At 55.2% G+C, this 57,671-nt stretch carries 41 protein-coding genes and 1 pseudogene (1 of these 42 running past the window's edge); 20 read left to right on the top strand and 22 right to left on the bottom strand.

Annotated elements, in window-relative coordinates; translation table 11 throughout:
* The 4 genes from B4B27_RS07965 to B4B27_RS07950 all read right to left on the bottom strand — a co-directional run.
* Positions 1-469, bottom strand: the 5' portion of a protein-coding gene (locus B4B27_RS07965) for a glycoside hydrolase family 43 protein (protein WP_290725397.1). The gene continues 1,112 nt to the left of window position 1, outside the view; the window shows 469 of its 1,581 coding nt (coding positions 1-469); it begins with the start codon at positions 467-469; its stop codon lies beyond the left edge, outside the window.
* A 9-nt stretch (positions 470-478) separates the two neighbouring features.
* A complete protein-coding gene (locus B4B27_RS07960; RefSeq protein ID WP_290725395.1) occupies positions 479-2,479 on the bottom strand; it encodes a family 43 glycosylhydrolase in 2,001 nt (666 codons plus the stop codon).
* A gap of 185 nt (positions 2,480-2,664) precedes the next feature.
* Positions 2,665-3,996, bottom strand: a complete 1,332-nt coding sequence (locus B4B27_RS07955; protein WP_290725393.1) for a LamG-like jellyroll fold domain-containing protein — start codon at positions 3,994-3,996, stop codon at positions 2,665-2,667.
* A 32-nt stretch (positions 3,997-4,028) separates the two neighbouring features.
* Positions 4,029-4,886: a TIGR02147 family protein gene (locus B4B27_RS07950; RefSeq protein ID WP_290725391.1), complete on the bottom strand. Its 858-nt coding sequence runs from the start codon at positions 4,884-4,886 to the stop codon at positions 4,029-4,031.
* A gap of 300 nt (positions 4,887-5,186) precedes the next feature.
* Here B4B27_RS07950 and B4B27_RS07945 point away from each other — a divergent pair, with 300 nt between their 5' ends.
* The 4 genes from B4B27_RS07945 (at position 5,187) to B4B27_RS07930 (ending at position 13,274) form a co-directional block, all read left to right on the top strand.
* Positions 5,187-7,769 (top strand): carbohydrate-binding protein, encoded by a 2,583-nt coding sequence (locus B4B27_RS07945; RefSeq protein ID WP_290725389.1) that lies wholly within the window; start codon positions 5,187-5,189, stop codon positions 7,767-7,769.
* A 133-nt stretch (positions 7,770-7,902) separates the two neighbouring features.
* On the top strand, positions 7,903-9,639 hold the full coding sequence (locus B4B27_RS07940) for a GDSL-type esterase/lipase family protein (protein ID WP_290725387.1): 1,737 nt from the start codon (positions 7,903-7,905) through the stop codon (positions 9,637-9,639).
* A gap of 9 nt (positions 9,640-9,648) precedes the next feature.
* Positions 9,649-11,535: a GDSL-type esterase/lipase family protein gene (locus tag B4B27_RS07935; protein ID WP_290725385.1), complete on the top strand. Its 1,887-nt coding sequence runs from the start codon at positions 9,649-9,651 to the stop codon at positions 11,533-11,535.
* A 95-nt stretch (positions 11,536-11,630) separates the two neighbouring features.
* Positions 11,631-13,274: an SGNH/GDSL hydrolase family protein gene (locus B4B27_RS07930; protein WP_290725383.1), complete on the top strand. Its 1,644-nt coding sequence runs from the start codon at positions 11,631-11,633 to the stop codon at positions 13,272-13,274.
* Positions 13,275-13,383: 109 nt separating this feature from the next.
* Here B4B27_RS07930 and B4B27_RS07925 read toward each other — a convergent pair whose 3' ends face one another.
* Positions 13,384-14,367 (bottom strand): AAA family ATPase, encoded by a 984-nt coding sequence (locus B4B27_RS07925; RefSeq protein WP_072807678.1) that lies wholly within the window; start codon positions 14,365-14,367, stop codon positions 13,384-13,386.
* A gap of 94 nt (positions 14,368-14,461) precedes the next feature.
* On the opposite strand from B4B27_RS07925, the gene B4B27_RS07920 reads away from it, so the two are divergent.
* Positions 14,462-15,238, top strand: a complete 777-nt coding sequence (locus B4B27_RS07920) for a hypothetical protein (RefSeq protein WP_290725377.1) — start codon at positions 14,462-14,464, stop codon at positions 15,236-15,238.
* Between the two features lie 27 nt (positions 15,239-15,265).
* Positions 15,266-16,075 (top strand): VanW family protein, encoded by an 810-nt coding sequence (locus B4B27_RS07915; RefSeq protein WP_349678241.1) that lies wholly within the window; start codon positions 15,266-15,268, stop codon positions 16,073-16,075.
* Between the two features lie 248 nt (positions 16,076-16,323).
* Here B4B27_RS07915 and B4B27_RS07910 read toward each other — a convergent pair whose 3' ends face one another.
* Positions 16,324-16,998: a hypothetical protein gene (locus B4B27_RS07910; protein ID WP_290725371.1), complete on the bottom strand. Its 675-nt coding sequence runs from the start codon at positions 16,996-16,998 to the stop codon at positions 16,324-16,326.
* A gap of 330 nt (positions 16,999-17,328) precedes the next feature.
* On the opposite strand from B4B27_RS07910, the pseudogene B4B27_RS14645 reads away from it, so the two are divergent.
* Positions 17,329-17,451: pseudogene (locus B4B27_RS14645) on the top strand (PDDEXK nuclease domain-containing protein); the annotation flags it as partial.
* Here B4B27_RS14645 and B4B27_RS07905 read toward each other — a convergent pair.
* From B4B27_RS07905 to B4B27_RS07895, 3 genes are all read right to left on the bottom strand, one after another.
* Positions 17,400-18,203, bottom strand: a complete 804-nt coding sequence (locus B4B27_RS07905; protein WP_290725369.1) for a hypothetical protein — start codon at positions 18,201-18,203, stop codon at positions 17,400-17,402. The pseudogene B4B27_RS14645 and the gene B4B27_RS07905 overlap by 52 nt on opposite strands.
* Positions 18,204-18,215: 12 nt before the next feature.
* Positions 18,216-18,953, bottom strand: a complete 738-nt coding sequence (locus B4B27_RS07900) for a hypothetical protein (protein ID WP_290725367.1) — start codon at positions 18,951-18,953, stop codon at positions 18,216-18,218.
* Positions 18,954-19,148: 195 nt separating this feature from the next.
* Positions 19,149-19,487, bottom strand: a complete 339-nt coding sequence (locus B4B27_RS07895) for a TfoX/Sxy family protein (protein WP_290725365.1) — start codon at positions 19,485-19,487, stop codon at positions 19,149-19,151.
* 36 nt (positions 19,488-19,523) lie between these two features.
* On the opposite strand from B4B27_RS07895, the gene B4B27_RS07890 reads away from it, so the two are divergent.
* A complete protein-coding gene (locus B4B27_RS07890; protein WP_290725363.1) occupies positions 19,524-19,856 on the top strand; it encodes a DMT family transporter in 333 nt (110 codons plus the stop codon).
* Positions 19,857-19,858: 2 nt separating this feature from the next.
* On the opposite strand, the gene B4B27_RS07885 is transcribed toward B4B27_RS07890, so the two are convergent.
* A complete protein-coding gene (locus B4B27_RS07885) occupies positions 19,859-20,812 on the bottom strand; it encodes an alginate O-acetyltransferase AlgX-related protein (protein WP_290725361.1) in 954 nt (317 codons plus the stop codon).
* A 65-nt stretch (positions 20,813-20,877) separates the two neighbouring features.
* Between B4B27_RS07885 and B4B27_RS07880 the strand changes: the two genes are divergently transcribed.
* Positions 20,878-21,711, top strand: a complete 834-nt coding sequence (locus B4B27_RS07880; RefSeq protein ID WP_290725359.1) for an FISUMP domain-containing protein — start codon at positions 20,878-20,880, stop codon at positions 21,709-21,711.
* Between the two features lie 18 nt (positions 21,712-21,729).
* Here B4B27_RS07880 and B4B27_RS07875 read toward each other — a convergent pair whose 3' ends face one another.
* A complete protein-coding gene (locus B4B27_RS07875) occupies positions 21,730-22,644 on the bottom strand; it encodes a DMT family transporter (RefSeq protein WP_290725357.1) in 915 nt (304 codons plus the stop codon).
* A 183-nt stretch (positions 22,645-22,827) separates the two neighbouring features.
* Between B4B27_RS07875 and B4B27_RS07870 the strand changes: the two genes are divergently transcribed.
* Genes B4B27_RS07870 through B4B27_RS07860 form a run of 3 tightly spaced genes read left to right on the top strand, consistent with a single transcriptional unit; the run spans position 22,828 to position 26,780 of the window.
* On the top strand, positions 22,828-24,105 hold the full coding sequence (locus B4B27_RS07870; RefSeq protein ID WP_073114155.1) for an O-acetylhomoserine aminocarboxypropyltransferase/cysteine synthase family protein: 1,278 nt from the start codon (positions 22,828-22,830) through the stop codon (positions 24,103-24,105).
* A gap of 9 nt (positions 24,106-24,114) precedes the next feature.
* Complete coding sequence (locus tag B4B27_RS07865) at positions 24,115-24,915, top strand: thioredoxin family protein (RefSeq protein WP_290725353.1); 801 nt, start codon at positions 24,115-24,117, stop codon at positions 24,913-24,915.
* 59 nt (positions 24,916-24,974) lie between these two features.
* Positions 24,975-26,780: an AAA family ATPase gene (locus B4B27_RS07860; RefSeq protein ID WP_290725351.1), complete on the top strand. Its 1,806-nt coding sequence runs from the start codon at positions 24,975-24,977 to the stop codon at positions 26,778-26,780.
* A 2-nt stretch (positions 26,781-26,782) separates the two neighbouring features.
* On the opposite strand, the gene rsmA is transcribed toward B4B27_RS07860, so the two are convergent.
* From rsmA to B4B27_RS07820, 8 genes are all read right to left on the bottom strand, one after another.
* Positions 26,783-27,565 carry a 16S rRNA (adenine(1518)-N(6)/adenine(1519)-N(6))-dimethyltransferase RsmA gene (rsmA, locus tag B4B27_RS07855; protein WP_290725350.1) on the bottom strand — a complete coding sequence of 261 codons (783 nt, stop codon included), beginning with the start codon at positions 27,563-27,565 and terminating at the stop codon, positions 26,783-26,785.
* Positions 27,566-27,602: 37 nt separating this feature from the next.
* On the bottom strand, positions 27,603-29,318 hold the full coding sequence (locus tag B4B27_RS07850) for an MATE family efflux transporter (RefSeq protein ID WP_290725348.1): 1,716 nt from the start codon (positions 29,316-29,318) through the stop codon (positions 27,603-27,605).
* Between the two features lie 22 nt (positions 29,319-29,340).
* Complete coding sequence (locus tag B4B27_RS07845) at positions 29,341-30,057, bottom strand: DNA alkylation repair protein (RefSeq protein WP_290725345.1); 717 nt, start codon at positions 30,055-30,057, stop codon at positions 29,341-29,343.
* Positions 30,058-30,060: 3 nt separating this feature from the next.
* A complete protein-coding gene (locus tag B4B27_RS07840) occupies positions 30,061-35,862 on the bottom strand; it encodes a GLUG motif-containing protein (RefSeq protein WP_290725343.1) in 5,802 nt (1,933 codons plus the stop codon).
* 11 nt (positions 35,863-35,873) lie between these two features.
* Positions 35,874-40,934, bottom strand: coding sequence for a GLUG motif-containing protein (locus B4B27_RS07835; RefSeq protein ID WP_290725341.1), 5,061 nt, complete (start codon positions 40,932-40,934; stop codon positions 35,874-35,876).
* A gap of 13 nt (positions 40,935-40,947) precedes the next feature.
* Positions 40,948-42,387 (bottom strand): fibrobacter succinogenes major paralogous domain-containing protein, encoded by a 1,440-nt coding sequence (locus B4B27_RS07830; protein ID WP_290725339.1) that lies wholly within the window; start codon positions 42,385-42,387, stop codon positions 40,948-40,950.
* The gene (locus tag B4B27_RS07825; RefSeq protein WP_290725337.1) at positions 42,365-43,234 is read right to left on the bottom strand and encodes a TIGR02147 family protein; all 870 of its coding nucleotides are present in this window, start codon (positions 43,232-43,234) and stop codon (positions 42,365-42,367) included. The genes B4B27_RS07830 and B4B27_RS07825 overlap by 23 nt, the downstream gene beginning before the upstream one ends.
* 180 nt (positions 43,235-43,414) lie before the next feature.
* Positions 43,415-44,344: a hypothetical protein gene (locus B4B27_RS07820; protein WP_290725335.1), complete on the bottom strand. Its 930-nt coding sequence runs from the start codon at positions 44,342-44,344 to the stop codon at positions 43,415-43,417.
* Positions 44,345-44,382: 38 nt separating this feature from the next.
* Between B4B27_RS07820 and B4B27_RS07815 the strand changes: the two genes are divergently transcribed.
* From B4B27_RS07815 to B4B27_RS07800, 4 genes are all read left to right on the top strand, one after another.
* Positions 44,383-45,786 carry a TrkH family potassium uptake protein gene (locus B4B27_RS07815; RefSeq protein WP_173381590.1) on the top strand — a complete coding sequence of 468 codons (1,404 nt, stop codon included), beginning with the start codon at positions 44,383-44,385 and terminating at the stop codon, positions 45,784-45,786.
* Positions 45,787-45,835: 49 nt separating this feature from the next.
* Complete coding sequence (locus B4B27_RS07810; protein ID WP_173381589.1) at positions 45,836-46,492, top strand: potassium channel family protein; 657 nt, start codon at positions 45,836-45,838, stop codon at positions 46,490-46,492.
* A 153-nt stretch (positions 46,493-46,645) separates the two neighbouring features.
* Positions 46,646-47,200, top strand: coding sequence for an NADH peroxidase (locus B4B27_RS07805; protein ID WP_173366272.1), 555 nt, complete (start codon positions 46,646-46,648; stop codon positions 47,198-47,200).
* 3 nt (positions 47,201-47,203) lie between these two features.
* Positions 47,204-47,617: a Fur family transcriptional regulator gene (locus tag B4B27_RS07800; RefSeq protein WP_173381588.1), complete on the top strand. Its 414-nt coding sequence runs from the start codon at positions 47,204-47,206 to the stop codon at positions 47,615-47,617.
* Positions 47,618-47,725: 108 nt separating this feature from the next.
* Here the strand turns inward: B4B27_RS07800 and B4B27_RS07795 are convergent, their stop codons facing one another.
* Positions 47,726-48,301 carry a hypothetical protein gene (locus B4B27_RS07795; RefSeq protein WP_290725814.1) on the bottom strand — a complete coding sequence of 192 codons (576 nt, stop codon included), beginning with the start codon at positions 48,299-48,301 and terminating at the stop codon, positions 47,726-47,728.
* Positions 48,302-48,403: 102 nt separating this feature from the next.
* On the opposite strand from B4B27_RS07795, the gene aroC reads away from it, so the two are divergent.
* From aroC to B4B27_RS07780, 3 genes are read left to right on the top strand one after another with little or no spacing between them, the layout of a single operon-like run.
* Positions 48,404-49,486: a chorismate synthase gene (gene aroC, locus B4B27_RS07790; protein WP_173381586.1), complete on the top strand. Its 1,083-nt coding sequence runs from the start codon at positions 48,404-48,406 to the stop codon at positions 49,484-49,486.
* A gap of 30 nt (positions 49,487-49,516) precedes the next feature.
* Positions 49,517-50,410 (top strand): tetraacyldisaccharide 4'-kinase, encoded by an 894-nt coding sequence (locus tag B4B27_RS07785; RefSeq protein ID WP_290725328.1) that lies wholly within the window; start codon positions 49,517-49,519, stop codon positions 50,408-50,410.
* 60 nt (positions 50,411-50,470) lie between these two features.
* Positions 50,471-51,940 (top strand): hypothetical protein, encoded by a 1,470-nt coding sequence (locus B4B27_RS07780; RefSeq protein ID WP_290725326.1) that lies wholly within the window; start codon positions 50,471-50,473, stop codon positions 51,938-51,940.
* Here B4B27_RS07780 and B4B27_RS07775 read toward each other — a convergent pair.
* Complete coding sequence (locus B4B27_RS07775) at positions 51,937-52,320, bottom strand: co-chaperone GroES (RefSeq protein ID WP_173366278.1); 384 nt, start codon at positions 52,318-52,320, stop codon at positions 51,937-51,939. The genes B4B27_RS07780 and B4B27_RS07775 overlap by 4 nt on opposite strands.
* Positions 52,321-52,350: 30 nt before the next feature.
* Between B4B27_RS07775 and B4B27_RS07770 the strand changes: the two genes are divergently transcribed.
* Entirely contained in the window at positions 52,351-53,304 is a 954-nt protein-coding gene (locus B4B27_RS07770; RefSeq protein WP_290725321.1) for a hypothetical protein, read from the top strand.
* A 1-nt stretch (position 53,305) separates the two neighbouring features.
* Here the strand turns inward: B4B27_RS07770 and B4B27_RS07765 are convergent, their stop codons facing one another.
* On the bottom strand, positions 53,306-57,520 hold the full coding sequence (locus B4B27_RS07765; protein WP_290725319.1) for a fibro-slime domain-containing protein: 4,215 nt from the start codon (positions 57,518-57,520) through the stop codon (positions 53,306-53,308).
* Positions 57,521-57,671: the final 151 nt, after the last annotated feature.

Raw genomic sequence — 57,671 nt, 5'->3', positions numbered from 1 at the left:
TATTCAGCGCGACATCGTTCTGGGTATCATCGGTCACGAGCGCCTTGCCAATAGCATCCTTCCACGGACCCGAGGGGTGATCGGCCACCGCGACTCCAATCGCGAAACCTTCATCGCGCACGACAGTCGCATGATGCACAGCCACGTACCAGTAGAACTTGCCGTTACGGTATTCGCAGTGGCCCGCAAAGGCGTTGCCGCTTGCCCACTTGAAGGTCCGCCACGAAAGCACTGCGCCGTAGTCATGGTAGTTTTCCATGTCGTCGGTCACCAGCACGTGCCAGTCGTTCATCAAGAAGAACTTGTTGTTGTTCCCCTGAGCGCCCTGCTCGTCGTGGCCCGCAAAAATGAACAGGCTATCGTTGTGCACGAGCGCCGCGGCATCGGCAGAGTAGAATTGAGTCGTAAGGGGGTTCGCCGCGAAACAGGCCGCAGCCAACAAAGAAAAAAATGCACCTAGTTTTTTCATATCAAGCCCCTAGAACATCACCCTGTACGGAATCTGCTTGTCAAAACTACGGCCCTTGAGGTCGCGGTAGCCCTTGCGCGCAGGCGTCTGCACATCGTTGCGAATTACGCGCGGAGCAATCGCAGTCGTTCCGCTGCTGGAACTAGACTGCGGTTCAGCGGTCCCTGAGCTGGTCGAAGGGTCGCTGGAGCTAGATTCCACCGGAGCCACGCTAGAACTAGATGCCGGCGGTTCGATAGAGGCGGCCTTTCCGAAGCGGATGTTGCCCACCAGCACTTCGCCGCTCATGCCGCTACCCGTGAGGTAGAAGTCCTTGACGCCCGAAAGCTTCTTGGTGGCAGAGCAGTTCACTTCGGTCCAGGCGCCGTTTGCGCAGCTCGAAGGAACAGTGCACTTGGAAAGTTCCGTACCCGAGGCAGAACCCTCGCGGATGCTGAGCGTCCCGCCGCTGCACTGCTGCAGTTCAACCTTGACTTCGGTGCTCCTGATGGAATCCGTCACCACGTTTTCGAAGATGGCGTAGCCGCCGTTCTTGACGGCAAGCTTGTCATCGTTCGTGAGGCGCACCTTGATGCCGTTATCGAAGCCGTTGCCCGGAATGGTATCGCGAATCACGCGCAAGAAGTCGATGCGGTCAAGTTCCGCAAAATTCTGGTCGGGCTCCACCTCGATAAAGTTGCCACCGCGCTTGAGCGTCGCCGGAATCATCGCCACGGACTTTTCGGGGAAACTGCCCCAGGCACCCGTCTTCGGGAGCTTCACCGTCTGCGCCTTTCCATTCACTGTTACTTTATGCGTAGCATCATTATCGCCGCCGTTCGCGTAGCGGTAACGCAGAATGTAATCGCCCGCCTGCATAATGTTCATCGGCAAGCGAATCTTGGAACCCTTCGTATTGATGTAGCCCACGTATTCGCCGTTCGAAGCTTCCTTCGTGTAATTGAAGGTCAGGTCATCCGTCGCACCGCGTGTCATAATGCCGTGTTCCGCCTCGGCACTCAGGTAGCGCCCGAGGAAGGGCTGTCCCATTTCGGGCCAGTTGTCATCGGTAAACACTAGGTCGCGAATGTGGATGTGGTTGTACTTGTCGCCGATCAGGTCGTAGTAATGATGCACAAAGCGGATGCGGTTCAGGTCCTTGAAGGCTTCGCCGCCGCCCGGGCCCACGTAACGGCTGTAACGCTGCATCAGGATGGTTCCGCCACCCTTGTTGAGTTCCTTGCCGCTGCGGTCCTTGTAGGTTCCGTTCACCTTGTCGGCGCGGCCCATGGCCGTCTTGTAGGTGGTCTGTTCAATTTCGTTACCTTGTTTGCAACATACGTCCCAGGCCGTGAACAAGAAATACTGTCCGCCGTGCTCGATGAGGCTCGGGCCTTCGATACCCGTACCGCCGCGCGTCGCAATCATGTAGTTCGTCTTGTCGTCGCTCGCCTGCTTGCCTGTCTTGGGGTCCAGCTTGATCAAGCGGATACCGCCCGCATTCCACGAGCCGTAAGTCATCCAGTACTGGCCATCGGGAGTCACCACCACGTCGGCATCAATCGCGTTATAGTTGTTGCTGTTCGTGGTGCGCGTCACTTCGCCCTGGTCCGTCCAGCCACTTGCCGGATTGGAAAAGTCCAGGTTCGCGTTCGTCGCGACACCGATTGCAGAGGTGCGCTGACCAAAAACGGAGCCGCAGTAGAACACGCCGTACTGGTTATTGAAATGGAACAGGTCCGGAGCCCAGATGCCGTCAGTCCTTCCGCCCACGGCATTCTTGAGCCACTGCGGGCTATCCCTGAAAATCTGGCCCTTCGAACTCCACTTGACCATGTCCGTCGAGGTCCACATCGCCAGGTTGTTATTCGTGGACATAAGGATGTAGCCATTCTCGTCCCTGTACATGGAGGGGTCATGGCCCCCTTGGCGCACGTCAGTTGCATACCACGACTGAGCGAACGCACCTTGGCCCGCCAAGGCGAGCGTGAAAATTGCCGCGGACACCACTCCGCGAGAATTTAATCCCATTACACCAAACATATTTATCTCCCTTTTTACTATAAGGTTTACTACTTCAAATATACGACCATTTTTATTAAAAGTCAATAGTTTCTACGCAATTTCAAACTAAATGATGTAATTTTTACAACACTTTGCTTAAAAAAAGTCCACATTTCGCAAAACACGCCCCGAAAGGCGCCTTAAACACCCGTTTATTCCTTTATAACCGCATATTGCAGGGCGTAGAAGAGTCGCATCCAGTTGTTGGACTGCGTGCCGTCAAAGAAGAATACCTCGTCGATACCGCCGCGAAGCCCGCCATAGCCGATCGCCGGGTTAAACGCAGTGGCAAAGCCCTCGCCCGCATCGAACTGTCTGGATTCCAGCAGCGTTCCGTCGATAAACGTGGTCACGCTATCGCCATGAATCTTGAACGAGTAGTTGTGCCAGGTTCCGTCGAGCACCCCGTTCGCACGCCCCACGACCGTGTTGTAGACACCCGTGCGCGTATCGAGCCTGAGGTTCACCGCACCCGATGTTCCGCGCTTTTGCAGGGTGAAGCCCACGCTATCCTTCTTGGCCGAAATAATTTGTGCGTACTCGCCCACCTGCATAGAATCGATATTGAACCAGATGGAGAGCCCCATGTAGTAGCCGTCTTCGGAGAAGGGCTTGAAATCGGAAATGTAGAACCAGTTGTCGGTAGAATCCACCCAGCGGGAATTGCCGAGCACAGACGCAAGCTCGTTGCCGGTAGCGAGTGCCGCTTCGGAAGGCACTATCGAATCAAAATGCTCCACATAGCGGGCCAGAGCCAAGTCAATCCGGTCGCTGGACTGGCACGATTCTACGATGTCAAGGGAAATCGCGCCATTCCCGTCGAAGGCTACCCGCGGCAGCACGCCCCAATAAACAGCGGAATCAGAAGCCTTTGCCGTGGGGACATCCGCAAGTTCGGCACGACTGAGACGCACCATGTTACCGTTAGCATCCAGCAGGCAGGGGTTCTTCACATCCGGGAGACGGACCGCGAAGGGAATGCTTTCGAACACCTCGTCCGAACTGGCCAAATCTACAAAACCCTCAGGAAGCACGAGCGCGACAGCGCCCTTGAATTCCGCATCCAGCGCACGGTCGATATTCGTGGAATTTTCCTCGACGTTCCAGGATACCGCCACGGAACGCACGTCACCTTCCAGAGGGTGCACCGAAACGGATTCGTAATCGCCCACGGGCAGGCTATCGAGCGACATCACGCCCGACGCGCACTCAATCGAGGTCGCCACATGCCTGTAGTCCACCGTATCTACATACAAAGTATCTCCCACGGTATCGGCACTCGCCTTGAACACCACAACGGTATCGCCCGCGACAACATCCAGGTTCTCGACAGAAACGAGAATCCGCGCAACGCCCTTGTTGCCCGTATTCGTCTCGATGAGGATTCCTGCGGAATCCGTAGAAGACGTATTGCTGCAGCCCGCAAAGAAGGCGAGCGCACAAACCGCGGCAAAAGCGAACGCGAGTCGTCCCGAACCAATCATATTCCTAAAGCATCCCATAAACACTTCCCTCCCTACGCCTCGCCCGCACCGGACGGTTTATTGTTTTCGCGGATATTGCTGAACACGTGCAGGTTCACATGTTCCACGACGGTCGGCGTTTCGTTATCGGCCATCACGATCTGGCGCACCTGCGCCTTGAACTTTTCGGCAGCCTTCTCGACCTTCGCCTGTGCGGATTTCGACACCGCAAACGTGAACGTGGTCATGTCGCGGGATTCGCTCCCTTCGGACTCCAGCGCCTGCTTCGAGAGTTCCAGGCACTGCTTCTGGAACTGGAGTACCATCTGGCTCTTGCTCTGCTGCACCGTGGCAAGACTATCCTTCGTCGGCTTCCAGAATCCGCGTTCGTCCTTGCGCACGAGCGACATTTTCTGCATGAGTTCAAGGCTTGCCTTCAGGCGCTTCTCGGACACGGGCGGGAAAATCTTCGCCGCAAGTTCCGACACGTCGTCGCCCACATCCATCACCTCGAGAATCGCATAGACCGTGCTGTTGTACCAGTTGCCAAAGAACTCGTAGCTGTCCGGGTCCACAATCGCCTGCGGGTTCTTGTTCAGGCGCATCATGGCATCAAACGCCGCCTCGCGCACCTGGGCAGTCTTCCCCTGGTCGAAATCGACCATCGCCTCGAAATACCTCGCCTCGTTACCCTTGAGCCCGATAACGTTGATAAAGCGCTCGCGCATGTTGTCGGTCACGCGCTTGCCCTGCACCACGTCGTTGAAATAGCTGCGGGTATTGGGGAGCCCCAGCAAGTTGCAGAACTCGGTACGCGAAAACGAAGGCTCCGCCGCCTGGCGGCGCTCCTGGTATTCGGCCAGGAACTTGCGGAACTTGGTAAACTCGAAAATGTTTACGAAGGTATTCATGATATTAAATATACATAAAAATGTAGTACATGGTATAGTAAAAGTTAAAAATTTTCCCGGTACGGGACGCGTTCAAGCCCCGCCTCGGGGTGTTGACATTCGAAACAGGCGCAAAAAATGGCGAAAACGAAACATTTTTCGGCAATTTCTCTGCAAATGTGGACATTTTATAGTAACAAATAGTCAACAAACTTTGTAAACTAAGGTAAAATATTGAGAAAGTGTAGACTTTTAATAAAAATTTGGATTATATTAATTTTCGGTACGATTTGTACCGCAACCCCTTCTAGGGAGGAAAATATGGTGTGTGGAAATAGGAAAAAGGCGCTTGCGCTCTGCGCGGCGCTATCTCTCGGGGTGGCCGCCCAAGCATTCGCGGCGCCCCGGCAAATGGAAAACCTAAGCCGCGGTCTCGTGGCCGCGAACGTCGGAAAAGGCATGCTGGTCAGCTGGCGCCTGCTCGGGAGCGATGCCCCGAATACCGAATTCAACCTCTACCGTGACGGGACAAAAATTGCGACCATCGCAGGGAACGGCGCGACAAACTACCTCGACGCTTCGGGCAAGGCGACCTCCAAGTATACGGTCGCCGCAGTCGTGGACGGCAAGGAAGGCGCGCAGGCCGGGCTCTCGTTCGTGTTCGACAAGTCGGCCAGTTCCGACGGCAAGAACATCCCGTACGCGACCCTCAAGCTCGACCGCCCGGGCGACCTCAAGATGCCCGACGGTTCCAGCTGCAGCTACACCTCGAACGACATGAGCGTGGGCGACCTGGACGGCGACGGGGAACTCGAACTCGTCGTAAAGTGGGACCCGAGCAACCAGAAGGACAACTCGCAGAGCGGCTACACGGGCAACGTGTATATTGACGGCTACAAGATGAACGGCAAAAAGCTGTGGCGCATCGACCTGGGCAAGAATATCCGCGCGGGCGCCCATTACACGCAGTTCATGGTCTACGACCTAGACGGTGACGGCATCGCCGAAGTTGCCATGAAGACAAGCGACGGCACCATCGACGGTACGGGCAAGGCCATCGGCGACAAGAGCAAGGATTACCGCACAAAGACCGGCACCATCATGAGCGGGAACGAGTTCCTGACCGTATTCAACGGCAAGACGGGTGCAGCCATCACGACCATCGACTACGTGCCGGGCCGTAATGTCACCAAGAACTGGGGCGACACCTACGGCAATCGCAGTGAACGCATGCTCGCGGCCATCGCCTACCTCGACGGTGTGCACCCGAGCCTCGTGATGATGCGCGGCTACTACACCTACGCCTACGCGGTCGCCTACGACTTCGACGGCAAGCAGCTCAAGCAACGTTGGTACCACAAGTCCGAAACGAGGGGCCAGGGCATCTTCGGCGAAGGCAACCACAACGTTTCCGTGGGCGACATCAACGGCGACGGCAAGGACGAAATCGTGTTCGGTTCCGCGGCGCTCAAGTCCGACGGTACGCTCCTTTACCGCACGGGGCTCGGACACGGCGACGCGCTCCACCTCTCTGACATGGACCCCGACCGCCCGGGCCTTGAATCGTGGGACGTTCACGAAGAAAAGTCTGCCGCCTACACCGACGATTTCCGCGGCCCCGACGGCAAGATCATCTGGGGCACCAAGCAGCCGAACCCGGGCGTAGACAACGGCCGAGGCCTCGCCGCAGACATCGACGCGGACCACCGCGGTTTCGAGATGTGGAGCAGCGCGGGTGACGGCGTGAAGAACGTGAAGGGCCAGAAGATTTCGGGCAGCAAACCCTCGGTGAACTTCCGCATCTATTTCGACGGAGACCTGCAAGACGAACTGCTTGACGGCGCAATAGACAAGTGGAGCACCAAGGACAAGAAGGCAAACCGCTACTTTACCTACGGCAACGTGAACAAGTCCACTACGAACAACGGAACAAAGAAGAACCCGAGCCTCGTAGCCGATTTGTTCGGCGACTGGCGCGAAGAACTTATCCTGCGTTCAGGCAGCGACGCCTCCATGATTACGATTTTCGGCACTCCGGTCACGACAGATTACCGCGTGTACACCCTGATGCACGACCCGCATTACCGCGTGAGCATTGCCTGGCAGAACGTGGCCTACAACCAGCCGCCGCACCTGGGCTACTACCTGCCCGACGCGGTAAAGAACCTGAAGCAGCCCTCCATTTACCTTACAGGTGACGGTACTACTCCCGTGGTTGTTGACCCGGTGATTGTCGACCCCGTCGTTCCCGAAATCAAGCACGACATGACGAAGGAATCGTTCGTGGATGCATCCGCCCCGGCAGAAGGTAAAGGCACCTTCGAAGACACGAACGAAGGCTGGAAAGAGAAGGGCTACTACAACTTCGACAACGATGCGGCGAGCTTTGCCACCTGGAAAGTGACCGCAAAGGAAGACGCGAAGACGACCGTTTCTATCGTGTTCGCAAACGGCGGAAACGACGCCCGCAATATGAACTTGTCCATAAACGGTAGCGAAGCGGTCAGCGTAGAACTGCCTTCTACCGGCAGCTGGACCACCTGGCAGGAAGTCCAGGTACCCGTAAACATCGTGAAGGGTGAGAACACACTCAAGCTCACCTCCACCACGGAGAACGGCGGCCCGAACGTGGACGGTTTCTACTTCGGGGTACCGGGTGTGACGCTTTCCTCTGCAGAAGGGACGACCGCCCTTGCGACAGGCGTACAGAAGTTTGCCCGTGGCGGATATGCCGAAATCGAGATTTACAACATGGGTGGCCGCATCGTGGGGACCATCGCGAAGTTTGTCGCCGCGGGCGAGAGCGCCGTGGACCTCTCGCAGGAACCGCTCCCGAAGGGCAACTACTTTGTGCGTGTAAAGATCGACGGCAAGTACGTTTCCAAGGGCATTTTTAAGAAATAGATCCCCCATAAACTCCACGCCTAACGCCCTTTCTCGGAAGGGCGTTGGGCGACTTTTTGACTATTATCGGATTTCACAAAAAAGGGATTGGTTTAAAATGAACGGATTTTATTCAAAAATTTGGCAAGGCCTAGTGGCAATTTCCATGGTCATTGCCCCGGCAGCCGTATGGGCGAAAGTAACCATCTACATGTGTGGCGATTCCACCATGCAGGACTGGAACGCAGGCTATTATCCCAAACAGGGCATCGGCCAGAATTTCGGATACTTTTTCGATTCCGGGCTCGCGACCGTCAAGAACTACGGTGCAGGCGGTACCGCCGCAGAAACTTATTACAACGGCGGGAAATGGACCCCGGTCAAGAACGCCCTCCAAAAAGGCGACTACGTATTCATCAAGTTCGGCATCAACGACCGCAACTACAGCTCCGAAGCCGGTTACCGCACCTACATGACCAAGATGATCAACGAGGCGAAGGCCAAGGGGGCCTACCCCATCATCGTGAATCCGGTACGCCGCAGCGATTTCCGAGGAACAAAGCAGGATTCAATTTACGAATCCTACCACAACTACCCGATTATCGCACGCGAACTTTCGAAAACGCTCAACACGCCCATCATCGACATGGACACCCTGAGCCGCAACTACCTGCTTTCCGTAGGCCAGTTCTACGCCCACCATTATTTAAACGTGGTACTTGACAAGGGCGAATACAGCAACTACGCGAACGGGAACAACGACAACCTTCATTTCCAGCAGAACGGAGCCATCGCTTTCGGACGCATCATTACCGAGCAGCTGCGCGTTCACCCGGACGCTCAGGTGAAAAAGCTTGCCGACTACCTGGCGCCCATGTACAAGGTGGACGTAAAAGTCAGCCCCGCAGGTTCCGACCAGGCGACGACAATCAGCTCCTATTACCCCAAGGGCATGACGGTAACGCTCAAGACCACCCCGAAATCCGGCAAGAAATTTCTCGGCTGGTATGACGGCAACGGCAAAAAGGTAAGCGGGAACGCGAATACCACGGTAAAATCAGACAAGATATACACCTTCGTCATGGGTTCTGCCAGCACGCAATACACCGCAGTTTATGAAGGCGGCACCGCAGAAAAATATACCGGCGACGGCAAGGCTTTGACAAGTTTCCCGACAGGGACGCCGAAAAAGCTTTCCGACGTGACTTACTCCGTAGACACTACCGCGAAAGACACCGTCCAGGAAGAAGAAAAGCATGTAAGCCTGGACATCAAGAACTTTATCGACGCCGCCAATCCCGACACGGGAAACGGCGCCACCGAGGCAAACCACGAAGGCTATACGGGAAACGGTTTCTTCAATTTTGAAAACGTGCTGAATTCTTCCGCCGAATACAAGATGAAGTTTCCCTCCGCAGGCTACGTGACTATGGGAATCCGCTATTCCTTTGCCGGCACCGAGGAACGTTCGCTGAACGTGTACCTCGACCACGATTATATCGTGAAGTTCAAGCCCACGGCAGATTGGGACACCTGGGACACCGCCTACGTGGATCTGGATCTCATCAATGGCGAAGGAATCCTCAAGTTCATTTCCATGACCGAAAACGGAGGGCCGAACATAGACGCATTCGGGTTCAGCGTCGACGGCGTGGAACGAATCGTTCCCGAAGTCGAGACAACATCCCTGAAAGGCAACATTCTTTCTGTCGCGAAAAACGAAAACACGAGGATAGATGTTTTCGACATGTCGGGCCGTCTGGTCGCCCGCAAGCTCTCCGGCAGCGACAACATAGACCTGTCCGACATCGTCCAGGCAAGCGGAATCTACCGCATTGTCGTCCGCAACGGGAAACACAAATTTAGCGCCACCTGGGCCAACGTAAAATAAGGAGCCAGCATGAAGAACTTTTTCAAATACGCCATCGTGGCCGGCCTGTTTACAAGCCTTGCCGTGAGCGACACCACATCCTTCACCATCCATGTCATCGGCGATTCTACGGTCTGCAACTACAAGGATTCCGCATACCCGCAAAAAGGTTGGGGCCAGGTGCTGAACAACTTCTTTGACGCTTCCCGCGTGAAAGTAAACAACGTGGCTATTGGCGGGCGCAGTTCCAAGAGTTTCATTGTGGATGGCCGCCTAAAAAGCCTCGAGCCAAACATCCAGAAAGGGGATTTCGTGTTCGTGCAGTTCGGGCATAACGACCGCACCGCAAACAAGCCGGAACGCTACGTGCCCCAGGATTCCTTCCCGTATTACATGAAACAGTACATCACGACGGCGCAAAAGCGCGGGGCAACCCCGGTGTTGGTTTCTACCGTCACCATGAGCGGTTCGCGCAACGTATTTTCTACCGGAAGCAACAACTACGATTCCCGCGGTATGATGCTAAAGCTTGCGAAGGATTACAAGATTCCCTTCGTAGACTTGAACATGAAATCCTACAATACCTATAACAATACATACAAAGGAATGATGGATTCGTATGTCAAGAAATTCCTTTATATGCAACTGGACGCAGGGCTTTACCCCAACTACCCCAACGGCAGTAACGACGGGAATACGCACTTCCAAGAAATGGGCTCCATGGGCCACGGCACCATGATTGCAGAAGAACTGGAAAGGGGCGTAAACGACACCTTCCTTTCGCCCGAATCAAAGGCAGAACTCACAAAACTCGTTTCGGCGTTACGCCCCCGCTACAAGGTGACCGTAAAGGCGAACATCGCGACAAAGGGCGCAATCACTCAGGACCAGAGTTTCCCGGGAGGTTCCCCCATGACCCTTCGGGTGGCACCCGCAAGCGGCGAGACCTTTGAATATTGGGCAGACGAGAACTGCAAGAAAATTTCGTCCAACAAGCTCTACTACGGTTTCAAGACGCCTAACCACAATACGACCTACACCGCCATGTTCAAGGGCGGCGCCGCCTGTGTCGCAAGCTCAACTACCGAAAACGAAAGTTCCAGCTCTGTAGCGCCCGAATCTTCCAGTTCCGAAATCCCGCAATCCAGTTCCGCCATCGTAGAATGCTCCAACCTCAAGGGAATCAAGGCTTGGCCATCGCCCATCGACATGGCAAACCCGGACAAGGGAGACGGCACCACCGACACGAATCACGAGGGCTACGTAGGCAAGGGATTCTTCAACTTGACCAACGACATTTCCAGCACGGCTACATACAAACTTACATCCGACAGGTCAGCCACCAACGCGCGAGTTATGGTGCGCTACGCATTTGACGGAACCGAAAATCGCGATATGAAAATCAAAATCGATGCAGTCTCCTACGATATAAAGCTGCCCCCTACCGGCGGCTGGGATATCTGGGACACCGCCTACGTGGAAGACGTTTGGCTCGACGCCGTGGATTTCGACATGGTCCTCTATTCCACAACAAATAACGGAGGCCCCAACGTTGATATGGTGTCCTTTACCAACGAGGCCGTACACCGGGTCGGATGCCCCGTCGCCGAAGTACTCAAGGACTCTAGCGGCACGCAGGACCCCGAAAAGGGCACCACCATCGCCGCCACCATGCAAAAGAAGCAAATGGGTTTTGACCCTCGGAACCTCACATTCCGTTCCGCAGGCGGTTTGGCACGCATACAAATCATGAATGCACTCGGCAAGACGATTCTTGACGAGACCCGCATGGTTTCGGCCGGCAACGAAGCAATCCTGCAAGGAGGCGCTCGACTTTCGGCCGGTCGCTACTACTTGCGCATAGAACTTGACGGGAAAAACGCCATTTTTGCGCATTTTGCGGTATCGGGGGAATGAATTTACAAAAAAAATTAAAATTTTTCTTGCTTTTCTAAAAATTTTATAGTACATTTTGTAGTACAAGCACAAACGCGTGTAAAAGGGATGTTATTATGGATTACAAAACTGAAATCAAGGGCTACGACACCCTTGTCAAAACAGCCACGATGGTGACTGTCGCAGCGCTTCTGGCCGCATTCTCCATGACCGAAGCCGCCGAAAACTACAAGTTTGACTTTGGCGAGGGCCCGGTTGCCGCGGGCTACACGCAAGTCAAGGCAAGCACCAAGTACAGCGACTCGCAGGGTTTCGGTTTCGAAAGCGGGACGGTTTCTTCGGTAGACCGTCTGTGGGACGACGACCTCACCACGGATTTCTTGACGGCGAAGGGCGACATGGTTTTCTCGGTGGCGCTACCGCAAGGCAATTACGAGGTGACGTTCATTCTCGGTGACGGCGAGAACGAAAGCGAAACCACCGTATGGGCCGAAAACCGCAAGCTCATGCTCGACCGCGTCACCCTCGCCGGCGGCGTGTTCAGCAGGCAGACCGTTTCGCTCAGGCGCATGGAAACAAGAAGCATGGACGGCTCGGTGACCATGAGCATCAAGGACCGCGAAAAGGATTACCGCACCTGGGACAAGAAGCTCACCTTCGTCATCAGCGGCAAGGCGCCCGCCGTCGCAGGAATCGAAATCAAGCGAAACGACAACGTGACCACGCTCTGGCTCTGCGGAAATTCCACCGTGGTCGACCAGATTATGGCACCGTGGGCGGGCTGGGGCCAGATGGCCCCGGGATTTTTCAAATCCAGCCTTGCCATCGCGAACTACGCCGAATCGGGCCTTACCGCCAGCGGGTTCTACAGCATGAAGCGCCTCGCCAAGATTCTCTCCGAAGTCAAGAAGGGCGACTTCGTGACCGTGCAGTTCGCGCATAACGACCAGAAGAATCAAAACGATGTGAACAACTACGAAACGACCCTCACCAAGTACGCAAACGAAATCAAGGCGAAAGGCGCTACCCCGCTGTTCGTGACATCCACCGCAAGGCAGAACGAGACCGACCCGAAAACAGCCGTGGGCGGGCTCCCCGAACGCATGCGCGCCCTCGGGAAAAAACTCGGCGTCACCGTGCTTGACCTGAACCAGCACAGCATCACGCTCGGCAAGGCCCTCGGAGGCAACAAGGAAAAAATGTACATGTACACCGCGAGCGACAAGACGCACTTCTGCGAATACGGCGCCTACGAACTCGCCCGCGCGAACATCGAAGAAATCAAGGCGAAAGTGCCCGAACTCGCCAAGCACCTACGCGACGACCACGAGGCATTCGATTCCAGCAAGCCCGATCCGCTCGACGTCCTTACACGGGCAAAGACGCCCATCACCGAAGGCGGCTTGATTCAGGTGGAGCCGGAATCTAGCAGTTCCGAAGAGCCGGAATCATCTTCCAGCGCAGAAATCGCCGGTCCGCAGTCTTCCAGCGCAGAAGGAACCGAGAGCATCACCGCCGCCGAATCCATGATGCAAAGCAATGCAATCAACGGGCGAATCGACGGTAGCAAGCTCCGTCTCGAGGGAATCGACGGCGGCGCGCACGACATCAGCGTCTTCGACATGCAAGGCCACCGCATCGCGGAATTCTGCGCAGTGCAGGGGAGCGAACTTCACGTAACCCTACGGCAAGGCGCCTACCTCGTCAAGGTCTCGCAAGGCAACAGGACCCTCGGGATATTCAAGGCCGTAAGGCGATAACTCTCTCGCAACAACACACCTCCAAAAAATCCCCGGCCACCTCGGCTGGGGATTTTAGACTTTTGAGAATGACTGCGCGGGTTTAATGCGCCAAAGATGACCGCGAAGTTTACGGAACCTCAACAGAATCCAGAATCTTCTGCACGACGGTCTCGGCAGAAACTTCTTCCGCTTCGGCCTCGTAGCTCAGGATAATGCGGTGGCGGAGCACTTCCATGGCGACGGCCTTCACGTCTTCGGGCGTCACGTAGGCACGGCCCTGAATAAACGCATGAGCCTTCGATGCCTGGGCAAGACCGATAGAAGCACGCGGAGAGGCGCCCACTTCCACAAAGCCCACCAGGTCGCTACGCTTGATGCTGCCCGGATCGCGGGTCGCAAGCACCAGGTTCACGATGTATTCGCGCACGCGTTCGTCCACGTACACCTGCTTCACCAGCTGGCGGGCGGCGAGGATATCTTCCTTCGTGGCGACGGCCTGCGGCTGACGGAGCCCCGCACCGGCGACGGCGTCCAGAATCTTCATTTCGTCGGCCTTGTTCGGGTAAGACACCTTCACCTTCAACAGGAAACGGTCCACCTGGGCTTCCGGCAGCGGATACGTACCTTCCTGCTCAATCGGGTTCTGCGTAGCAAGCACCAGGAACGGCTCGTCCAGCTTGAACGTCTCGTCGCCGATGGTGATATGGCGTTCCTGCATAGCTTCGAGCAAGGCGCTCTGCACCTTCGACGGAGCACGGTTAATTTCGTCGGCGAGCACCAGGTTCGTAAACAGCGGGCCCTTGCGGGTCTCGAACTTCGCTTCCTTCGCGTTGTAAATCGTGGTACCCAGCAAGTCGGCCGGCAACAGGTCGGGAGTGAACTGGATGCGCTTGAAATCGAGCGAAACGGCATCGGCGAAAGCCTTCACCGCCGTCGTCTTGGCAAGACCCGGAAGGCCTTCCAGCAGCACGTGACCGTCGGCCAAAATGCCCGTCAGAATGCTTTCGACTAGAGCCTTCTGGCCAATAACTGTTCCTTCCACTTCACGCAGCAAGTTCATGCAGAATGCGCTCTGCTGGCGCACCTTTTCCGAAAGTTCCTGAATATCCATTAGTGTACCTCTAAAATTTTTACGGACATTAAAATACAAAAATTGCCCCGAAAAAAACAAATTCTCCCCGTTTATGTTACATTTATTGCGAAATATGGAACGTTTTACCGAAGAAGAACTTAAAAAATACGAGAAGGAAATCCGATACAAACCCCTTCCCGTGCTTTACCGCGAGCGCGATGCCGTCAAGAACGACCCCTCGCCCGAACGGCAGAATATCGTCAAGGCCCGCATCGAGGCGCTTGAAGACCGCGAACGGAGAATCAGAAACGCCAGGGAACGAGAAGAGGAAAAAAGAAGAATCGAAAATCCATTTGACAAAACAGAGCTATTCGGTTTCCTTTTGCCCATCGCCGCCACATTTGTATTCTGCATTATCATGCTTCTCTTCGGATCAGGGCATGGAGGTCGCGGCTTAATAGACGAAATCGTCCGCAACCCTTCGCTCATTGCGAACCTTAAAATAAGGTGGCTTTTGTCCCTCGCCAAATACCTCCCTGCAATCGGAATTTTCACTTGGTATTCGACCTACATTCCCTTTTTCAGAGTTTACTTTTGGAGGGACGAAAGTTCATCAAGCAGCGACACTCCAAGCTATTGGCTCAGGAACTTCAAGATAGCCCTGAGCATCGCGTCGTTCTTTTTCTTCTACTCCATAGAAATATTCGCCAGCGGCAAATACAACGGATTCTTCTATAACGGCACCGGCCTCCCCGCATACATCATCGCGCTAGGTTACCTAGTCGCATCTACTTTGTACATCATCAACGCGTTTCGCCCCTTAATCAAGAAACTCCAGCCCAAGTACGGGATAACCCTGCTCGCCTTCGCAGCTGCTCTAGAACTAATTATCAGCAATATTTTCGGATAATCAAAAATTGTATATTAATCACCAATGATTCACCAAGTTGACAAACCCGTGCACCGCACCCAACTACGCCGTACATTGGGTAAAGAATTTTATATCGCCAAGCGCCGGCTCACCTGGTTCTTTTCCAAAACTCGGTTTGCCAAAGTAGACCATTCCGTCAATTTTTCAAACGTCTGGATAGACCACAAGTCCATTCTTTTGCGCAAGTTGAAAGACGTGGATATGTACCTTCAATACAACAAGATTACCAACTTGAAGCTCGCTGTCGCCAAACTGGATGGCGTAGTAATCAAGCCCGGTGAAACTTTTTCTATCTGGCGCCTAGTGGGCAGGCCCAGCAAAAAGAATGGCTATAAAGAAGGCATGATGATTCACAACGGAAAAGTTGGCTCGGGTATAGGCGGCGGATTGTGCCAACTCGGGAACTTGCTCTATTGGATGGCTCTACACACGGATCTCACGATCAAGGAACGCTGGCGCCATAGTTTTGACGTTTTCCCCGACGCCGGGCGAACAATTCCCTTTGCATGCGGGGCCACGCTGTCGTACAATTACATAGACCTTCAACTGCAAAACAACACGAATCATGCGTTCCAAATAAAACTCTGGGTTGATGACGAATATTTGAATGGGCGTATATCATCTGATATCCCCCTCTACTCAAAATACGAGGTCTACGAAACCGACCATCGTTTTGAACTCCAGTGGTGGGGCGGTTATACACGGCACAATTGCATTTGGAAGCGCGTTACCAACACGCATACAGGCGAAGAAACAACGGAATTGATTACCGAGAACAATGCGATTATGATGTACAATCCGATGCTGGAACGATAAAAATCAGTCTTCAGTTTTTCCCAAAAATACAAGAAGGGTTACACCCCTAAAGTCCCGCATACATCATCGCGCTAGGTTACCAGGTTGCATCTACTTTGTACATCATCAACGCGTTTTACCCCATAATCAAGAAACTCCGCCCCAAGTTCGGCATAACCCTGCTCGCCTTCGCCGCAATCCTCGAAGCATGCGTCAAGAACTGCTTTTCGTAAAGACATAAAAAGGGGCACCCCCTAACACCCCCGTGGCTACTTGCTGTAATTCCATTCCTTTAAGAAAAAGGCATAGTTCAACTGAAAATAAAAGCGGTTGTTCGGCGCCCCGATTTCCCGTCCATAGCGAAACTCTGCCGAAAATCCTTTATACACAACATAAGCACCAGCACCAAACTCCGAATAAACCTCAGGATACAATTTATTGAAAGTGCAACACCCCGGATCATCAATAACCCTATACGAATTGCGCGAAATGTGTTCACTTATTCCCACCTTGAAATTTTCAGAGACAGGATACTGTTCAACAAACATCACGCCACCCATATGACGCATTCTCGACGACACATCATCACCTCGATCATCGGCGGCAAATCCGTACCACCCCTGAACCCCAAAATACCGGGATCGGCCACCCATAATGGTTCTGTAAGTATAATCTTCTAAATCCAATGCCACTACCCCATAAGGAGTGGCAAAAGACAGCGCTAAATCCGTATTCCAATACCCTTCTTCATATGATACCGATTCATCGTCCCGCCCAGGAATTTTCCTATTATCCAAATCCCCTGTTCTTACCGCTCCGCCAGCAACGAAATTAATTCCATTCCTCGCATTCATAAACTGCGCGGCAGACGGAGGATGGCTAGAACACCCCGCAAGCAGCAGGGCACACACCATCAACACAATCCACAAAATTCCGCGAGCCATTATCTACAAAATAGAATTTCTCGGCAAGAATCGGATTCATTCCATCCAGCAATTTGTAAGTTTCATCAAATAAAGCAGACCATATTCCCGGCACTGGGAATATGGTCCACACTATCATTTTCCCCACGCGGGGAAAATGATCCGTACCTCATTTATAAGAAGAGCCCTTATCCGCAGATTTTTTTGTATATTTCCCCATAGTAGTAGCGATTAACCCCGCTGACACCGAGAAATTGACGCCGTTGGCGTCCGTACCATAGTCTCGGTCATAGTTTCAAGCAAGCATGAAACTGCGATCTGGTCTTTTACCACAGGATTCTCAAATGCCACGTGTTAATCGACTTGAAAGCCACAAAAATCCAGTACGACGATATCGCACAGATGAACCTGTACCTAGCCTATTACCGGAAAAATGTAATGGAAAAGGGAGACAATCCCCCTGTAGGAATTTTAATGTGCACCAAGGCTGGCAAGGAACTTGTGGTGTACCCGCTAAGGCCCAGCAGGACGAGTGCCGGTGTGTAGAAGGCCCACACAAAGTTGTGCGCTATGGTAGCGGCGATTTCGCGGGCGCTGTGGTCGGCCCCCGTCGCACCCGAAATGCCGACGCACACGTCGCAGCAGAAAAACAGCACCATCCCCCACTTGATAAGCTTCGCGTTCCCTGAAGGGAAATACCCCTTCCCGCGGGCCTTGCAGGCGACAACAAGCGAACAGGCGACAAACACTCCGTAGGCCGCCACAATCGGGACAGTCGGCTTATCGAACAGGCCGAATGCGAAAGAGGTTGCGGCAACAGGCAGCGCGCCAAGCGGGATGCACAAGATTCGCGGGAAGTTCCGGTCCGAATCGCTCCCGCGGGAATGGCGAAAAATAAAGAGGGTCTGCACCGCCATAAAGAAGCAGATGCCAAGCAGGTTCACATGCAGGACCTTCATGCAGAATTCCGCACACAGTGCAAGCACGAACGCAGCCTGCAAAAGACGCCTGTCCTTCGGGCAAATGCCGTCACCGCCTATGAGAAAAACGACAACAGTCATGATGGCCGGAATGGCGAGCTTTAAAAGGTGCCGGCATCCGTAGCAACCGACAAGGCACTGTTCCACAGCGCCGCAACGGCAAAATGCCATCCAGTCCATCGCGATGGAAAAGACCGCAAGGACTGCTACCGCGACAACAAGCGAACCGACAACCTTTTTTTTCATTTTTCTTCCCGCCTACAAATATAATCCAAATCGGACGTCGCACTTGACGCCTGCGAAGTCCGCATAATTCATCCACACTGCGCACCCGACACTCACGCCGTTGATAAGCACGTCCTCGTCCTCGATGATATTCTTGCGGTTCTGCAATGTATGTTCGTAGCGCACGCCCACTGAATAATGGTACAAGGGTTCAACACGATCCTCGCTATCGAACGGCCTATAAGATGTCACGCCCATGCCGACTTCGGGCGCGATTTTCCAGATGCCGTTCATGTCGATTGGCGGCCTGTAGAATAATTCCCCATTGATGAAGTACATCGACGCATTCGCTCCCCCGCCCGCCATTGCGTAAAACTCACCAAACCGAAAAACAAAGCCGAAAACAAGATCCAGCCCGAACATCACCTCCCTATCTTCGGCGACAAACGGGGCCGTCAAGGCCAATCCCAAATAGTGGCTCTTATAATTCCGATTTTTCTCGTTCCACTTTTTCCTGTTCTCCTTGAGTGTGCGCTCCCTCTCCCGTTCTCTCGCCTCGCCTGCACCTTTCTCGTCTGCCGCCTTTCTCCGCTGGCATTCCGTATCGTCCTTGTCGCAAGAAGTCGCCCAATCAGCAAGGCCCAAAATCACCTCCAGTACGGTAGGCTTTTCGTCCTCGCTATATGATTTTGAAGAACCCGCCCATGCTGGAAAAACAAGCATGCACACGCATACCAGAATCATCCACAAATTGTGTTTCGGCGAGAACATAACTAAGCCCCATATTCATGAAGATATATTAACGCGCTTGAAAATGAGCGTAGGTTATCAGCAAATTCAGTGCGTTCATCGGGATTATAGATCCCCGCCTTCTCCCCAAAGAGGATAACTCTACTATGGCAACAAGTTGCCAAGTATCGTATAGCGGGGATGACAAGTAAAGCGGCGGGAATGACATACCGTCGTTTATTTCTTCTTCGCTTTCGGGGCGGGCACTTCCGGCAGCATCGCGTCCAGAAGCTTCGCCAAAAATTCACTGTCTTCAATCTGGTCATTAGTCACGCGGAGCATGGGCTTCGCACCTTCGTAGGGCAACTGCTTTTTGGCGCCGGGGAGCATCGCCACAGCCGCCGGCACGGGCTTCACCAGCAGGCGGTCATCGTAAATCCCGCCGAAGATTTTCCCGTCGGCATACAGAATGTACTCGCCCATCATCTTGCGGGTGGTCACGCGGAAACCACCTTCAAGCAGCTCCCCATTGAACTGCTCCAAAACGTGGTCACGAAACTTCTCTGAACTCGGCATGGTTACAATATAACAATTAATTTGTATATTCTCCCTATGCTCAACTACGTATTCCTTATCCTCGCCATTGTCGCAGAAGTCGCCGGCACCACGCTCCTCAAGATGTCGGAACAGTTCACCAAACTCGTCCCGTCCATCGCCTCGCTCGTCTGCTACGTGGCATCGCTGTACCTGCTGAGCCTTTGCCTGCGCGCCATCCCCATCGGCATCGCGTACGCTACCTGGTCAGCGCTCGGCATCGCCCTCATTACAATAAGCGGCATATTCTTTTTCAAGCAGACGCCCGACTTGGGGGCCATCGTGGGGCTCGTCCTGATTGTTTCCGGCGTTGCCGTGCTGAATCTATTCTCGAAGATGGATATCCACTAGAGCTAGAATTCCGGCATGCTGAAATCTCCGTAAAGCTCGCGGCCGTCGAATACCCAGACAACCATCTTTTTGCCTTCCAGGAATTTTGAACGGCCCTTGAACAAGGTCGGTCCAAAATTGCCTCCACCGATTCGGCTGCGGGTAAAGGTCTTTATCCCTGTCGCCTGCGCTATGTAAGCGCCAATATTGGACGAACTGTTCCAGCCAAAATCGGCATTGCTGTCGCCGATAACCACGATGGGAGCGTCCTTGGAACCATGGTAGCGTTTACCTTCGGCATCTACGGTCTTTAGCACACGCACGTCGTAATCGGGATAGCTGTTATACTTCAGGTGGTAAAGATTCCCGGAGCCGGGGACAACCGTATCGCGCAGGAACCACTCTCCCCTCGGGACATCCAAATCCATCTCGTTGATGGTATCGGCAATCATCTGGGCAAGCAGTTGCCGACCCGCGCTGGTATAGTGGCTCTCGTACGCCTCGAACATGGGCGTTTCCTCGCTCTTTTCAAGAAACTCCTCCACGGCATCGACAACGACAACGCCTTCGTCTTGCAGAGCGCCCACCCATTCCTCATATTGCGGGGCGACAATCCCTCCCGACAATTCTTCCGAATAATGTTCCGCCTCGATTTGCAGTTTATCCGGAACAGGCACCACAACCAGTTTGATACCACGCGCTTCCAGTGAATCATTGAAGGCGACAAAAGAATTCAAGTTTTCTTTCCAGTCCACCACCAAGTTGACAAGACTTTCTTGCAAGAAAATCCAGCCGTCTTCGCCACTTACCGCACAGCGGGCCTCTTTCAGTTCACCGCCGCATTTTTCAAGATCGTCTTCAATCTGTTCCTGAACTTCCGGTGGGATTTCGGGGCGCAAAGACCACCAAGCCGTGACAAGCATCGCCGCCACCGTCGCAAGCCCCAAGGCTACCATCAGACATTTTCGAGAAACCATTGCAGTGTCAAATTTAGTTTTTATATTTGTTTATTGCACACAAAATACTTGTAGGAGAAGATAATATGAACTTCAAACGCTCTAGCAACATTGTAATCGCGGCACTTGCTTTCGGGATTGCGCTTGTCGCCTGCGATTCCGATTCGTCTTCCGGCCCGCAAAACGAACCCGCCTCTTCGAATGTGTATGCCCGCGACAGCTATGGCCCTACTAGTTATGGCGAAATTATTTTGGTTTCAAGCTCCAGCGCCGCACCGAAGGACGTCGTTCTGAGTAGTAGCGAAAAATCGAGCAGCAGCGAGACAAGTGTGTCCAGTTCGTCTGCTGCTGCCGTCTCGAACGTGGAATACGGCACGCTCACTGATTCCCGCGACGGCAAGAGCTACAAGACCGTGAAAATCGGCAACCTCACGTGGATGGCCGAGAACCTGAACTTTGACAACAGTGCTACTGCCACGGGTTCCATCGATTCCAGCTTCTGCTACGACGGTATTCCCGCGAACTGCGAAAAGTACGGCCGCCTCTACCAGGAATACGCCGCGACGGCCGTGTGCCCCGAGGGTTGGCGCCTCCCCACTGCGGACGACTGGCGCGACCTGACCACTACGGCGAAGAGCGAATTCGGCGACAACAACGGCTCCCTGCGTGCCGTGGGTGAGTGGGAAGACACGATTTTTGGGGACAACGTAACGGCCACGAACGCAAGCGGGTTCTCCGCTCTCCCGGCAGGTTACCGCGCCAAGACGGGCGAATGCGACGGCGAGGGCACCAAGGCCTATTTCTGGGGCGAAGACAACATAAATCACTACGCCTGGATACTCTCGAACCAATACGACATGGAGAAGGAATCCATGCAGCGCGGGTACTTCGCCTACGCCGTGCGTTGCGTCAAGGACTAGTAAATCAGAAACCGCGGACTAGGACCCGCGTTTCATCTCGGCCATAACCATGCCCGCGACAATCGCTACCGCACCCGCGATGGCGATAGGTGTGATGCGTTCCCCGAGGGCGATGACCGCCGTGATGATGGTGACGAGCGGGATGGCGTAGATGTAGTTGCTCGCGAGTACCGTGCCGAGCTGCTTCAGCACCTTGTTCCATGCGAGGTAGCCGAGCAGCGACGAGAAAACCGTGAGGCAGACGAAGTTGAACGATACGACCGGCTCCGCGAAATTTTGCCACGGGATATCGAACGTTTTGTGGATATCGCCACCCGCCTCGAAGAATAGCGCGGGTAGCGACATGAGCGCCCCGTAAAAGAACATCTTGCGGGTTATGAACAAAGTAGAATACACTCCGTTGAACTGGCGCACGACCAGCGAATAGATGGCCCACATGACGGACGAGGTGAACGCGAGCATGTCGCCCACGGGCGAAAGCTTCAGGATGAATTTCCCGTTCAGTACCACGAGCACCATCCCGACAAACGTGATCAGGCACCCGACAACCTGCCGCTTGCCGAGGCGCTCCGCCTTGTACAGGATGCCCCCGAAAATCATGGTGAGCAGCGGGTTCGTGCACACGATGAGCGAGACGTTGCTGCTGGGCGAAAGCGAGAGCGCCGTGTTCTCGGCCCAGAAGTAGAGCGTGCAGCCCGTGATGCCACAGACGAACAGGATGATTTCGTGTTTCCAGTTCTCGCAGCGGAACTTCTTGTGGGATGCCGCGAGCAAGATAAGGTAGGTGACCGCGAACCGCAGCGTAAAAATCTGCACCGCGGTAAAACCGTGATTCAGCAGCACCTTCGTGCTCACGAAACTCGTGCCCCAGAACGCAATCGTCGCGATGGCGAGGATATGCCAGAGGGCCATGTTGTTGCGCGCGGGTGTCATCGATGCCAAAGATAGAAAAAGGGATGCTTAGCCGTCGGTCGATTTTAAATTTATGCAAATATTTGCATAAACGCATTGACAAGGTATAGTCTTTTTCTATATTTGCCTACATAACAAATAGGTTTGGCGACCCCGGGTCGATGACTATCTATATTTGAATGCGTAATTAAACAAGAGGCAAAAATGTCCAAGATCGAAACTTTGTGCGTACAGGGCGGCTGGCAGCCGAAAAACGGCGAACCGCGCGTCCTTCCCATCTATCAGAGCACCACTTTCAAGTACGAGTCCAGCAACGCGATGGCCGACCTGTTCGACCTGAAGGCCAGCGGCTACTTCTACACGCGACTGCAGAACCCGACCAACGATGCCGTGGCATCCAAGATTGCGGCCATGGAAGGCGGTGTCGCTGCGATGCTCACGAGTTCCGGTCAGGCGGCGAACTTCTTCGCCGTGTTCAACATCTGCGAGGCGGGCGACCACTTCATCAGCACCAGCGCTATTTACGGCGGTACGAGCAACCTCTTCAGCGTTACCATGAAGAAGCTCGGCATTGAGTGCACGTTCGTGGACCAGGATGCGAGCGATGAGGAAATCGAGAAGGCTTTCCGCCCGAACACCAAGTGCTTCTTTGGCGAGACGGTGGCTAACCCCGCCGGCAAGATTCTGGACCTGGAACGTTTCGCGAAGCTTGCCCACAAGCACGGCGTGCCGATGATTGTGGACAACACGTTCCCGACTCCGATTCTTTGCCGCCCGATTGAATTCGGCGTTGACATCGTGACGCATTCCACCACCAAGTACATGGACGGTCACGCGATGGCCGTGGGTGGCTGCATCGTGGATAGCGGTAACTTCGACTGGGAAGCCCATCACGACAAGTTCAAGGGCCTCACCGAACCGGACCCGAGCTACCACGGTCTTGCCTACACGAAGGCTTTCGGCAAGGGTGCCTTCATCACGAAGGCTACGGCCCAGCTCATGCGCGACCTCGGCAGCATCCAGGCTCCGCAGAACGCGTTCCTCCTGAACGTTGGCCTTGAAACGCTTCACCTGCGCATGCCGCGTCATTGCGAAAACGCTCTCGCCTGCGCGAAGTTCCTGCAGAACCACCCGAAGGTGGCCTGGGTGGACTACGCGGGCCTCGAGGGCAACAAGTACCACGAACTTGCGAAGAAGCAGTTCAAGGGCGGGCTCCCGTGCGGCGTGCTCACCTTCGGCATCAAGGGTGGCCGCGAAAAGAGCATCCAGTTCATGGACAACCTCAAGATGATTTGCATCGTGACTCACGTGGCCGACGCCCGCAGCTGCGTGCTGCATCCGGCAAGCCACACGCACCGTCAGCTCAGCGACGAACAGTTGATCGAGGCAGGCGTCGCTCCGGACCTGATCCGCTTCAGCGTCGGTATCGAGAACGTCGAAGACATCATCGCGGACCTCACGCAGGCTTTGGACAAGGTGTAATTCACGAAGATGAGAACCTCCTTCGTAAAGGTAATCGCGAATATCTGCGCCGTGGCTCTGGCCACGGCCAGTTTCGCGTTTGCAAAAGGGAACGCACAGGCGGCCGAAGACATCAAGATTGTCAAGATAAACGACAACAACTTCGAGAAAGAAATCCTACAGTCGAAAAAGCCCGTAATTCTGGACATCACTTCCACAAGCTGCCCGCCCTGCCTCATCATGATTCCGACCCTCATCGGCATCGCCAAAAATTACAGCGACATCAAGATTGCGACCGTGGGAATCGACGAGCCGAACATAGACAAGATAAAGGCTTCGCTCCCGATTCAAGCGTTTCCGACATTCTTCTTCATCCGCGACGGAAAATTTATCAACCAGCTCGTCGGGGCCGTCAAGGAAGAAGATCTGCTGAACGCGCTCCAGTATACGCCGGACCCGAAAGTGAAGGCAAATGCGGCAAGGCCGAAAAAAGTCAAGAACACGCAGAAGAATCTCGTCTGCAAGGTAAACGGCCAGTTCAACGGTCTCAAGAACCTCGTCACCATTTCGTTCGTGTTCGGTGACTACGAAATCAAGAATGTCGACATCGTCACCGACGTGTTCGTGCCGCCCGAACTGAGCGACAGGCGCGAACAGATGATAGAACACGTGCGTGCAAGCGGCAAGGGCGAGGTCGAGCCGACCATGACCGGATTCCGCATGCACATCGACAACGATTGCCGATTCATGAAAGCGATGGACATGAAACGCACTTCGACCTATGGCGAAATGCGTGCCGGTCTCGAATTGCAGGGTTTTTCCTGCAAGTAGCGGCGCAGGGCTATTTTCCCGTTTCGTTTCCAGTAAAATAATATAGATTTGAAGAGCGTATGCCAAAAAGAAAGACGAACCAGACTCTTCTCGCAGGCATCAGCTCCGTCATGCTGATGCTCACGATGGTCGCCACCGTGGCCATCATCAAGCTTTCCTCCGTCCTGGGAGCGTCCGCCTACCTCCTCTTCATCGCGCTCGTCCTCATTATCTCCGTAACCGGGTTCCTCCTGTGGACCCGCTACCGTTCCACCGAGACGGCGCAGCAGGTTGCCGACCTGATGAAAGAGGTGATGACATCCCCGATGGAGAAGAATCTTTCGGGAGATTCGCAGTATGCCGTTGCCGTGAAGCCGAACGGCCAGATAGACCCGAGGCTCACGAAATACATGACGAAGCTTGCGCCCACGGTAAACGCCATCGCAAGTTTCTTCAAGGATTTCATATATTACGACGGCGTGGCCGAAAAGTTGCGCAACCACTTTGAACTGGGCGAAGGCAGCGACACGTTCCAGGAACTTTCGACCATATTCCTCTCGGACATCAACTACCTTTCCGAAAAGCTCGGCCACGAAATGAGCCTCGACTCGTTCGAGTCCTGCGGTTTTGTTTCGCTACTGCTGCGCCTGCGGACAAACGCACCCGCCACGACGGACTGGAACCGCCTTGTTCTCCAGTCATTCGTCGACAAAGAAATCGAGATGGGTCCCCTGGTACAAAACCTGGAAAGGAACCACGCCCAGATAGAGACCACCGGAGAGATATTCCTGTTCAGTTCGATATTCGGAGGATTTTCTCCCGATGCCGTCCGCAAGTACTCGCGGCTCCTTTATGACTATTCCGCGGCGCTTGCAAACATCGACGGCAAGCTCACTCCAGACGAGGTGCAATGGCTGCAGTACCTGGAAAGGCACATCGGGAACAACCGCTCGGCAGCATGGCACCCGGGATTCGTCAAGTGCTCGACGCGACCGGTGAACTACAAGAACACGCCTCTAAAAGAAGCCGTCTCGCGCAACATGCGCCCAGCAAAGGAAGAACGCGTCCCGCAGGGCGAGGCGGTGAAGCAGCTCGATTCGCTCATCGGCCTTTCGTCGGTGAAGAAGGAAGTCGTCACATTCTACAACTTTATCCGCGTGCAGAACGAACGCAAGAAGAAAGGGCTTTCCGTTCCGCCGACATCGTACCACCTGGTGTTCTCCGGAAATCCCGGCACGGGCAAGACGACGATCGCGCGTATCATGGCTGAAATTTTCAAGGACCTGGGCGTTCTCCGCAAAGGCCACCTAGTAGAGGCGACGCGAGCAGATCTGGTCGCAGGCTACATGGGACAGACGGCCATCAAGACAAACAAAGTAATAGACGACGCCCTGGACGGAGTCCTGTTTATCGACGAAGCCTACACGCTCGCGCGGAGCGCCGAAAACGACTACGGGCAGGAGGCCATCGACACGCTCCTCAAGCGCATGGAAGATGACCGTGACAGGCTCGTGGTCATCATCGCCGGCTACACGGACGAAATCAAGCGTTTCGTGAACTCGAATCCCGGCCTCTCTTCGCGATTCAACAGGTACATCAACTTCCCCGACTATTCGGAAGATGAGCTCGCGCAGATTTTCAGGTCGTTCCTCGCGAAATACGACTACAAGATAGGCAAAGCCGCAGAGGCCGCCATGAAGCGCTGCATCGCCGATGCCGTCAGCAAGAAAGACAGCCGGTTCGGAAACGGACGCTACGTGCGCAACCTGTTCGAAAAAGTCATCGAGAAGCAGGCCAACCGCCTTGCAGCCTCCCCGGATCTTGGCAGGGTCGACGTAAGCGACCTCATCGCGACCGATTTCGAGCAGGCCGCTGCCGAAAAATAAAGTTATTCCCCGACAATGACCTTATAGAATTCAAGGAACTGCGAAGGCGAAAGTTCCTCGGCACGGACCGTCGTAGGATAATCCAGGAGTTCGATGGCTTCCTGGATTTTCTTCTTGTCGTAGGCGCGACCGAAGGAATTCGCGAGCGTCTTCCTCTTCTGCGTAAACGCGGCTCGCACGAAGTCGAAGTAACCCTCGGGAGCCTGGAGCGGACATTCCTTGGGCGTGAGGAGCATCGTGGCGCTATCCACGTTCGGACGCGGCGTAAAATGTTCAGGGCCGATCTTCCTCAGTATCTGCGTGTCGGCGAACGCGGACACGAGCACGGAGAGGCTTCCGTAATTGCTGCTGCAGGGCATGGCGCAGATGCGTTCAGCGACTTCGAGCTGCACCATCCCCATGAATCCCCTGGTCAGATGGAGCTTCGGCATGAGCCCCGCGATAATCGCCGTGGAAACGTTGTACGGGAGATTGCCGGTGACCCACGGTTTTGCGTGCGCATCCAGGAATCCCTGCAAGTCGAACTTCAGGAAGTCGATATTCTCGATGCGGAAGTTTTCCCGGCCCCGGAATTTCTGTTCCAGAAATACCACGCACTGCTCGTCGATCTCGACGGCAGTGAGTTGCACGGCGCGCCCGAGCAGGTGCTCGGTCAGCGCCCCGTGCCCGGGGCCAATTTCAAGCACGTAGTCTCCCGCCTCTGCAGGCAGGTCCCCCGCGATCATCTGCGCGGTAGGTACATCCAGAAAGTTTTGGCCGAATTTGCGGCGGCGTGCTCTATCCATACCGAAAAATTAGCAATTCGAATCCGGCGGCGCAATCCTATTCCTGCGCAAAGCGGAACACATGGCGGTTGCAGCTCGTGGTAAGCAGGTAATGCTTGTCGCGCTGGACCTTCATGAACATGTTCACGAGGTAGGCACGAAGTCCCGTCACCGAACGCTCCAGGTCTGTCAGGTCCATGAGTTTCCCGTCGTCCTTGATGACAAGCAGGAATTCGCCCTGCAGCACCTGCAGCGAGACTTCCATGTAAACCTTCCGTCCCGCATTGCTCTCGTAGACGGTCATGCCGAGTTCCTCGAGCAGGAGCATCGCCTTCACGATTCCGGCGTCATCCACGGACGCATCCTTCAGCTTCTTCCCGATGATATCGCGGTACTTGACCAGGTTTTCGGGATTCAGCAACAGATCGTACATATACCAGTGTCCCGTTCCTTCAGTTTCTTCGAGAAGGAGCGGAAAACCGGATCTACCGTAAAGCACGAGCTGGACAATGCAGCACACTGCAAAAGCAACAAACGGCGAGGTCCCGAATCCGAGCCACACGTTGCCATCGCCCCAGAGCGGCACACCGCCCAGGACACAGGCGACCGGGCCGAGGAACACCGCGACAAAGATGAACAGGAACGAGAGAATCGGCTTTTCGTGGACATGATAGGCCGCATATATCTTCACGAAGGCGAGCGGACACAGCCCGACAGCGCAGGCGCGAATCGCAAAAACAAGTTCGTCCGCGGCGCTTGCCGAACTGATGTGGAACAGGCGCGCGAGCAGGGGCGCAAACGCCAGCAGGAGCGCGGTAGCGACCAGAGTCTCCTTGAACGACACCCAGTTCACGAATTCCATCATCTGCGCGACCCCGTTGCCGTTTTCCTCGCCTCGGTAGATGTTGATAATCGGCTCGGCCGCCATCCAGATGCCATTGAATACGACGCTGAGTTCAAGGATTTCGTAAATCACCGAGAGGATGGCAATCCTGTCGCTGCCGAAATGGGTGACGAAGTAGAAGTTCATGACTGCGGCAAACAGCGCGAAGAAAAGATACTCGCACGCTTCCGCCATGCTGAACCGGACAACCTTCGCGACATCGCGGATCTTGAAATACCACACAAACTTGAGCGTATTGCCCTTCCGCATAAAGTGCGAACAAAGCACAAGGATGCTGAGAACAACGGAAAGCACCGTCCCGAGCGCGATTCCCGACATTCCCCAGAACTTGCAGAATACGCACGAGAAGACCAGGTTTCCAAGCAGCAGCACCGCATACGAGATATTGCATGTCTTCATGTCACCGTCGACATACACCATCTCCTGCAAGATATTGTTCAGCGGGATTACGAAGGCAAGTCCCAGGAACCATCCGTAAAACTCGTTCACGAATTTCAGCTGTTCGGCATCTATTCCCGACGTGTCGAGGAACAGGCGCCCGACAGCAAAAAGAGCCACCATCAGGATCCCGACCGCAAAAGAAAGGATTATCCCCTGTCCGAAAAAACGGTCCGCACGGTGCTTGTTCAGGCGCCCCAGCTCAATCGAATAGCAGACGAGGCTCCCCACCATGACCATCGCGCTCAGAAACAGGATGAACGAGAACATCGGCGTGAAGAAGGATATCGCCGCCAGCGCATTTTCGCCCAGGAACCGGGCCGCGACCACCTTGTCGATGAAGATGTTCACGAGTTCAGCACAGACCGAAAACGATGCCGTAAAGAGCATCGACGTAAACCGCCTTCCGCAAAATGTCTGGCTGATGCGCATACGGAATGAAATAATAGAATTTTTACTTCAGGCCGCGCAAGGTCTTCTTCTGCGCATCGGTAATGCGGTAGCTTTCGCACGCCTTCTGGATCGACTTCGCATGAATCCACGGCGAAAGCTTTCGGCCCTTGATGTAGGGGAACGTCGCATCCCACTGCTTGGCAAGCGCGGTCGCGAAATACCAGGCGATAACCATCTGCACGTAGTAGCGATCGGTGGGGCATTCCGCGCGGCCGTCGTCATTAAACAGAGATTCATCAATAGCCGCGACCCACTTCAAAAACTTCTTGTCGAATCGCACGTCCAAAAAGAACGTCATGAGCATGTTCACGCCGAAGCGAACCGTGTAAGGGTGCTTTGACTTGAGCCATTTTTCGATGCACGACACGAACCGCTTTTCGTCCTTGAGCAACGCCTTGGGCGACTTGCCATCGCATACCGCCCAGTTGTCGATGTAGGGCAGGAACTGCTCGATGCGGGCGAGGCATTCGTCAAAGTCCTTGATGCGTTCTACCACGAAGAGGTGTACCTGGTTTTCTTCGAAGTACTTGTGCGGCAGCTTGTCCAAAAACTTGGCGACATCGACCGCCGCAAACTCCTTCGCGATTTTCCGCATGGTAGGCACCCGCACGCCGATAATCGATTTCTTGTCGATGTTCGGCAACAGCGACGCGTGAAAGTCGCGGTACTTCAAGTCCTGTTCGGCCTGCAGTCGCTTTAGGAGTTCGGCATGGGTCATGGGCTACCTTTTTAGCAAAAGCGCCTTTCCGGCGACGCGGCCGTTCACCTGCAACACGCCCACGTAGCGCCCGCGCGCAATCGCACCGGCATCGAGCGCTTCGCTATACGCACCCGCGGCACGCAGCCCCAGGTTGAACGTGCGCACCACGCGGCCCTGCATATCCATGAGCGCGAACTTCACCGCACCCGCGGCAGGAACATCGAAGCGGAGCGCCACATGCGGGCCACGGAATGCGGCACCGAACCCGAATCCAGGCACAGCCGCAATTTCGGGGTTCCCGACCGTCTTCTCGATTTCAAGCTGCATCGTAGCGGGCTTGCTCCAGAGCGTGTCGGAACCGAGCAAAACGCCCACGCGGTAGGAGACTTCGAACTTCCCGGACGGCGCCTCGGCATTTTCGAGCGAATCGAGCAGAGCCTCCCCGGCAGAATCCAGCGCGAGAACCTTCGTTGCCGCCGTATCCATCACGAAGGCATCTTCGAGAAGCTTGGTGCGGATATTCTTCGCAATCCCGGCGTTGTCCTTGTACACGGCATTCTCTTCTGCAAGCATCGGCGGGTTCGGCATGCCGCGGAGCATCGGGTAGCTCACGCCCTCCTTGATGTACCACACGGAATCGAAATCGAACGCGGAGAAGGATTTCTGCTTACGCATTGCCGAGGGAGAAAGTCCGGTACTCGTCGCCAGTGTATCGATACAGCCGTCGCCAAGATAGTAGAACTCATCCGAAGGCATCGACCCTCTGGGCAAGTCAACGCAAAAACGGTTTCCGTCCTTAACGGCCGTTCCGGAAGCATACCCCCTCACCTTCGTAGCACTACCGTTGACACTGGCAAATCCAAAGCCATATGGCGTTTCATTAGCCGACACATCGCCCGTCGAATAGCAATCTTCAATTACAGCCTGATTGATATTGGCAAAACCGCCAGCCTCCTCTACATTTCCCGTAGAATAGGACCGCCTGATAGTTCCATCATTTTCGCCGACAAAACCGGCAGCCGCGCTTGCATTCCCCATCGCAAACGAACGCTCAATCACGCCTTCGTTCTTGCCGACAAATGCTCCAGAAGGGGAATAATTTCCACTCCCTTTGACATTTCCGGCAGCATAGCTTTCAGAAATAGTCGTCTGGTTCAAGCCCACAAAGCCACCGACAAAATACATGCCCCCAACATCGACAGACGCATGCAGCCCTTTCAATTCCTTGCTATAAGCTTTAGCGATCAGGCCACCGACATAGGCCACATCCTTCGCGTCAATAACGCCCGTTGCAGCGGAGTTCGTAATAGTCCCGCTATCAATCGCGACAAGGCCACCTATTCCTTCAATATAATAATCCTCGTATTCGTAATCCTTTATTTTGTGGCCAACATAATAATACACGCCGCGTTCTTGGATAATCTGTTTCGCATCAATATTTACAGATGCGTCGACTATACGCCCGGTTCCCGTATTCATGGCGGCAATTCCACCAATCGGGCCAAGGCCATTATTCAACGACACCTTGGCAGACGAAAGCTTGATAAGTCCCCTGTTGACAAGAGCAATTCCACCAACGAGTCCCGAGCTATCGCTCCAGGCAGCATCAACATTCACGTTGAGGATATCGCCATCGTTTATCACGGAAATACCCGCCAAAGATGACCCGCCAAAAATTCCCTTGACTGAACAATTTTCTATAAGCCCCTTGTTATCGTAAACAAGACCCGCACCGTCAAAAGTTTTCTTGAACAAAACATCCATATCAACATGGCTTACAGTCCCCATGTTCACGCCGGCCAAGGCGCCAACTTTATTTACATTTCCTTCTTCTCTGCTTATCTCATACCTCTTGAAGGACAAGCTATCGATTACACCTGTTTTTGCAATCGTATCCACAAGCCCAGTGGGTTCACTGTCCCAGAAGTCCATATAAAGGTCGCTGATACTGTGACCGCCGCCGTGAATTTTTCCAGTAAACAATCTCGAGGTATCCTGCGGTATATATCCGCCCAAAACAACACCATAGCAATTGCAAAAATCTTCGAGTATTTCAATCTTGCCAATAGGGTTGAATCCAATGCCTCGCCCGCTGAAAAGGGTTTGGGTCTTTGAGGCAGAAGCATCGATATCATTAGCCACACGATAGACGGACGAAAGCTTGTACTTTCCGTACCCGATTGATTTCAAGTCACCGTACGTCTTGATCAGGAACGGATCGCTCTCAGTACCGGAGCCAGCCATTTTGAGCATCGTTTGGTCAACATCCAGATTCGGATAGACTTTTTCCTTCATTGTTTTGGATATACGGTAAGCCGAAGTAAACCAAGACAAATAGGGATAGGTTGTATCTGCAGCAATGCTCCAAGTTGAATCGAAATCCCAATCCTTGTAATTTTCCTTCGTAACCATCTGCCGCGTAGTGCGGAGTTCCCCACCAGCCGTTACATTAACAAACCAAAGAGAGCTATCGCCATACACCGACGTATAAGTCGACTTGTCGGCATCCCCTGCAACAACTCCCCATTTAGAAGACCCCACTACACGGCCTGCGGCAAAGGAGTTTTTCACGGTTGCATTGTCGGAGTAGCCAAACAGGCCACCGATATTCTTTGTACCCACGACATTCGCAATCGAATAGCAATCCGCTACGCTAGCCGCGCCCAAATGCCCTACGAGGCCGCCCACATTTTCGTTTCCCGAAACGAGGAACCTGGATGCGCTCTTTGCGAGAGATCCCGAAGATTTCTTACCGACAACGGAGCCTACATAATTTTCGCCAGAAACATCATACTTTACAAAGATTTTTTCGAGCGTAGCGCCTTTATCGACACCGGCGAGGGTACCGACATAGTTCTTGCCATGGATGGTACCCCTAGTATCCGCAGGCCCATACGAATTATCTTTTCCAAGATACGAAGCCGTATCAAAGACGACGCCGCTCACCTTGGCACCCGCCGCCAGAGCCCGGAAAAGCCCTACGGAATCCTCGTCGGGGCGGTTGATGTTCAAGCCCGCAATAAACTTGTTATTCCCGTCAAACCCGCCACTGAATTCGCCAATCGGTTCGAAGCCCTTGCAAAGAGTGCTGTCGGCATTGCAGTTTTCCTTGAACGAAGACGATGCATTGATATTGCTCATCAGCTTGTAATACTTGTCAAGCCCGTATTCGTACTTGCCGATATACTTGAGGTCATCGTAATCGTAAATCTTGTAGGGGTTCCTTTCGGTACCGGTACCAGCGAGCATATTTACCGTACCGTCGTCTTCGAGCGTGCCCGGCAATATCGGGTCCATGCCCTTGAAGTACGGGTAAGAAACGCCTTCCTGGATAGCCCACACGGTATCGAAGTTGAAACCTTCGTATGTTGACTGTTTCAACATTTCTTCGGTGGTATTTCCTCCATACACGTTTCCTGTAACAGTACTGTCGAAATAACATGATTTCTTGTGTTCGCCCGACCCGAAGAAGTTTCCTCCGATAATTCCTTCCGGGTCGGGAGCCTTCAGGATACTCGCAGAATAGATGTTCTGTTGCAAGGTGCCCGATGAAAACTCATCCGAAATGCCCATAACGCCACCCACGTTCTCGTAACCCTTGACGACATTCACCGAGAACGCGTCTACGATCCTCGAAGCGGAAGCGCCAAAAATTCCACCGACAATATCGCCCGACGTTACATAGCCGGTAGTCCCGACCACATGGATTTCACTTATGCGGGTAGCACCCATCAATCCGCCGACAAACGACATCCCCGACACGTTCCCGTTCAAGGAGACAACGTTAGTGACACGGGAGTTATCGATTTCACCCGCCAGCGCACCGACATACCAATCCCCTTCGACTTTCGCGTTTTCTAGTTTCAGGTTCTTGATGTCAGCGCCATCCGCCACCCCGAACATTCCCGCAAAGTCACGATACGGGTCAACAATCGTCAGGTTCTTGATGGTATGGTTTTTTCCGTCGAAGACTCCCGCGAACACATGCACGCTATCGCCGATGGGCCTAAAATTGACCCCGGCAGCATCGATATCGGCAGTCAGTTCGTAACTTGCCACCAGCGGGTAGGCCATGTCGTTTCCGATTTTCTGGAGTTCCGCAAGTGTCGAAATCTTTATCCCGTTGGGTACAGCCACGTAGCTCGACGTTCCCCAGACGGTATCGCCTTCGTTTACCACGCCGATTCTATAGCCATAATAGAGCGTATCTCTCCTTAATATAAAACTTGTATAATCGCCACTAACGGTATCATATTTATCGCCCAGATTCACCCAGCCGAGCCACTTGCCGACAAGTTCGCCATCGACCTCGGTAAGCGAGGCAACAGGCGGCTGCTCTTGCCACTTTGCCGCCACAGTCGGAGTCGCAATCGGGATAAACGACTTTTGCGAATAGGGATTGAGCGCTAGATACGGAAAAGACTTGCCTTCGTCTATTTTCCAGATATTGACGTAACTACCCGTAGCATGATGGCAGTATCCAAAAAGCAAATAGGAATCGCATGTATCCAGATAAACCGGAATGAAGCCATCGTAACCCAGAGTGTCCCAGCCCGCAAACGACGAGAGCTTCATCATCTTCGCGGTAGAAAGCCCCGTGCCGCCTGCACTCGTATCGAGTCCCGAAATTTCGGTATTCCAGTAGGAGCTAAAAATTGTATCGGGCGAATATCCAATAAGCCCGCCTACAAGCGAATCGCCCAAGACCTTGTTTGCCGCATAGGAATTGAAAATGGAAGCACCGGAGCCTGCAACGCCACCGACCTTGTTGTTTCCGCGCACCTCGCCCATGGCGAACGAACTCTGTACAAAGCCACCGCTCCCGACAACACCACCCACATAGCGTTCTCCTTCTACCTTTCCGATGGCATACGAATGGGATACCGTTCCCTTATCGTTATCGCCAACAATGCCGCCAATATCTTCATCAAATTCATAGCCGTAACGTACCAAGTCCATTGTAGACACGCACATTTGAACATCACCTTCGGATTCTCCGGCGATGCCACCGACATTATTCACATCGGATTCTCCCGGGACAATCGTTCCCTTGGAACGGCTGTTAGTAATACGCCCGTCATTGAACCCGACAATACCGCCGACACGCCCGTCCATAGCAATGATATTCACATCGGCAACGGCGCTATCGATTGTCGCCTCGTCTGTTTCACCCACAATTCCGCCAACCCGTTCCGTACCCTTGATTTCTCCTTGGAACGAAACATCCTTCAAGGCGGGAATCATACCGGAATACCCGATAGCCCTCATCGCAGCACCCACAATGCCGCCGACACGCTTCTTCCCTTGAACAAAACCGTTCGTCACATGCACATTTTCAATCGTACCGACAAGCCTTGCGACAACGCCACCCACATGGTCGGTTTCGCTCACCCTCCCCGTCACATGGAGATGGTCAAAATTCAAGTTCTTGACAGAACCGACAAGTGCGTAGATAAAGCCCACATTCTGTTCACAGGGTAGCCAGATTGTTAAATTGAGAATCGTGTGGTTCTGGCCGTCGATAGTTCCCCAAAACGCCACGCTGTCGGCGGCATCCTTCTTCTTGCCGATAGGGATAAAGCCGTTGCAGCCGCCCTCGTCACTGCACATCTCGTGCGCCGAGGCCGAAGCGTCGATATCGGCAGTCAGCACGTAGTTCGAAGAATAGAGGTAAGTGCCCTTGCCTATCGCCTTCAGGTCTTCGTAATCCTCGATCTGGAAAGGCTTTTCGGCGGAACCATCACCCTTCATGGTACCGTTCGCCGCGAACGAGCAAACCGCAAATAGCGACAGGACGGCCGTAAAAACAAATCGTGACATCATCTTTCTCTCTCCTATTTTCTATCCACCAAAACTTTTTCCGTCACCTTGCCGTTCACCTGCAACACGCCGATGTAGCGGCCTCGGGCAATCGCACCGGCATCGAGCGTTTCGCTATACGCACCCGCGGCACGGTTGCCCAGGTTGAACGTGCGGACGACACGGCCCTGCATGTCTACAAGTGCGAACTTCACGGCACCCGCGGCAGGAATTTCGAAACGGAGCGCCACATTCGAGCCTCGGAAGGCGGCACCGAAGCGGGCTCCCGACGGGGTGGCAACCTTGCTCAAGCCAACCGACTTCAGGACACCGAGTCTAGCTACGGCTTCGTCGCTCCAAATCGTATCCTTGCCGAGTACCATGCCCACGCTGTACAAAATCTCAAACATCCCGGAAGGGTTCTCCGCCTTTTCCAGAGAATCAATCAGGAAGATACTCGTAACATCCAGATGGACCACCTTCGTCATCGTCGAATCCATCACGATGGCATCTTCGAGTATCTTGGCGCGGATCCTATTTTCGAGGGACCCGTTCCCTTCAAGCTTCAGATTCACACTCGCAGGGAATGGCATGTTCGGCAAACCGCGCAGCATCGGTGTCGAGAAGCCTTCCTTGATGTACCACACGGAATCAAAATCGAAACCGCGGTACTCATCCTGCATGTACATGGAGCCCATGGTAGTTCCCTGGGGCGTATGGTAATTCGTACCGTCGACAAGATTCCCGTAGTCGGACGTTTCCACAAAATACCTCGTCTTGAGAGCGTACGAATTTTCGATGGTACCCTGGTTCTTGTATGCAAAGGCGCGATAGCCCTTTCCGACAGAATAAGACTTGCTGATGACACCCGTATTCAGATAAACAGCCGAATAGGCGGAATCGTTCATTCCAAACACATCACCCATCGTGAACGAATTTTCGATTATCCCGTGGTTCTCCACAGCAAAGCCGGCTATAACATAGGGCATATCCCGTTCGACATCCGCATTGACGTAGCATTCCGATATGGTTCCCTCGTTGATATAGACCAGGCCACCCCCGCGAGGGCCGAAACGCCCATAACCGCCAAAGAACCCCTCGAAGGAACTCTGCCGGATGGTACCCTCGTTCCGGTAGACAAGTCCCACATCGGCCTCCAGATTATCACACTTGACATTTACGTTGTCTACAGTCCCCCTGTTCACATAGGCAAGGCCTGCCGTAGCATTGGAAAACTTCACGAGCTTTATTTCAAGGCTGTCCACGATTGCCGAAGAATCGATAGCAAGGAAGAATCCCGAATTGTGGTACGCTTGGAGCGTACCGATATACAGGTCATGTATCACGTGGCCGTTCCCGTGGAATTTGCCCGTAAAGGTCGTATCCGTCCCGTGTTCGTAGGAACCCCCGAACAGGCCCTTGGAATTTTCGCGATACTTCCCGATAGACGGGAAACCGTTGGCGAAAATCAGCTGCGGATGGCTGGCAGAATCCACGTAATACAATTCATTCGAGGAGGCCGACGCATCGATATCGTTTGCAAGACGGTAGACCGCAGAGAGCTTGTATTTCCCGTAGCCGATCGCCTTGAGGTCGTCGTATGTCTTGACGAGGAACGGGTCTTCCTCGGTGCCGGAACCTTCCATCTGGAATTTCACATCGTGTGTCCTGACAGGGTAAATCAACTTGACACCGTCTGTCCATGCGAGGATGGGATAGGCATCTGCGGCATGTTTCAGCCACACCGTCCCGAATTCCCAGCCCTCGTAAGAAGCCGAATCCAGCATTTCGGCCGTCGTGAGCGACTTTCCGACACTGCTGTTGTCGAACTGCCACACTTCGCCATCGTAGTAGACCGACTTGTAGGTCGACTTCTCGCTCGCCCCCGCCAGGTTCCCGACATCTTCGTTTCCGCGCACTTGGCTTATGCTGTAGATGTTCGTGTACACCGAAGCGGAATCGATACCGACAAAGCCGCCGACATTGGCATTGCCCTGAACACTCGCCCAGGAAAGGTTGTCTGTATAGGAAGCGTTCTTGGAGCTTCCGGCAAAGGATCCGACATAATCGTTGCCTTCAACCGTACCGTTGACATGGTCGTACTTCGCGGTACCACCTTCCTTCGCCCCGACAACCATACCGACATAGTTGTTGCCGCGAACGACCAGGTCGCGTTCCGTACCCATGCTCTCAAGGTCGGCACCCTTGTCCAGTCCGGCAATGCTACCCACATAGTTCCTGCCGACAATGGTGCTCTGGGCCAACCCTATTCCCGAAACCTTGGCACCGGGATTGAGTTTCGTGAACAGGCCGACATAATCCTCGTCAGGGCGGTTGATGGTCAGATTGAAAATGCCGGCCCTGTTTCCGGTAAACGTCCCGCTGAAGCCTTCGGTTCCGCCGATGGGTTCAAAACCGGCACACACGCCGTCGACGCAGTTGTCCGTCGCGGATTCGCTTGCATAAAATCCCTGCAATTCGTAATGGGCGTCCAGGCCGAATTCATGCTTGCCGACATTCTTGAGGTCATCGTAGCTGGTAATCTGGAACGGTTTTTCTGCCGTACCTTCGCCTACCAGCGCATAGCTCGTTCCGTCATCGACCAATGTTCCCGGAAGCGAGGGTTCCATTCCCTTGAAATAAGGATACGACACGCCTTCCTGAATAGTCCACACGGACTCAAAGTCGAACCCCTTGAACGTGGCCCGCTTCAGCAAGGAATCAGTCGGGAGCGCTTCACCCAACTCGTACCGATCGACCTGCCATTCGGAAGGCATAAGCGTGCTGTCGAAGTATATGTCCGCATACTTCTCGTCGTAGTAGGAATCCTCCACGGATCCGGCAATTCCCTCGATACGCTTGCGGGGGCCCTTCACAAGGCTCGCGGAGTAAACATTGAGGACGGTATCGGCATTATGGAAATCCAAATTCGCACCGCCCATAACGCCCCCAACCCAATAATGACCCTTGACGACATTCACGGAATAGGCATCTGTCAACTTCGACGCGAACGCCCCGAAAAGACCTCCGACACAGGTATCTCCCGTGACGGCGCCCGTACTTGCAAGGCGCTCCATGTCGTTTGAGAACGCGATACCGATAAGCCCACCGACATTGCTATGGCCCTTGACCGTCGCGTCATACGAGACAACGTTGCTCACAATCGATTCGTCAACACGTCCTGCAAGCACGCCAACTATTTTCTTACCATTGACATTTGCGTTCCTGAAAACAATGTTCCTGAAGACAGCCTTTTCCGCCTTCCCGAAGAGTCCGGAATAATCCTTCTTGCGGCCATCAATCCTGAATCCACTAATGGTATGGTTCTTGCCGTCGAAGCCACCCGTAAACAAGACACGCTCGTCACCGATAGGTTCGAAATCAACCCCGGACGCATCGATATCGGCCGTCAGCTCGTAATTTGCAAACAGCGGGAAGCCGACATGCCTGCCAATCTTCTGCAGGTCTTCGAGAGTCGCAATCTCGATACGGTTCGGGACCGCCATGTAGCTCGACGTACTCCAGACGGTATCGGATTCCTTGACGTAGCCAATCTTGTAGCCGTAGTAGATGGAATCGCGCGCCGCATTCAGGTAGTTCGCGCCAGTCCATTTGCCGAACAATTCACGGCCGGTATCGTCTTTCGCGGCAACAACCGGATTCTCCTGCCACTTTGATGCCGCCGTGGGAATCGCATAGACGACAGCATCGGGCTTCTTGCCGAACACAGCCAGGTAGGGGTACGATTCCCCCTCGTCGATAGTCCAGATTTCGGTGTCCCATCCGAAAAAGCTTTCGAACTTTTTCATGGCGGCATCGGAAAGTCCCGTCCCGCCGCTGCTTGTATCCAATCCGGAGAATTCCACGTTCCAGTAGGAACTATCCGTTTTTCCCCAACCGACCAGGCCACCCACATCCACGACTTCCGTTGTATCCAGAATTTCGACAGGCCCGACCGAGTACGATGTACTTACTGATCCCTCTACATCGCCAACGAGTCCGCCCACATACCTATTTCCCTTCACCGCTCCCGTGGCAAAGCAATTACGGATAGTCCCACCATAGATGCTACCAACCAGGCCGCCGACACCATTTTTGCCAATCACGTTTCCCGTAGCATACGACTGCTCAATAGAACCATAGTTGGCTCCGATCAGACCGCCCAATTTGCTTTTGGGAACCGCAGTAGTCAAAGGCAGAATATCCACAGATGCCCTGGACGCGAAGATGTAGCCTCCATTTATGTTATACCCCACAAGCCCGCCGACATCGGAGATTGAACTTCCGATGGGGTGGATCGAACCTGTCGCTTCGCTTCTTTTAATATTTCCTTTATTTGAGCCAACCAGACCTCCAATATCGCTTCCCTTCGCATATATCTTGACATCCGCAGAGCTTTCGGCAATCGTACCATAGGATCTTCCGGACAGCCCCCCTACGACGGATCCGCCCCGGACAACGCCCTCATACGAGACATTATCCAAATTGGCCGTCGTCTTTTCCATGTCGCCCACGATACCGCCCACATACTCACGGCCCTGCACTTCGCCTTTTGTAACGTGCACATCGAGGATATACCCGGTAGCCGTGCCCGCAACGGCGCCGACATATTTCGAATGGGGCGCATAGATATCATCCAGGCCGCCCCACACCACAAGGGAATCAAAGTACAAATTTGAGACCAGTCCACCCAGGTTCGCGAAAAAACCCACGTTGTGCGCACAGGGCGTCCATATGCGCATATTCCTGATCGTAAATCCGTGCCCCCAAAAATAGCCCGTAAAAACGGAAGCGTCCGCAGCATCCTTCTCAAGTCCCAAGGGAATGAACCCGTTGCACACGCCTTCACTGCACCATTCGCCATACGAGGCCGAAGCGTCGATATCGGCAGTCAGCATATAGGCCGAAGAATACAGGTAGGCACCCTTGCCTATCATCTTCAGGTCTTCGTAGTCATCGACCAGGAATGGGCTTTCGATGGTACCTTCGCCCTTCATGGTACCATTCGCCGCGAACGAGTAAGCCGCAAGCAGCGACAATGCGGCTACAAAAGCAAGCCTGATTTTCATTGCGTTCCTCACCGACATCATGAACATAATATATACTCTCCTAATCCATTACGCAACGGACCGCAAACCCGTTTGCCAAGGGGAATGCCTTCAAAGTGACCGAATCGTCACTCCCGACAAGGACTCCATAAGCGGACTCACGGTCTTCCGAATCGTTATCGGCACTCCACAGGTACGCCTTCAGCCCTTCGGAATCGAACGAGCCGCTGCGGTAGCGTTCGCCGCCAGCGACCGCCGAGAACCCGGTACCGTTCGTGCCCTCGCCGCTATCCCAGCCTGCTGCCGACTTGAGCGCAGATGCAGCCGCGCTCCCCCCAGCCGCCGCAACCAGGGCGTTCCATTCCGTCGTATCGGGCAAGTGCCAACCGTCGGGGCAAACAGCCACCCTCGCGACACTCCAGGTATAGAGGCGCCCCGCCTCCGCGCATTTCGCGGGATTGTTGTCGTAGCACCAGCTGCTGTCCTTAAGTCCGGGTACCGCCACGGTATCGAAGTAGTCCAGGTTCTCCGCCATCCACGTCTGGCCACCGATTTTTATCGTCGCGTAGGCATGGCCGTCGCGGGCATCCACGAGCGTCCCGTATTCCACTTCGGGGTTTAGGTAGGGGTTCCTGGAAACTTCCTCGACAATCTCGTCCACGTAGCTTTCGAACGACGGCGCCACGCCGCCCTCGCTCCAGCTTTCGACATTCCTGCGGATAGCATCGAGCTCGCCGTTTGCCTCGGCCGCGCGCGCCCAGCCTGCCATAGCCTTCTTCGTTTCGGCATCTTCCCACGAGCCAGCCGCGACAAATGCGTCATCGAACTTGTCGAGGCGTTCGGCCAGTTCCGCGACACCGCCATCGGCCTGCATCATCACGCTCACGGCAAGCAGGGCCGCATTGCCATCTCCCGGTTCTGCGATGTTCATGTCCTCGAACTCTTCAAGTTCGCCCGCAATTCCGAACGCCGCCAGAACTTCGGCCTCGGCCTGTTCCTTCGCGTCGTCAAAGTCCATGCCCTTCGCGGTCACCAGGCGCACCACGCGTCCATATTCCATGTGGGTGAACAGGTTCACGTTCACGCTGTTGCGGTCCGTAAGCCTTGTCACCGCGCGAAGAGTAAACTTGTCCGCAGTCCGCTCGCCCGTCAGTTCGTTCAGGTAGTAGCCCGTCGCCTCGAATATGGCGCACGATGTAGACAAAGTAAGTTTCGCGAAATTGAATTCGCCCCTGCTGTTCGCGATCGAGCCCTCGGCAATCTCGCCCGTCGGTTCGAGAGTCTCGCAGTCAACGCCCTTCACCTTCACGGGAGTCCCCTCGACAAACGGGCCCTTCTGGAACACGCCCGATACGTCGGCGACAATGCCCGCATCTTCTGTAACGCCGCCCGCGACCTCGCTGTCGCCACAACCCACAACTACAAACGACAAAATGGCCAGAGGCAGCAACAAGACCGGCAAAACGCCACCGACACACTTAAACAGTTTTATTTTCATCATCCGTCCAGCCCCTTTTCAAATAGTCCTTGTCCTTGATGTTTTCGCTCACCGGGAACAGCTGCATGTTCAGGCGATACACCCGCTCCGTCTCGTCGTCTTCCACGACAATGGCCATGATGCGCTTGCGGCATTCCGCAAGTTCGTTCTTTATGCGCTCGTAGGCACGGCTCGTTATCCCCATGGTAAGCCCCGACATGTCGCGTTCCGATAGCGGCAAATCCAATGCACTAACCGCAAACTCCCCCATTTGCCTTTGCATCTCGCGAGCCGCCACCGGAACCGCGTCCACCTTCCCCATGGAAATGGCCTTGTCTGTCTGCTGGTAGTTACCGCTCCCGTCCTTCTTCAGGAGTTTCGCCTTCACCAAAAAATCGAGCGTCTCCGCAACCTCCGCCGCAGAAATCTTCTGCTTGCAGGCACGTGCGATATCGAGCGGCTTCGCGCCGGGCATGTGCGATGCGAGTTCACGGATCACCGGGTTTTTCCACGACTTGAAATAGTCGAATTCCTCGTTGCCCAGAACGCGCACCTTGTGCGCCATCGCGAGCGCGCACCGCTGTTCGAACGCCGCACGCTTCGCCTTGTCGTTCTTCGCATGCGCATACGAGACCATGAGCACAAAATATTCGGCCTCGAAACCGACAAGCCCCATGGCGCGCGCGACCGAACCCGCAGCCGACACGCTCAGGTTCTTTTTCCCCTCGCTGACATACTTCAGGTACACCGCCGACGAAAAACCGACATCCCGGGCAAAATCTCGCCAGGTAAATGCCGAACTCCGCTTGCGTTCCTCGTAGTAGTCACGAATGAACTTGCGATAATCAGTGTATTCTACAATCGCATTCATCACTACAAATATAGCCTTTTTCCGGGGCTGTGCAACGGAATAGAGCACAAAAATGCCGTTTTTACTTCAAATTTTACACTTTTTGAGAAATCTTATAAAATTTCAGCATTCTAGAACACAAAAGCGTGTTCTTGGAACACGGCTGTATTCCTAGAACACAAAAAAAAAGGGCATATAAAACTAGGGATTTTTCTTTTCCTGGCCGCGGAGCATCCGTTCGCGGGTCTTTTCGCGGCTCATCCAAGTGAGCACCAGGTTCTGCCAGATAACGTAACAGGTCGGTGCGAGCGCCACCACCGGGCCTGCGTACAAAGTAGAAACCCAGATGACAAGCGTCGTGTTCTTCTGCCCCATGCTCTGCGACCCCTCGATGGGGCGGCGCTTGCGTTCACAGAACCAGCCGAGCCAGAACAGCAAAATGCAGAGCACCAGCGAGACCCCCGCCATCATCGGGAGCTTGCCGCTGTTCCACAAGTCGGTGAATCCCATCTCGCGGATATCGAAACTCGCCTTCGAAATGATGACGAACACCGAGAACGTCCAGATGAACATCGTGTACTTCTGGAATTTCGCGGCGCGGTCGGCAAGCTCCGGGTAGAACGCGCGCAGGCCCAGCGCAAACGCGAGCGGTATGCTGATGATGGGCTGGATGGTATTGAAAATCTTCATCGCGATTTCGGAGAGGCTCGCATCGGCACCGGTAAGGTACCCGAAAAAGACGGGGATCGAAAAGCACGCGAGCAGGTTCCCGCTCAAAAAAATCTTGAGCGCGAGCGACGCCGAACCGCCGAGCATCTTGGCCATCGCGGGGGCGGCATTCGCCGGCGGGCAGAGCGCGATGATGGCACCGCCCAGCAGCACCTCGCGCGGGAGCCCGAACAGTTCCACGATACCCCACAGGGCGGCAATCAGCACAAGGCTTGCGACAAACGCGCGGGCCTCGATCTTGAACGTGTAGCCGTGAGTCTGCGGCGGGATCTTCGTGACAAACGTCAGGAACATCATCGAGCCGATAAGGAAGGGCATCATGGGCGAAAGCACGTGCGCCTGCGGGAGCAGAATCCCGAGCACGATCGCCAGCGGCATCAATATGGACCGCAAATTCTTCATAGCGTGTCCAAATGTAGAAAATTGCTACATTTCGCTCCATGCTTCGTTCCAAGTACCAAGCCTTCTCGGATACGACGTCCGAGAACGTCTTCAAACCGAAAAAACAGGCAAACCCGATTACCCTGGTGGTGCTCGGTTATCTTATGCTTATAACTGTCGGCGCGGTACTCCTGCGCCTGCCGGTCTCCACCCGCGAGCCCATCGACTTTCTCCAGGCGCTCTTCACGGCCACATCCGCAGTGTGCGTGACAGGCCTTTCCGTCATCGACATCAGCTCGACCTTCTCGACATTCGGCAACTGGGTGCTCGTCGTCCTCATGCAGCTGGGCGGCCTCGGCATCATGACCGTGTCTACCGTGCTTATCCTGCTTGCGGGCATGCACCCGGGCTTCAACCACCAGTCCGTGCTGCTCGCCGACTTCACGCAAGAAGGCAACGTCGACGCGAAGCGCATCCTCATGGCCGTCCTCCCCTTCACGTTCATACTGGAAGCCATCGGCGGCGTGCTCTACTTTACGCAGTTTGGAGACATGGAGCTCCACGACCGCATCTTCTGCTCGCTATTCCAGGCAGTCAGTTCGTTCTGTAACGTCGGGTTCACGCTGTTCCCCGACTCGCTCGTACAGTTCCAGCTGAACCCGGTCATGAACATCACCACCTGCATCCTCGCGCTGGCCGGGGGCTTCGGGTTCCTCGCCATCACCGAGCTGCAGTATTCCTTCGACTTCAAGCAGCGCAAGTTCCGCAAGATTTCGCTCCATACCCGCATCGCGACGTTCTGCACGTTCGTCATCATCGGCGCAAGCATCGTCGCCTTCATGATAACCGAATGGGGCAACACGCTCGACGGCTTAAGCTTCTTCGACAAGCTCCAAACCACGTTCTTCATGGCCTTCACAAGCCGCACCGCGGGCCTCAACACGGTAGACACCCCGGCCCTGTGCGCAAGCTCCCTGTTCTTCTTCGCCATCATCATGTTCATCGGCGCAAACCCCGGCAGCTGCGGCGGCGGCATCAAGGTAACGACCGCGGCGGTCATCGGGCTGCTCGGGTTCAACCGCCTGCTCGGCCGCGAAAAGACCCAGGTCATGGGCCGTACCATCCCCGAAACCACGGTCGACAAGGCCGTGCGAATCTTCGTGGTCGCCATCGTCGTTATAGCGCTTGCAACGATGGTCCTCCTCATCACCGAGATTCCGGCGGGCACCGGGTTCAACGAGAACGGCACCCCCTTCCTCAAGATCCTCTTCGAGGTCATCAGCGCCTACAGCACCTGCGGACTCTCGATGGGGCTTACCGGCGAACTTTCCACCGTGGGCCAGATTGTCATCTGCTGCGTGATGTTTATCGGCCGTATGGGCCCGCTTTTCCTCATTTCGGCGGTCGCCGGCAGGGTCCAGAACACTACCTGGTATGCCGAAGAAGACATCATGGTGGGCTAATCCTCAATTGATAATTGATAATTAGGGATTGATTACTAAATTATAGCTCATGGCATCGAAGCAGTACATCATCATCGGGCTCGGCAACTCCGCCATCTTTCTGGCCCGTCACCTGACCAGTCTCGGCCACGACGTGCTCGTGGTGGACAACCACCCCGAAAAGGTGCAGGACATCTCCAGCACCGTATCGCAGGCCATGGTCGCCGACTCCACACGCAAGAAACAGCTCGCGAGCATCCCGCTCCAGAAGGCGGACTCCGTCATCGTCTGTATCGGCGAGAACCTGGAAGCAAGCCTCCTTACCGTACTGAACCTGAAGGAACTCGGCGTAAAGCACATCATCGCGAAGTCCTCTAGCGCCGCCCACTCGAGCATCCTCGAGAAGCTCGGCGTCTCCGACATCTTCCACCCGGAACGCGACAGCGCCATCGCGCTCGCCGAACGCCTGAACAGGCCGAACATGCTCGACTTCCTGCCGTTCATGGAAGGCTTCTCCATCGTCGAGGTCGTGTGCCCCGAAAAGTTCCAGGGCAAGACCCTCAAGGACCTCTCGCTCACGCACAAGTACGGCATCCAGGTCATCGCCATCCGCGACCCGCTCGAGACCAAGCCCAAGATAGGCAACCTCGCCGACTACGTGCTCAAGGAAAACGACGTGCTGTTCCTCATGGGCCCGAACGACGCCCTCGACGACTTCAAGGGCTAGCAGGGACCCGCCGCAAGCCGAAAAAACAAAATTCCTGTAATAATTACAAAAATTTATAACAAAACGATTGACAAAGCGCGATCGTGATTTTATAATTTCCATAATCACAGTTACAAACACCCAAACCCCCGCCAAGCGGGACAGGAGACACAAATGAAAGTATGGGTTTGCAAAGTCTGCGGTTATGTCCACATGGGCCCCGAGGCTCCGGACGAATGCCCCCAGTGCCACGCTCCCAAGAGCAAGTTCTTCGAAAAGGAGGACAAGTCTAGCGGCAAGATCGTATGGGCCGACGAACACAAGATCGGAGTCGCCCAGGGTCTCGATGCCGAGGTCGTCCAGGGACTGCGCGAGAATTTCGCAGGCGAATGCACCGAAGTCGGCATGTATCTCGCCATGAGCCGCCAGGCCGACCGCGAAGGGTTCCCCGAAGTCGCCGAGGCCTACAAGCGCATCGCCTTCGAGGAAGCCGAACATGCCGCCAAGTTCGCAGAACTCCTCGGCGAAGTCGTCTACCCCGACACCAAGAAGAACCTCGAACTCCGCGTCGCCGCCGAAGCGGGCGCCACCGAAGGCAAGCTCGCCCTCGCGAAGCGTGCGAAGGAACTCGGCTACGACGCCATCCACGATACCGTCCACGAAATGTGCAAAGACGAGGCCCGCCACGGCGGAGCCTTCCAGGGCCTGCTCGGACGCTACTTCAAGTAAGCGATGGCATCCGCTTCCGTCATGCTTCAAGAATGCGGGATCCGCCCGTCGCTACAGCGGGTCCTCATTCTCGACTACCTGAAAAGCGTCCATTCGCACCCGTCGGTGGATTCCATCTACCAGGCGCTGCTGCCAGGCAATCCCGGGCTCTCGCGGACGACCGTCTACAACACGCTCGAACTGTTCGCGGAAAAAGGGCTCGCCCTCTCGCTGGACTTCGGCGAAGGGTTCCTGCGCTACGACGGCGAGACCAAACCGCACAGCCATTTCCGATGCGAAAAATGCGGCAGGGTCATCGACATCGACAGCGTTCCGGAAGGTTGCGAACAGATGCTCCCCGAAGGCTGTTCGCTCACCGGAGCGTCGCTCTACATGTTCGGGCTCTGCCCGCAGTGCAACAGGGACCGCGACGTGTGACAAAGTTTACATAAGTTTATTTTTTTCAGAACAAAATAACAAACCCCGCATAGGCGGGGTTTTCTTTTTAACTTATTATCTATCTTAGACTTAGGGGCGAGGTCCGACCTAGAACACCGGCTGGTCGCTTCCCTTTTCCTTGCCCTTCTTCTGCGCGAGCCCTTCCTTCGCGAGGGTGCGGTGCTCCACGTAGCCAAGAACGAAATAGCGGTTGGACTTGCCGACGACAGCCGTAAAGGCGTTCAGGACCTTGACCCCGAACCATTCCTGGTAGTTGTTGCGGCCTTCCTTGATGGCGGATTCAACAAGCGTCGGCGCCTGCGAAGGCTTGCCGTACTTGAGTGTAAACTGTTCCGACATGTATTCCGCAGCCTCGATGGCCTTGAACCTGCGGCTCGCCTCCACCTTGCCCGTGCGGATTTCAAAAGCGTAGAACTTGTCGTTCGCGTTAAAGATGAAAGAAACCTGAACCGGCAGTTCGCCGAAATTGAACATGGGAAGCACAACCCGCTCACCCTTGCCCATCTGGCCGAAGGGCTCGTAGCCCATCTTCATCACCTCTTCAATCACTGTCTCGCGCGAGGCGCCAAAGGGGATACCGGCAAATTCGAGTTCGCCATTGCGCTGCGCGAACGCTTCCATGGAAAGCGCCAGCAGCAACAAGACGATGATATTTCTAAACATGGACACGGACTATCTCCTAAAACCTTTGTAAAAGATAGTAAACTTTCAGCAAAAATGGGCCGTCCGGACGGTTTTAGGGCCTCTTTATCTATATTTTGCAACATGGCTAGCACTTTTGGCAAAATTTTCAGCGTGACGACCTGGGGCGAATCCCACGGTCCGGCAGTAGGCGCCGTCGTGGACGGATGCCCGGCAGGGCTTCCCCTCTGCGAAGAAGACATCCAGTTTTACCTCGACCGCAGGCGCCCGGGGCAGGGCGCGATGACCACCGCCCGCGACGAAAAGGACAAGGTCAGGATCCTGAGCGGCGTTTTCGAAGGCAAGACGACCGGGACTCCCATCTCGTTCGCCGTATTCAACGAGGACCAGCGAAGCCATGACTACGCGGATATCGAGAAATGGTACAGACCGGGACATGCCGACCTCTGCTACGACATGAAGTACGGGTTCCGCGACTACCGCGGCGGCGGACGCAGTTCCGCACGCGAAACCATCGGCAGGGTCTGCGCGGGCGCCGTCGCACGCAAGTTCCTCGCACAGGTCGCCGGAACAGAATTTATCGCGTGGGTCGATTCCGTCGGCAACATCGACTGCCCCGAATTCGACATCGGTACACTCACGCACGAATCTATCGAAGCCTCTCCCGTCCGCTGTCCCGTTCCCGAAGCGGGCATGAAAATGGAAGAAGAAATCCTCGACGCGAAGAAGAACGCCGACAGCATCGGCGGCACGGTGCGGCTGCTGGTGCGCGGCGTCCCCGCCGCACTCGGCGAACCCGTGTTCGACAGGCTCGACGCGCTGCTCGCCCAGGCGATGCTCAGCATCCCCGCCTGCAAGGGTTTCGAGATCGGCAGCGGGTTCGCCGCCGCGCGCATGCGCGGCAGCCGCCACAACGACGAAATCTACTTCGACGGCAAGCAATACCGCACGCGCACAAACAACGCGGGCGGCTGCGTCGGAGGAATCAGCAACGGCGAAGACATCCTCTGCCGCATGGCGTTCAAGCCCACCGCGACAATCGCGCAAGCGCAGAAGACCGCCGGCCGCGGAGGGGAGAACGGAGAACTCGCCGCCAAAGGCCGCCACGACCCGTGCGTCGCGGTACGCGCGCCGGTCATCGTCGAAAGCATGGCCGCTATCGTGCTTGCCGACCTCTACCTGCAGCAGAAACGCCACTGCCTGTAGCATGGCCTACGGCCAGGACGCCGCAACGACATGAACACATTAACGCGCTTCCCGCTCACATGCCTTGCCGCCTGTTACCATGCCGCATACCGGCTCCACCACCGCCTTTGCCTCAAGCCCGGGCAGCCGCTCCAAAATTCTAGCTTGTATGTAATAGGAAGCTTCCGCATCGGGGGCGCGGGCAAGAGTCCGTTCACCGCGTGGTTCGTCCGTTTCCTCCGCGAACAGGGCGCCGGGCGTATCGCTGTCCTTTGCCATGCGAAAGCCCGCGACGAAGCGCAAATGCTACGGCAGCGGCTCGCGCAATTGCCGCAGGTCCAGGTATTCTCGACAGGCAACCGCTACCGCACCGCCCACGAACTCGACGGCGAATTCGATGCGATCGTCTGCGACGACGGATTCGAGGACACCCGACTTTCCGGTGCCATAGTCATCCGCCTCGACTGGGAAGACCCGCCCGTGCACACCGAAAGCCTCGTGCCCGCGGGCATGTTCCGGAGCATGGCAACGGATCATGCGGCGCCCGCAATCGCGCTCCGTTGCGCGAGCACGCATACGGGCGCCGATGCCGATGTCACCTTCGGCATCGCGGGCATCGAGAACGCAGCGGGCAATTCCCTCAGCCGCGACCCGGTCCTCCTCTGCGGCATAGCCGACCCGTCCCGGTTCGCAAGCGACGTCGCCGCTTCGGGAATCCGCGCGACCCGCACCATCGCGCTCCGCGACCACGACAGGCGCCTGCGGCGTATCCTCGAGGCCCTTCTCCGCGATGGCGAACAAGTCGTCATCACCGAGAAGGACTTCGCAAGGCTCCCCCCGGAACTCCAAAATGAACATGCAGTCTTTATCGCCCGCCAGCGGGTTCTCGTCTCGGACTCCGCCAAAAACGCGCTTATCGCAGCCCGCGCGAACACAGGGCGCTAAACGGATGGCCTCACGTTATTATTTTTTATGCAACGCGCAAACCGCAAGAAGGAATAGAAAATGAATCTCTCTACGCGTATTAAGGATTTGATGAACGCCCTCTCCGCAGGCATCCCCGAACGCGAATTCTGTATCGAACTAGCCTTTCTCACGACCATCGTCCGTGAACCGTTCTACCTCTACGGCCGCTCCGGCTCCGGCAAGGCCATCGTCATCGACAGGCTCGTCGCCGCATTCAAGAACGCCAAGGTGCTCCGCATCGGCAGGCGCATCCAGGAGATTCCCTCCAAGCTCAGCGACTATAACCTTATCGTATTCCAGAGCTACGACGTCACGAACGAGCGCCAAAAAGAGAGCGTGCAGATTGCGCTCCAGGATCGCGCCGGCACGCCGGTCATCATTTCGGGCGACCTGCGCCCCGAAGTGGCCCTGACCCGCGGTGAGATTGTAGACAAGATAGCGCTCACCGTCGCCCTCCCCGACAGCATCTCGGCAAGCGCCCTCTGTCAGCTGCTCACGACCCCCCGCGATGTGACCCTGACCGACATCCCCGCAGAACTCACCATCACGCCAGAAGAATCCGCGGAATGGAAAGAGAAAATCAACAAGATTGCATTCTCTGCCGATGCGCTCGACATGATCGGCAAGCTCGCCGAACTCTGCGACTCAAACAACATCTACGTCTCCATCAAGAAATGGATGGTCCTAAGCAACATCGCAAAGGCCGCCGCCTTCTTCAACGGGCGCACCGAAGCCAGCCTCATGGACACCTTCTTCCTCGGCACAAACATCTGGGGACGCACCATTTCGAACAAGATTATTGTCGAAGGCTACAAGAAGATAGCCCTCGAAATCCTCCTGAAAAACATCCCGGAAATCCATGAAAAGCGCTACGATGCCGACGACCTCCTCGCCCGCATCGACAGGCTGCTGAACAGCAGCAACAACAAATACGACACCAGGGAATTCAACAACGAAGCCTGCGTTATGTACAAAGTTACAATCGCCGGCGAATCCACGCCGCTCTATGTTCCGCTCCGCTATATCGAAACGGATGGCGACTTCAACCCGTACAACGAACTGCGCCAGGTCGAAAAGCGCGTGCGCTGCAACTATCACGGCACTTCCAACTGTTCCATCGCCATCGACTCCGCAGTCAAGGGCATCGGGCTGCGCACCAACGTGGTCCGTTCCAGCAACAGCACCCTCAAGACAGGCAAGTTCGAAGATTACGCAACGCTCCCGACCTATATCCTGAGCGAAAACGACCCCGACATCATCGCGCAAAAGAAAATCCAGCGCGAAGAAATCCGGAAGGAAGTCAACGCCTCCATGGAACGCGAATCCAAGACGCTCCTGAGCCTGCGCGATACCTACCGCAGCCTCAAGCAGAACCGCAACGAGCTGTTCTGCAACCAGCAGCTCTTTGACGAAATCCTCGGACAAATCAAGGAAGAATTCGACGCGACTTCCGTCCTGATTTCCAAAATCAAGGAAGCGCACGCCAAGCTCGACGGCAAGGCGTCCTAGAGGTTATCGATACTGTCGGGAATCTCGTTTCGCATCACGAGCAGGATCGCGTTCTGCCCGACGATGACATACTTTTCGCCGTTGATTTCTATTTCGGTTCCGCTCGCATGCAGGTAGAGCGCCTCGTCGCCTTCATGGACCTGGAGCGGCACATAGTTCACCGTATCTTCCCTTTCGCCCGTAAAGATGGAATCCGGATCGCGGTTCGCGGGAATCGGGTATCCGGGCCCGACCCGCATCACGAGCCCCGCATGCACGGCGTCATGGTCCTTCACGCTCGGCGGCAGGTATAGCCCGCTCCCCGTTCGGTTCGACGCCTCCAGGGGCTTTATCAACACTCGGTCGCCAATTACAACAACATTTTTCAAAGCATCCATCATGGGCGCTAAAATAGAATTTATATTGCAGCTGTGGTCATCGCAATTCTCATAGCGCTCTGGTTTGCCATATCCATCGGCATACTCGGTATCGTCCTCTCGACACCGAAAGGGAGGGCCATGCTGAAAATCCTGTGGCGCAGCCGCAAGATACGCGTCGCGTGCGCCGCGGCTGTCGTAGCAATCATCGCCATCGCCACCATCTTCGTGCTCCATCCGGAGCCAGCCGCCCCCGAACCGCTGGACGCAAGGCACATATTCGAGAGCTACTCCCGCACGCTCGTCTCCGCAATGGAATCAAGCGGAGCCGTCGCGATCGATCCCCGGTGCAACCTCGAAAGGCCGAAGCCCGAACTTGCGCACACGCTCCCCGTCCTCGTCGAAGTCTACCACGAAATGGTCAACAGGCCCACCACGGCAAGGCTCGTGCGCCTCGACGACACGCTCGTCCTCTCCTTCGACGGCTACAAGCAATTCAAGAACAGGACCATCAAGATTACGAAGGGCGTGCAAAAAAGGCTCGGGCCGCGCTATTCCATAAGGATGCAAAGCAAGGGCGAAAGCCACGAGCTCGAAATCACATACAGGGGAAGCCCCTGGGACAACGAACAGCTCTGCGCCCTTCCCGTCCTGGAAGCAAGCCTCCGCGAAAAGGTCGACCCCGCCATGCTCATGTCCATCATCCGCCACATTTCGGGATTCGACTTCAACTACAAAGGCGAAAAGACCGGACGCGGCCTGCTCGCACTGGATTCAGGAGACGGCCTCGCGCAAATCCGCACCGGGGCGCGCATGCTGAAGGCCGCCCTCGATACCGCCAAGAGCGAAGAAGACGCCATCGCCGCCTTCTATCCCGAAAACAGCATCCAGGGGCTAAACGCCGAGTGGCGCAAGAGCCCGCTCAAGAACGGCTGGGTGCAGGATGTCCTTGCCGACATCCCCTTCTACAGGAACAACGGATTGTCCCACGCGCAGGTCGGCCGCTAGGCTACTTCCCGCGCTTTACCCCCATCGTGAACGTGTCGTCGCGCTTGCCGACAGTCTCGCGCCCCGCCTTCACGCGCCATTCGAGCTTCGATACATACGCGCCCGTGCCCACGAGCCTTCCATTCTCGCTGCGGGCGTTCCATGCGAGGAATACCTTCGCCGGATTCGAGCGGCAGTCTCCATTGAACACCGCAGTGTCGGAACAAGCCACGGAACCCTTCGCCCGGTTCACAAACTGGCCAAGGTTCGAAAAATAGCTCACTTCCCATTCGATGCGGATAGAATCGATGGACACCGAATCGCTCGCCGTAAGGCCCAGTTCCTGCAAATCGTAGTTCAAAAGCTGCCCCGGAAGGCCCGTCTGTTCCACGGCATCCTTCAAGGACATCTCGGGCGGAATAGCGAACGTGTGCACGCCGCCTTCCCAGGATGCAGTCTGTTCCGCAGTCTCCTGCGAAAGCGTAACCACGCCCGGCACGTCCACCAGCAATCTCTGGCCGCCAATGACCCTCACCCACGGATTGTTCGCATGGGGCACGTTCCCGCCCAAGTCCCGGATCGCGCCCGGCATGAGCCGCACCGAATCACCCACGGCAGGCAGCACCTCGTCTTCGCCGCCATAGAAGTAAAGGTCATAGCGCACGCCATTCTGCAACCTGGTCCTGCGTGGCGATACCATTTGCGCCGACGCCTGTTCGCCCATCCGCCAAATCCTGAAATCGAACAAGTCCTCCGCGGCGAGATTCGTATCGAGTGATCCCTCGCTCAACAGGAGCGTCAACGTCGTCATCTTGTCCTTGCCCGGATTCACTATGGCGCTCAACAGCACGGGTCCGACCCTGTCCTCTATCATGCCGTTCATCGAAAGCGAAATCGAGTCTCCCTTGTCCTCGTCCCAGTAGGTGTAATGGTAATGCAAGCCTCCCTGGTAGATTTCCTTGTTTCCGCCGGTAAAAACCTTGTCGAGCAGGGAATCCGCCGTCACTACGATATCGGACGCGTTCTCGATTTTCGTGCGGACACTTTCAACCCCCACGATTCTGCTCCAGGCCGAATCACCGAACGACCATGCAAGCGTATCGGGAATGTCGGAATCGAAGGCCTCGCTGAAGGGGATGTGCAGACTGTCGGGAACGCCGTCGCCATCTCGGTCGAACATGTAGCCCTTGCTCGCAAACGGCACGGGCGGTTCCATCATGTTGATGTTCTCCCACACGATCTTGTTCGCAACCTGCGAACCGGAAACCGTGAACGAGGCATTGTTGACCGCCGCAAGGCCCATCACGTTGAATATCGCATAGCCCGAAGAATCCGTCGTGACACTCGTGATCGGCTGTCCGTTCGCATCCAGGAACGAGAGCGAATCCGCAGTCGAGAGGTCCACCGACACGATACAGTCGGCGCAGACCTGCCCGATATACATCACCATGATGCGTACCGGGTAAGACACAAAAGCCATCAGCGTATCCTTGCCGCCATTGTCACCCGGGACCCCCATCGGTTCGAGCAGCAAGTTGTAGCCTTTCGGGTCAAACGGTTCGCCCGCCGCATCCGCAAACGCGATATCCGGAAGCGGGTACTCCGGCACCTCGAAATACACCTGCGAACGCTGCGAGGGGTCGGCCACCAGGTAAAAATCGAGCATGTACATTCCCGGCGGGAGCGCACGCGCACGCACGATCGCCGCCGTATCGATAACAAAGCCCGCCATGTTCTCGTTGACGGTAATGCCGCCGTAGTTCACGCCCGGCTTCAGCACCTCGCCCTCCTGCAATGCAGTCTGCCCGTACAGAATGAAGGACGATTCCGCAAGCGTCGTATCCACCTTCCCCACGCTCGAAATGTCGCAGGTCAGGTTCTCTTCCGTAAGAATCTGCAGAATCACGTACTCGATGGTTCCGTCATCCGTATGCTGTTCCACCGGGAAGTAGCGCTTTTCCGTCTGCAGGTTGATGGAGGTGCGCATCTTGAAGTTCGAACCCGTCGCGTTCCTTTCCGAGAAGAATATGTGGAACGGATAGATCTTGCCTTCCTCGAGCCCCATCGTGTCGAGATTCACCGCGCCTTCCACCGGGTTGTGGCACCCGCCGATATCCACCGCGAGGCGGTTGTCGATAAACACCCACACGTCATCGTCTCCGCGGAACTCGAAGTACTGCCCCGGAATGTACTGGAACTGCGCCGAAATCTTCATCGCGAAGCTGTAATTGTGCCTGCAGCCGCTCACGTTCCAGTCGAATTTCGGGTTCTTCACCGTCTTCGCGGAATCCAGGTACTCAAAATCGTCAATCGGGTAGAATCCCGGGTTCAGCGTGTCGTTGCAGTCGTTCTCGTTCGTAAAGTCCGCAAGCCAGAACCCTTCCTCGTCGAGCGTCAAATCAATATCGCGGCAAGTCGCATTCGTGTATTCCTTGCCCGCGGCATCGGTCGCCACTACCTGCGGCACAAACCATTTTTCAATCTCGTGCGCCGCGGAACACTGGTTCCACGGATAAACTAACGAATCCACACGCGCAGGCAAGCCGTTCACCAGTTTATCCTGAACCATTCCCAACACGTGGCCGCCACAGGTCTTGAGCGAATCGAGTTCGCCATTCTGGTTCTTCTCCCACACCGTCGTATAGGGGTTGCCGTTGTAGATGTTGCCAAAGTCCACGTCAATCGCGTCCGCATACGATTCGCCGGCCCAGTCCACCACCATCGCCGAAATCTTCATCTCGGGGCAACGTCCCAGGTGATTCGGGAACGCCACGTCCAGCAGCGGGGCACTGTTCGAAACCGGGTAAGGATGCACCCACACCGTATCGCGCACCTTCAGCACCGAATCGAGACGCACCGTCTCGCCCAGATCCTTGCCCTCGGCCGCAATGCCGCCCATGCTGTAGTAATCCATGCCGAACGTCTGCTTAAAATAGACGCCCCAGTCATCCACATGCTTGTAGTAGGTACCCTCGTACCAGCCGCAGGTATCCTTCTGGCGGTCCATCGGCAGCGGGCCCATCTTTACCGTATCGTCCATCGAAACCACGAGCATCGAAGGCGACATGTCGTCCCACGGGCTCAGCAAACGCACCACCTTCGGTTCGGGCGGGTAGTACACGAAATCCTTTACATGCAAAGACGTACTCGCGAACATCCACGTCTCGTAAATGCCGGCAGGGAACAGGTCCGTGGCCAGCGGGCGCTCCGCATCGTCGAAATACTTGTGCTGCGGCCACTCGTTCTGCCCGCGATAGAACTGCACCCACGCCCACGTCGAATTCCACTTCGGCGAGCTCACCAGCGAATCGTCAAAACTGATATGCCGCCAGTACTTGTATTCGCCCTCGGCCGTGAGTGGAGTCGGCTGGTTCATGATGTTGTTGTCCACCGAGATGTAGAAGGCGCTGTCGCGGTAACTCGTGTTGGTGCGCCACGGATGATAAACGTGAAGTACCCGCGTCGGGTCAAAGCATTCGCCCCTGCTCCCGATTTCAAGCGCCGCCTCGGGTGCGTCCGCCGTCCCGTCGACAAATACCGTGTCGGCGGTCGCAAGTGCCGCAGCAAGTTCCACGACGGCGGCACTGTCTGCCGGGAATGTATACCACGGGGCCTTGTAGCGGACAAAGTAAGCACTCTGTATCGGGTTAGCCGCCATCATCGCGGGCGTAACCGAGCCGTAGAACCACCCGCACTTCGAGGCATCGCCCGGAATGAACCGCATCAGCACGGAATCCGCACCGAAAATCATCTGCGGCAAGGACTTGTTACCCCACGGGCTCTTGAACCACACAATTTTCGAACCCGGAGCCATGAACGACTTCTCGTAGGTACCGTCAGCCTTCGTGTATAGCCAGAGCTCCGTCTCCGCGCCAAAGAACTCGCCCATCTTGAATTCGTTCGAGCCCCACGTGACGCAGTTGTTCTGGTTAAAATTATAGTCGGCAGTATTCGGGCAGGCCTTGATGTTGAAGCTCATCCAGTCCTGAAAATCGGCAAGCGTCTTGCCCACCCAAATGTAGGTGAACCAGCCGTCGCCATCGCTCTTCATCATCGTCGAGGAATTTGCGTCGAAATGCGGGTTGTAGTCGCCACCCGCACCGCCCAGTACATGCGGCACATAATCGCTCCGGGTCGCATCGTCACGCCACGGTGACTGGAAATGCAGAATAAGGTCGGCCCAGGCAGCAGATCCGAACAAAAAAAGCAAACAGACACCCAAACAAATGCGCTTCATACCAACTCCTTTCCGAGCGCAATAAACAACTATAGGTAATGTATATTCAAAAAGCGGAAAAAGAGCGTCTAGCAATCGCAAAAAGCGGAAAGCGTTGTCTTAAACGCAATAAAAAAAGCCCGCGGGAATGTGGCGGGCGGGCGTAGACGGC

Source organism: Fibrobacter sp. UBA2449 (assembly GCF_002342555.1).
Classification (GTDB): domain Bacteria; phylum Fibrobacterota; class Fibrobacteria; order Fibrobacterales; family Fibrobacteraceae; genus Fibrobacter.
The sequence above is the reverse complement of the archived record's forward strand: the minus strand, read 5'-3'. Positions and strand labels throughout refer to the sequence as shown.

What these genes read in the sequence shown, in the direction of transcription:
- B4B27_RS07955 (WP_290725393.1), bottom strand. Translation starts at nt 3,996, where the DNA reads ATGATTGGTTCGGGACGACTCGCGTTCGCTTTTGCCGCGGTTTGTGCG.
- B4B27_RS07895 (WP_290725365.1), bottom strand. Translation starts at nt 19,487, where the DNA reads ATGCCGAGTTCAGAGAAGTTTCGTGACCACGTTTTGGAGCAGTTCAAT.
- B4B27_RS07960 (WP_290725395.1), bottom strand. Translation starts at nt 2,479, where the DNA reads ATGGGATTAAATTCTCGCGGAGTGGTGTCCGCGGCAATTTTCACGCTC.
- B4B27_RS07840 (WP_290725343.1), bottom strand. Translation starts at nt 35,862, where the DNA reads ATGATGTCACGATTTGTTTTTACGGCCGTCCTGTCGCTATTTGCGGTT.
- B4B27_RS07900 (WP_290725367.1), bottom strand. Translation starts at nt 18,953, where the DNA reads ATGTTCTCGCCGAAACACAATTTGTGGATGATTCTGGTATGCGTGTGC.
- B4B27_RS07870 (WP_073114155.1), top strand. Translation starts at nt 22,828, where the DNA reads ATGTCCAAGATCGAAACTTTGTGCGTACAGGGCGGCTGGCAGCCGAAA.
- B4B27_RS07835 (WP_290725341.1), bottom strand. Translation starts at nt 40,934, where the DNA reads ATGTTCATGATGTCGGTGAGGAACGCAATGAAAATCAGGCTTGCTTTT.
- B4B27_RS07865 (WP_290725353.1), top strand. Translation starts at nt 24,115, where the DNA reads ATGAGAACCTCCTTCGTAAAGGTAATCGCGAATATCTGCGCCGTGGCT.
- B4B27_RS07775 (WP_173366278.1), bottom strand. Translation starts at nt 52,320, where the DNA reads ATGATGGATGCTTTGAAAAATGTTGTTGTAATTGGCGACCGAGTGTTG.
- B4B27_RS07910 (WP_290725371.1), bottom strand. Translation starts at nt 16,998, where the DNA reads ATGGCTCGCGGAATTTTGTGGATTGTGTTGATGGTGTGTGCCCTGCTG.
- B4B27_RS07890 (WP_290725363.1), top strand. Translation starts at nt 19,524, where the DNA reads ATGCTCAACTACGTATTCCTTATCCTCGCCATTGTCGCAGAAGTCGCC.
- B4B27_RS07785 (WP_290725328.1), top strand. Translation starts at nt 49,517, where the DNA reads ATGAACACATTAACGCGCTTCCCGCTCACATGCCTTGCCGCCTGTTAC.
- B4B27_RS07850 (WP_290725348.1), bottom strand. Translation starts at nt 29,318, where the DNA reads ATGCGCATCAGCCAGACATTTTGCGGAAGGCGGTTTACGTCGATGCTC.
- B4B27_RS07800 (WP_173381588.1), top strand. Translation starts at nt 47,204, where the DNA reads ATGGCATCCGCTTCCGTCATGCTTCAAGAATGCGGGATCCGCCCGTCG.
- B4B27_RS07930 (WP_290725383.1), top strand. Translation starts at nt 11,631, where the DNA reads ATGGATTACAAAACTGAAATCAAGGGCTACGACACCCTTGTCAAAACA.
- B4B27_RS07925 (WP_072807678.1), bottom strand. Translation starts at nt 14,367, where the DNA reads ATGGATATTCAGGAACTTTCGGAAAAGGTGCGCCAGCAGAGCGCATTC.
- B4B27_RS07805 (WP_173366272.1), top strand. Translation starts at nt 46,646, where the DNA reads ATGAAAGTATGGGTTTGCAAAGTCTGCGGTTATGTCCACATGGGCCCC.
- B4B27_RS07780 (WP_290725326.1), top strand. Translation starts at nt 50,471, where the DNA reads ATGAATCTCTCTACGCGTATTAAGGATTTGATGAACGCCCTCTCCGCA.
- rsmA (WP_290725350.1), bottom strand. Translation starts at nt 27,565, where the DNA reads ATGGATAGAGCACGCCGCCGCAAATTCGGCCAAAACTTTCTGGATGTA.
- B4B27_RS07830 (WP_290725339.1), bottom strand. Translation starts at nt 42,387, where the DNA reads ATGATGAAAATAAAACTGTTTAAGTGTGTCGGTGGCGTTTTGCCGGTC.
- B4B27_RS07845 (WP_290725345.1), bottom strand. Translation starts at nt 30,057, where the DNA reads ATGACCCATGCCGAACTCCTAAAGCGACTGCAGGCCGAACAGGACTTG.
- B4B27_RS07880 (WP_290725359.1), top strand. Translation starts at nt 20,878, where the DNA reads ATGAACTTCAAACGCTCTAGCAACATTGTAATCGCGGCACTTGCTTTC.
- B4B27_RS07820 (WP_290725335.1), bottom strand. Translation starts at nt 44,344, where the DNA reads ATGAAGAATTTGCGGTCCATATTGATGCCGCTGGCGATCGTGCTCGGG.
- B4B27_RS07860 (WP_290725351.1), top strand. Translation starts at nt 24,975, where the DNA reads ATGCCAAAAAGAAAGACGAACCAGACTCTTCTCGCAGGCATCAGCTCC.
- aroC (WP_173381586.1), top strand. Translation starts at nt 48,404, where the DNA reads ATGGCTAGCACTTTTGGCAAAATTTTCAGCGTGACGACCTGGGGCGAA.
- B4B27_RS07795 (WP_290725814.1), bottom strand. Translation starts at nt 48,301, where the DNA reads ATGTTTAGAAATATCATCGTCTTGTTGCTGCTGGCGCTTTCCATGGAA.
- B4B27_RS07765 (WP_290725319.1), bottom strand. Translation starts at nt 57,520, where the DNA reads ATGAAGCGCATTTGTTTGGGTGTCTGTTTGCTTTTTTTGTTCGGATCT.
- B4B27_RS07825 (WP_290725337.1), bottom strand. Translation starts at nt 43,234, where the DNA reads ATGAATGCGATTGTAGAATACACTGATTATCGCAAGTTCATTCGTGAC.
- B4B27_RS07875 (WP_290725357.1), bottom strand. Translation starts at nt 22,644, where the DNA reads ATGACACCCGCGCGCAACAACATGGCCCTCTGGCATATCCTCGCCATC.
- B4B27_RS07815 (WP_173381590.1), top strand. Translation starts at nt 44,383, where the DNA reads ATGCTTCGTTCCAAGTACCAAGCCTTCTCGGATACGACGTCCGAGAAC.
- B4B27_RS07905 (WP_290725369.1), bottom strand. Translation starts at nt 18,203, where the DNA reads ATGAAAAAAAAGGTTGTCGGTTCGCTTGTTGTCGCGGTAGCAGTCCTT.
- B4B27_RS07945 (WP_290725389.1), top strand. Translation starts at nt 5,187, where the DNA reads ATGGTGTGTGGAAATAGGAAAAAGGCGCTTGCGCTCTGCGCGGCGCTA.
- B4B27_RS07950 (WP_290725391.1), bottom strand. Translation starts at nt 4,886, where the DNA reads ATGAATACCTTCGTAAACATTTTCGAGTTTACCAAGTTCCGCAAGTTC.
- B4B27_RS07885 (WP_290725361.1), bottom strand. Translation starts at nt 20,812, where the DNA reads ATGGTTTCTCGAAAATGTCTGATGGTAGCCTTGGGGCTTGCGACGGTG.
- B4B27_RS07810 (WP_173381589.1), top strand. Translation starts at nt 45,836, where the DNA reads ATGGCATCGAAGCAGTACATCATCATCGGGCTCGGCAACTCCGCCATC.
- B4B27_RS07920 (WP_290725377.1), top strand. Translation starts at nt 14,462, where the DNA reads ATGGAACGTTTTACCGAAGAAGAACTTAAAAAATACGAGAAGGAAATC.
- B4B27_RS07935 (WP_290725385.1), top strand. Translation starts at nt 9,649, where the DNA reads ATGAAGAACTTTTTCAAATACGCCATCGTGGCCGGCCTGTTTACAAGC.